Source organism: Cytobacillus firmus NBRC 15306 (assembly GCF_001591465.1).
GTDB lineage: Bacteria > Bacillota > Bacilli > Bacillales > Cytobacillaceae > Cytobacillus > Cytobacillus firmus.
The window spans coordinates 1-56,509 of the sequence record NZ_BCUY01000005.1; the positions used below are offsets into that span (position 1 = coordinate 1).

Genomic DNA, 56,509 nt, shown 5'->3' on the forward strand with positions numbered 1-56,509 from the left:
CTGATTAGTTGCCCTGACTATATTTTGGGAATTTATAGGTTTCACCGGATTTTATTTCTTCTGGCTGCATTCCATTGTTCAATTCTGCGAAGTCAGATACCAACTGGTCTATGCCAACCGGAATTGGCCCATCAAGGTTTAGTTCAATTATTGAAAGAACTGTCTCTCCCGGATTGACCTTTTTCTCAAAAAAGCCTGCGTCTGTTTCTGCAGATGGAATTGTGCCGGCCTCCATAGACGGGTTTTGCCCAGCTGGGAGTGTACCATGATTCAGGTCATAAAAAATTACGTAAATTACAAGGACTGAAAGCAATACTCCCGCAAGTTTTTTCATATTGGACAAACCTCCTGCAAATAGCATGTTTACCCAATATGTATGCTTGTCCTATCTTGCTTAGACCAACAAAAGATCTCTTTTTATTATTCTGCAGACACAAGAGAATTATTTTAATGCAAAATAAAAAACGCGCTGGGTGCACGTTTTATTTTGGGTTATGAGCAGGAACTTCCCTAATGGCAAGCAGAAGAATAATAAGGGAAACAAGCCAGTTAATAATTGCCCCGTTTTGCACGGTGGTTTGCAGGGCTGACATGATAGTAAAGAAAATGGCCGGCAAAGTAATGCTGTAGGCAGACATGCGCCATAACTGGCGGTATTCCAGTTTTTTGGCAAGAGTTTTTTTGATAAGAAGGCCTGCCAGTGCTAAAAAGGATATCTCAATAAATCGAATGCCCGCTGCAAAAATATAAATGACAATCCCTATTAAGGAAATAATAATCGGCATAAGGGATTCTGCAGAAGCAAGGAACTCGGAAAGATCACTTTTGGAAATTGTGCTGCCTGACAGCATCGAGTATGGATATGTCTGTTCCTGTCCTTCTGCACGTATGTAAACTTCATTTGTCAAAAAAGCAATCGTATTGCCGCTTTCGGTTAGAACTGAAGGATCAACTGCACCAGTCGAATCAACAATGATTGTAAAGTCATCCTTGCTGATGGTAACTGGTGCTTTTTCATCTGTGTAAAGCTGTCCATCTGTTATTTCAAAATTGGGTAATTGATTATCAATGGTTTCATCAATAGCATTGAAGCCATTCATGATTCCTGCCCCGGAATAAAATACGGTTGGTAATACTGACAGCAGGGTAAGGAAAAAAACATACAAAATAGTCTTGCCTATTCCCTGATGCCTGAATAAAGCAATATCTTTAGGAGAAAACAAACTTTTATAAAACTGAACAAAAATATTCATTTGCACACACCCTTTTTGAGATTCACATTCTTATTTTAGCCAAATTCCTAGGAGTTACAAGGGAAATACTCTTTTGGTATTAAAGCAATACTTCTTCTGTTTTTGTAATGAAACTGTAACATTAGGGGTCAATGTTAAGGTATTGTAAATTTGGCTCTGATTATATTTACTTTTATCTTGAATAACATTAATAATTGTATGGGGTTTGATGAATCATGTCGAATAAATTATAGGGGTTGAAAATTGTGGAACTAAATGTTCAGCAAATGCTTTTTGAATTTTTGGGGGGACTTGGTATTTTCCTTTACGGAATCAAGTTCATGGGTGACGGGCTCCAAAAATCAGCTGGTGACCGGCTGAGAGATTTATTAGATCGTTTTACGACAAATCCGCTAATGGGGGTATTGGCGGGTATACTTGTCACCATCCTTATACAAAGCAGCTCTGCAACTACTGTAATTACAGTTGGTTTAGTATCAGCCGGGTTCATGACTTTGCGCCAGGCGATAGGTGTAATTATGGGGGCTAATATAGGAACTACTGTTACTGCATTCATCATTGGGATTGATATCGGTGAGTATGCTCTGCCGATCATTGCTTTAGGCTCAATCCTATTGTTTTTCTTTAAAAATAAAAAAGTCAATAACTTTGGTCAAATCGTCTTTGGTTTTGGTGCGTTATTCTACGGTCTGGAATTAATGAGCGGAGGAATGAAGCCTCTTCGCACATTGGAATCTTTCCATGACTTGACCGTCAGCATGAGTTCAAATCCAATTCTGGGTGTGGTTGTCGGAACTGTGTTTACAGTTATTGTCCAGAGCTCTAGTGCCACAATTGGTATACTCCAAGGATTGTTTTCTGAAGAGCTGATTAATCTGGATGCGGCATTGCCAGTTCTGTTTGGAGATAATATAGGTACAACCATTACTGCTGTTTTAGCTGCTATTGGAGCCTCTGTTGCTGCAAGAAGAGCTGCAGCTGTACACGTACTGTTTAACTTAATTGGTACCACCATTTTCTTGATTTTATTAAAGCCTTTTACATTCTTAGTGGAAACACTGCAGGGTAAAATGGATCTAAATCCTGAAATGACAATTGCCTTTGCACATGGAATTTTTAATACGTCTAATACAATTATTCAGCTTCCATTTGTAGCTGTACTGGCGTGGATCGTGACCAAGCTCATTCCGGGTGAAGATGCGGTTGCTGATTATAAAGCAAAGCATTTGGATCCTATGTTTATTGAACAATCGCCATCGATTGCACTTGGACAAGCTAAGGAAGAAGTGCTCCGCATGGGTACATTTTCTGTACGCGGACTTGAAGAAACGGTTCAGTATTTAAAAACAGGCAATCAAAAACATTCCGATACTGCATACCAGTTAGAAGATGCAATCAATAACCTTGACCGTAAAATTACAGATTATTTGATTAAGCTCTCTACAAGCTCACTTTCAGCACATGAATCTGCTGAGCACACAATGCTGATGGATACGGTAAGAGATATTGAGCGTATCGGTGACCATTTCGAAAATGTAATAGAACTGATTGATTATAAACAGGCAAATAAAGTATCCATTACTGATTCAGCCATGGCAGATCTGGAGCAAATGTTCAAATTAACCATTTCCACCGTGAAAGAAGCTATGCAGGCACTGGATCATAATGACAAAATTGCTGCAGAGCATGTTGTAAAAAAAAGAAGAAGAGATTGACAAGATGGAAAGAAAGCTCCGCAAACAGCACATTCTTCGATTGAATGAAGGCCTCTGCACTGGACAGGCCGGCATTGTGTATGTCGACATTGTCAGCAACCTGGAGCGTATCGGTGATCACGCTGTGAATATTGCTGAAGCTGTTTTAGGGGAAGAATAAGTGGTAAAATAAGCAGGGGATGATCCCGTGCTTATTTTATTTTATTGAAGAGGTGCTGATAGTGGAGATAGTTTATTGGACACTGATTATTCTGTTGTTTATTGTCGCTTTTGCGGGGCTGGTTTTTCCAATTATACCAAGTGTGCTGTTTTTGCTGGGGGGTTTTATCCTTTATGGAGTCTTTTTTTCTTTTGAACCGTTTAACTGGCTATTTTGGACGATTCAGGGGCTGTTTGTTCTCCTGCTGTTTGGAGCTGATTACGTAGCCAATATGATTGGTGTGAAAAAATATGGCGGTTCAAAAGCTGGTATATGGGGAAGTACAATCGGCCTCTTGGCTGGCCCATTTGTCATTCCTGTACTGGGAATCCTGATTGGGCCATTTCTTGGAGCGGTTATTGCTGAACTCGCAGTTAACAGGACAAACTTTAATGATGCATTAAAGATTGGGTTCGGATCTGTAATCGGATTTGTCAGCAGCGCAGCAGCCAAAGCGGTGATCCAGGGAGTAATGATTATTTATTTTCTTTTTGTGGTTCTTTAAATAAGCAAACTCCTGCGGATAAAAAATACTAATTTGGATAATGTATATATGTAGCAAAGCATTTTGATTGAAACAAAAATCCATCTTTGGTAATCTTAATCTAAAGACCTTAGAAACATTATAAAATCTGAATTTTATAAATGATTGAATTGTTTCGGGGGCTGACCAAAACAGATACATAGGGAGGAATTTTATTATGGCATTCGAATTACCGCAATTACCTTACGCTTATGATGCATTGGAGCCAAACATCGACAAAGAAACGATGAATATTCATCATACAAAGCATCACAATACTTATGTAACAAACCTTAACAATGCTTTGGAAGGAAACGAAGAGCTTCTTTCTAAAACTGTTGAAGAAGTAGTATCCAACCTGGATGCTGTTCCTGAAGCTGCCCGTACTGCTGTACGAAACAACGGCGGCGGTCATGCAAACCATTCTCTTTTCTGGCAGATCATTTCTCCAAATGGCGGCGGAGAGCCAACAGGTGAATTAGCAGATGCCATCAGCAGCAAATTCGGAAGCTATGACAGCTTTAAAGAAGAGTTCGCAAAGGCCGCTACAACTCGCTTTGGTTCAGGCTGGGCATGGCTTGCAGTAAACAATGGTGAACTTGAAGTAACAAGCACACCTAATCAGGATTCACCATTAATGGAAGGCAAGACTCCAATCCTTGGCCTTGACGTTTGGGAGCATGCTTACTACTTAAAATACCAAAACCGTCGTCCTGAATACATCAATTCTTTCTGGAATGTTGTTAACTGGGATGAGGTTTCTAAGCGTTACAGCGCTGCAAAATAAGAAATCAGACAGCACGGCAGATTATATCTGCCGTGTTTTTAATTTGTCATATTGAATTTGCGCTGACTCTTGTGCAAATTTCTAAATCATTGCATAACCGCACTGGCTTTGTAAGAGACTACCCTTAGAACCAAAGGGGAGTTTTTTTATGAGCAGATTTAAAAAACTGATCGGTGATGTCGATTTAACAAAGGATTTAACATTGCTATTATTTATTGGCGGGCTGTATTCTTTAAGTGCTGCCCTTTCAAACACGTTTGTAAATATCTATCTCTGGAAGCAGTCTGGTGAGTTCAGTGATCTGGCTTTGTATAACCTGGCCATTGTTGTTCTGCAGCCTTTGACTTTTATTCTGGCGGGGAGATGGGCTAAGAAGATTGACCGTGTCATAGTACTGAGAATCGGGGTGATTTTTTTAGCCCTTTTTTATCTGACCGTACTGTTTATTGGAACAAACGCCTCGAACTTCTTATTGCTTCTTGGTGCTCTGCTGGGGGTAGGGTATGGGTTCTACTGGCTTGCTTTCAATGTACTCACTTTTGAAATAACTGAGCCGGAGAATCGGGATTTCTTTAATGGCTTCCTTGGAATACTAACATCCGTTGGGGGTATGATTGGCCCGATAGCAGCGGGTTTCATTATTTCAAGGATGGAAAAGTTCACCGGATATTCCGTTATCTTCGGAATTTCCCTGACCCTCTTTTCAATAGCTGTCTTTTTAAGCTTCTTTCTTAAAAGGCGGCCGGCAGATGGAAGGTATTTATTTAGAAGAATTCTTGCAGAACGAAAAAACAGCCTGAATTGGCGCATGATTACAAATGCCCACTTTTTTCAAGGGCTCAGAGAAGGAACCTTTATATTTGTCATATCAGTTTATGTCTTCATTTCAACTGGCAGTGAATTGGCTCTTGGCACATACGGTTTGGTCAACTCAAGTATATCTTTTTTAGGGTATTATCTTGTGTCAAGACTCTTGAAAAAAGAGTATCGGAAAAGAGCCATACTGATCGGCGGATTATTACTATATGCGGCCATATTCTTTATTGTATTTGATGTCACCTATCCAAAGCTGCTTATGTATGCAGCAGCCATTGCTGTAGCGTATCCTCTCCTGCTTGTGCCTTATATCTCATTAACCTATGATGTCATTGGCAGAGGGTGGAAGGCAGCGGAGATGAGGATTGAGTATATTGTCGTCAGGGAAATCTTTTTAAATGCAGGACGTATAGTATCGATTTTAAGTTTTTTAGCTGCGGTAACTTTTTTTCAGGAAGAAAAAAGCATCCCTATTCTTCTCCTGATAATAGGAGCCGGACATTCAGTCATTTATTTTTTCGTCAGAAAGGTTCAATTTCAGTCTGCATGAGAGAGGAAATCCTCTCTCTTTTTTTTGCCAATAAAATTATCTTTGTCGAAAAAGGGTTCTTTATAGAATTTATTGTTATTTTCTTTTAGAATGGGACTATGAGACTTTTTTAAAGGAAGTGTGCGTAATTTGAATAGGAAGAAAAAGAAGACCCATGTTCCTTTCCGTCTGAATATGCTCTTCTTTACTGTGTTTTTATTATTTTCTATGCTGATCCTCCGGCTTGGGATGGTTCAGATTGTTTATGGCGATGATTATAAGCGTGAGATTGAAAGAACGGAAGATGTTACAGTCAACAGTCCTGTGCCAAGAGGTAAGATGTTTGACAGAAATGGACAGGTGATTGTCGATAATACCCCGCAAAATGCCATCACTTTTACTAATAATGGCTATAAGCAGGATGAAATGCTTGAGGTGTCAGAAAAGCTGGCCAAGCTGATAGACAAAGATACCAAAAAGGTCCAGGAACGGGATAAGAAAGATTACTGGATCATGAAGAATCCTGAAAAGGCAGAAGAAAAGGTTACTAAAAAAGATAAAGAAGAACTTGAAAAGAAGTATGAGGGTAATGAAAAGGAGCTGGATAAGGCCATATATCAGCTCACTTTGGATCGGATTACAGAAGAGGAATTAAGTGAATTGACAAAAGACGATCTTGAAGTTCTTGCTATCTACAGAGAATTTACAAGCGGATATGCTTTAACACCCCAAATCGTTAAGAATAAAAAAGTAACACCTGAGGAATTTGCAGTGGTCAGTGAAAATCTGCAGGTTTTACCAGGTGTTGATACAACAACCGACTGGGAAAGATATTATGCCTTTGGAGATACTTTGAAATCAGTGCTAGGAAAAGTAACAAGCTCTGATGAAGGTCTTCCGGCTGAACAGATTGAATACTATATGGCCCGTGACTACAGCCGTAATGACCGTGTAGGAAAAAGTTATATTGAGATGCAATATGAAGAAGTACTCCACGGCCAAAAGGCAAAAGTGAAAAATATTACGGACAAAGCCGGGAATGTTCTTGAAACTATTCCCATCACAGACGGTCAAAGAGGCAAGGACCTTGTGCTGAGCATAGATATGGATCTTCAGAAGGAAGTTGAGAAAATCATTGAAGAGGAATTGCGTAAAGCCAAGGCATCATCCGGAACTGCATTACTGGACAGGGCTTATGTGGTACTGATGGACCCGCATACCGGAGAAGTTCTTTCAATGGCCGGCAAAAAGATTGTAAAGGATAAAGACACAGGCCAATCCCAAATGCAGGATGATGCATTAGGCAACATCACGACTACTTATAATGTCGGTTCAGCTGTGAAGGGTGCTACAATACTTACCGGTTATAAAACGGGGGCTATTAATCCCGGAACTGTTTTTTATGATCGTCCTTTAAAAATCAAAGTAACACCGGTAAAAAAATCCTGGAGAAACTTCGGCCCTTTAAATGATATTAATGCTCTTAAATTTTCCTCCAACGTTTATATGTTTGAAACTGTCATCAATATAGGCGGGGGGAAATATGAGTTCGAGAAGCCATTATGGATAGATAAAAAAGCGTTCAGTACTGTAAGGGAATCCTTTGCTCAATTCGGTCTTGGCGTTCGGACCGGGATTGATTTGCCTAATGAGCAAACAGGCTTTAAAGGAATGAGTGCATTGCCTGGTTTCATGCTTGACCTTTCGATTGGACAGTATGACACCTATTCCAACATGCAGCTTGCCCAATATGTTTCTGTGATTGCCAATGGCGGCAATAGGATGGAGCCTCATATTGTAAAGGAAATCCGTGAACCATTAATGGAAAATAATGAACTTGGCCCTATTGTTCAGGAGATGGAGCCAAAGGTTCTTAATAGGGTAGAACTGGAAGATGGCTGGATGGATCGTGTTCAGGAAGGCTTCCGCAGAGTCATGCAGGAAAAAGGCGGTACAGGTTATTCCTATTTTGCGGGCAAAGAGTATAAACCAGCGGGTAAAACAGGTACAGCAGAAGCCTTTTATGATGGACCTGAGCGCAGTAAATTTGGAAAAGAGCCTCCCGAGGTCATGAATCTCAGCCTTGTTGGCTATGCACCATCAGAGAACCCCGAAATTGCCATGGCTGTTTTAGTTCCATGGGCCTATCAGGGAAGCGTGGACCACGGAGCGAATAAAAAAATTGGCGAACGTGTTCTGGATGCTTACTTTGAGCTTAAAAAGGAGCGTCAAAAGAAAGGCAGCGACAGCAAAGAGTCTGTTCAAAAAGTGGAAAATATTGATGAAGTAATTGAAGGGCAGGAAGATGCCCGCAAAGAAAATGAAGAAAATGAATAAGCTTGTTGGGCTGTCTCCCTATTTAAACGGGAGACAGTTTTTTTGTCTTAGTATCTTTGATATCTAAATTTTACGTTATACCTCTAATTCGACATATTTACACAAGAATTGCTGACATTTACAAAAGCTTTACAATTAGTTAAAACCGGGTTAACAGTCAACCCTTATTCTAAATGCGTAGGACAAAACAACCAAATTTCTTAGGGGGAATTCAGGAATGAAACTTCTTAAAAAAATGAGCCTTTTACTAATGCTATCTGCCGTAATGGCATTCACTGCAGCATGCGGAGGCGAAGAAGGTACCAGCGCAAATGGAGATAACAGTGAAGCACTGGAAGGCAGTGTGGTCATAGACGGTTCTGGTACAGTTTATCCATTTATGGCACGCATGGCTGAAAATTATATGGGAGAACAGGAAAATGTCTCTGTAGAAGTCAGCCGTTCCGGAACTTCAGCAGGCTTTAAGAAATTCCTTGCCAAAGACGGAACAGATTTTAATGATGCTTCCCGCCAAATCAAAGATGAAGAGAAATCATCAGCTGAAGAGCTTGGCATTGATGTACAGGAAATGAAGGTTGCTTTAGACGGTATAACAATTGTAATTAATAAAGAAAATGACTGGGCTGCTGAACTTACACAGCAGGAAGTTGTTGATATCTTCCTTGCAAGTGCAGGAAAGAAAAAATGGTCAGATGTTCGCCCTGATTTCCCGGATGAAGAAATTCAGACATATGGTCCAAATGAAAACCATGGCACGTACGAATTTATGTTTGAGAATATTCTCGAAGAACAGGACCTTCCTGAAAATATCAACCTGCAGCAGGATTACTCAACTTTAGTGGATCTTGTATCTAAAGATAAAAATGCTATCGGATTCTTTGGCTATGGTTACTATGACAGCAACAAAGATAAATTGTCTGCAGTAAAAGTTGACTTTGGCAGCGGACCTGTTGAGCCATCATTAGATACAATCAAAGAAGACGGAGATTATGCTCCATTTACTCGCCCGGTATTCACATACCTGAATACAAATATGGCGAAAGAAAAGCCGCAAGTTCTTGATTATGCTATCTATACAATGGAAAATGCACAGGATGTTGCAGCAGAAACTGGATTTGCTCCATTATCTGATGAAGATATCCAAGCTTCTCTGGATGCTTTGAACGGATTGAAATAAAGAAGTTTTGTTATGAGAAGATGAGAGGTTTGCCTTCTCATCTTCTTGTGATGTTCATGTAAAGAGTTCTTCTTTGGATGAGAAGCCTGAAAGGGGTTTTACACTTGGCTAAAAGTACTGTTCAACACGGTAACAAAACGCTGAATGTACGAGAAATCATTCAGCAAAAGAAAAATTCTCGAAGTGTCAATAATTACACAGAAAAATTAATACCGAAAATATTATTCGGCATCGCAGCAATTTCAGTTTTCACTACTATTGGAATTGTACTTACTTTAATCACGGAAACAATCGCCTTTTTTAAAGACGTTCCTTTTATAGATTTCTTTACAGGCACTCAATTAAAGCCTTTAGGTGAAAATGCTGTCTTTGGTGTTCTGCCCTTGCTGACGGGAACAATCATTTCGACTTCAATAGCTATGCTAGTGGCTATTCCAGTGGGACTGATGACAGCCATATTTTTAAGTGAATACGCATCAGAAAGAACAAGAAAGGCATTAAAGCCTCTTCTTGAAATCCTGGCAGGTATTCCTACCATTGTTTATGGATTTTTTGCTTTTACGTTTGTAACACCTTTACTAAGATCTTTTATTCCTGGTCTTGAACCAACAAATATTTTAAGCCCCGGGATTGTAATGGGAATCATGATTATCCCAATGGTAGCTTCCCTTTCTGAAGATGCAATGAGTTCTGTGCCAAATGCGATGAGGGAAGGTGCTCTTGCACTGGGGGCAACAAAGCTTGAGGTAACCTGGAAAGTGGTTGTGCCAGCAGCCATTTCGGGTATCATTGCTTCGTTTGTGTTAGGAATTTCCAGAGCAATAGGGGAAACGATGATCGTAACCATTGCGAGCGGTAGTTCGAAAAATTTTACTTTTGACGTTACTCAATCCATGCAGACTATGACTGCTTATATTGTGGAAGTAACAGGCGGGGAAGCAGCCGCAGGAACAACCTTATATTACAGCCTTTACGCTGTTGCAATGACATTGTTTGTGTTTACGTTAATTATGAACCTTCTTGCTCAGTATATCTCTCGCAGGTTCAGGGAGGAATATTAATGAAATATGTAGATTCAGAACAAGTGCATAAAAAAATGGGCATTCGCCTGCTTGCCAATAACATGGCCAAAACCATTTTCTTCTTGGCAACCTTATTCGGTCTTGTTGTATTGATCGTTTTGATATATCGGGTCCTTGCAGATGGATTAGGATGGATAAACATAGATTTTCTAATGAATCGCTTATCGACCGATCCTGAAAGAGCCGGAATCTGGGGAGCTATAGTCGGAACCTTATGGCTGATGCTTGTTATTGCTCCTGTAACGATGATTCTTGGAGTAGGAACAGCCATTTATCTTGAAGAGTATGCAGCCAAGGGACGCATTTCTTCATTTATTAAAACGAATATCTCAAACTTGGCGGGAGTTCCGTCAGTTGTTTTTGGAATCCTTGGATTAACTGTTTTTGCAAGAGCATTAGATTTGGGTTCTGTAGTTCTCGCAGGAGGTCTCACGATGGCACTGCTGGTTCTTCCTGTTGTAGTAGTTGCCAGCCAGGAAGCAATTCGTGCTGTACCCCAATTTTTAAGAGAAGCCTCTTACGGAATGGGAGCTACAAAGTGGCAAACGATTAAAAATGTAGTACTTCCTGCTGCATTACCTGGAATCCTTACGGGGGTTATTCTTGCATTATCGCGGGCAATAGGCGAAACAGCGCCATTGGTTGTTATCGGAATACCGGCTTTGTTAATTCCTGTTCCTGATGGAATCTTTGATAAATTTACGATTTTGCCGGTACAGATTTATTATTGGACCATCGACTCTGCTCTAGTGGCAGAATATGCAAACCTGGCAGCTGCAACAATCGTTATATTATTAATTGTGTTATTCGCGATGAACTCAATAGCCATCTTAGTTCGGAACAAGTTCCAAAAAAGATATTAGCCTGGGAGGTTTTCTAAAATGCCTGTAGTGACAGAAAAAACAAATCCAAATGTAAAAAAAGGAAGCATAGCTCCAAATTCAGCAGAAAACAAAAAAGTTGTTTATAATACAAAAGATCTCAACCTTTGGTATGGTGAAGGCCATGCGTTAAAAAATATCAATTTAGCCATTAATGAAAATGAAGTAACAGCAATTATCGGACCATCAGGATGCGGTAAATCCACATATATTAAAACGCTGAACCGCATGGTTGAACTTGTGCCTTCAGTAAAAATTTCCGGCGAAATCTTATACCGGGAGCGTAATATTCTTGATAAATCATTTAAAGTGGAGGATTTAAGAACAAATGTGGGGATGGTTTTTCAAAAGCCAAATCCATTTCCAAAGTCCATTTATGAAAATGTAGCATATGGACCGAAAATTCATGGTATCCGCGATAAAAAAATCCTTGATGAGATTGTTGAGAAAAGTTTGAGGGGTGCCGCCATCTGGGACGAAGTTAAAGATCGTCTGAATCAGAATGCGTACGGCCTATCCGGCGGGCAGCAGCAGCGACTTTGCATTGCACGCTGTCTTGCAATTGAACCGGATGTCATCTTAATGGATGAGCCTACATCTGCACTTGACCCTATCTCTACATTAAAAGTAGAGGAGCTGGTACAGGAGCTTAAGGAAGAATTCAGCATTATTATCGTTACTCATAATATGCAGCAGGCAGCACGTATTTCTGATAAAACAGCTTTCTTCTTAAACGGTGAAGTAATCGAGTTTGCCGATACAGATAAGATATTCTCTACCCCATCAGATAAGCGGACTGAAGATTATATTACTGGACGATTCGGCTGATCTGTTATACTGGTTGTTTTAAAGAGTTAATCATTACTAATAGGATGAAGGGGGATTACAATGATGGCAGTACGTGAAAGGTTTGAATATGATCTGCAGGAGCTTCAAAAAATGCTTGTAGAAATTGGCAATTTTGCAATGGAGGCCCTGCATAGATCGGTTGAAGCGCTTGAAACCCAAAACATTGAATTGGCACTTGAAATCATTGATGACGACAATCAGGCTGATATTCTATATGAGGAAATAAATGATTTAGCCATTCTTTTAATTGCTAAACAGCAGCCAGTGGCTATTGACCTCCGCCGCATCATTGTAGCTATAAAGATCGCAACAGACATTGAAAGAATTGCAGACTTTGGTGTGAATATTGCGAAGTCCACCATACGGATTGGGTCAGAACCGCTAATTAAGCCGATTGAACATATAAAGAAAATGTATGAAATTTCAACTGAAATGCTGCGTCTATCACTGGAAGCCTTCACTGAAGAAGATACTTCAAAAGCCAAAAAAGTTGCCGATATGGATGATCAGGTCGATGACCTCTATGGTGAAACCATTAAAGAGCTGCTGCAAATCAATCTGCAGAAACCGGAATACCTGCCGCAGATCACCCAGCTTTCATTTATTTGCCGCTATTTAGAAAGAGCAGCTGACCATGTTACGAATATTTCTGAGCATATTTTTTATTTGGTTAAAGGACGCCAGTATGATTTAAATAATTAACAAGAAAAGCGGAAGCGCCTTGCCCACGAGGAGCGCAGACTAAGGTCGCCACGTCCTGTGGCAACGTCTGCATGACCCGCATCCTCTAAAAAAGCTGTCGCTTTTGGTCCTGCGATGATTATGCTGACGAAGCCTTCCTTGTCTGCGGGCCTCTATACAGTAAAAAAGCTAAAAGGAATCTTATCCTTTTAGCTTTTTGTTATGATTTTAGCAATTTCTTTATAGCTCATATTTTGGGTCAGTTCAAATGTGCCCAGCTGTATTTTTTTGCTGAACCCGTATTCCTCCAGGTAATTGCCGAAGTCTGCTGCCTGATCGATAACACTTGCTTTTTCAAGCAATGCTGCGATTTCCCCGGGTGTCATGCCTCTTTCAATGGTTAGCTTATAGACTTTCTGAGACTCTTCTTCTTGCTCCGTATTTTCCTCAGCAGGTTCTTCTTTTACTTCTTTTTTCTCATCTTGGTCTTTGGCTTCCGTCTGCTGCAAGAGGGCATATTCTTCGTCTGTTAATACTGTATAGCCATTTGCCTGCAGAAGTTTTTTTGCGCTGTTTTCATCCATTATTCTCTGTTCCGATTGCTCCGGTTTATTTAAAAAGTAGGCTGTGCCAAAAGCTATGACAGCAATAAGGATGCCAAATGCAAATGCCCGGGTATTTCTTTTATTCATAGGAATGGCCCCTAAATTTCATTTCTGTTTGAATGGTCCTTACTTCTTCAGGAGAGAGCGATGATTGTCTTGCAATTTGTTCTACTGACAGCCCTTGCCTGGTCAGCAGCATCACCTGATTTTTTATAATTTCATGAACTTCCCTTTTTTCAGCAGAATGAATAGAAGATTCTGCAGGAACGTGCTGAATAAAGGGTTCATCCGCCACCAGCAGTTCTTCTTCCAATACTTTTAATTTCTTTTTAATCTGATACATTTCCTGAATTTGCTGCATGGACATTTGGTCCATTTCATCGCGCAGCTCTTTATAAGGATCTCTCAAGAACACTGAAAGAATTAATAGTCCTATAGATATTATCAATAATGACAGCAAGATTGATTCCAATAAAAGTCACCTCTAATTCATTGCACAGAAGTATTTTACCATCAAAATTGACAAATTTCGATATATAATCCATAAACAGGTGAAATTTAAAGATTCTTGTTGACTAAGCTCTGTCGAATAAGAAGCTCAGCTAGCGATAAAAAAATTTTTTTCTATTTAAAATCGGGAAGGAATGTGCATTCGCAAGAAGCGACAATTTCCGTTCATTGTAGGTTATCCATATCAGTGATAACATTGAGTTATATAAATAGTCATAAAATTTTGCATTTTGTCATATAGTATCCTTTTTATGAAAATAATTGCAAGAGGTGCCGTCATGATAGATGAAATTATTAAGCTTCGCCGCAGGGGGCTTTCATTTCGTAAAATTGCCAGTGAGCTTGAGACAACAGTAGGAAAAGTACAGTACCAGTGGACCAAACTTATCCAAAATAAAGGGAAACGCGACAGCGGGGAGTCTTTAGGGAATTTAATTGCTGAAGAAAATCCCGTGCAAAATCAAACGAAAGATCATTTGATATTAACACGCTCAGCAGATGATAAGGTAAAAGTATCCTGGAGATTATCTATTCAGAAAGAGAAGCTGCTATCACTATACTTGGACGAGCCTGCCTCTTCCTTGAGAAAATCTTTAAGAATCTATAATGTTACCGGGGTTATTTTTGATGGAGCCAATGGAGTCTGTGATCATGAAGTTATCCTGTCCGATCAATCTGAATGGACCTTTAAAGGGCTCAAACCCGGAAAGGTGTATTGTGTAGAGCTGGGCATTAAAATAACAGATACTCATTTCTTCCCATTATTGCGCTCAGAAGCACTGCATACTTCTGAGGAATTACCCTGCCATTCACACGGAAAATATGAATCTGAGGTTCAGCCTGAATGGACTGTGAATGTGAGTACATACACCTATTATGAATCAGTGAGTGAAGGAGAAGGTAAAGAATGATGGACGCGGTAACTTCAGAACTAAATAATAATAGTTTCATTAACGATAAACCTAAAATCCTTCTTCTTACCTGGGAGTATCCTCCCCATGTGGTAGGCGGTTTATCAAGGCATGTGTACGGACTTGCCGGAGGATTAAAACAGGATTATGAGGTTCATATACTGACTGCTAATCCCGGCACTCTTTCAAGCTGCGAACGTATAAACGGTATCAATATACACCGGGTTAAGCCGCTAAATGAAAAAGATCCTAACTTTCTGCACTGGATTTTGGGATTGAATTTGGCAATGGAGCAAAAAGCTGCTGAACTGTCATCCTTTCACCACTTTGAAATCATTCATGCACATGACTGGCTTGTAGGTGCATGCGGCCTGTCCTTAAAGGAGAGCTTGCACTGCCCTTTAATTACGACTATACATGCAACAGAGTATGGAAGGAATAATGGGATATACACAGAATTGCAGAAATTTATCCATACAAAAGAAGAGCAGCTGATTCATGGATCAGATCAAGTTATTGTCTGCAGTGAATATATGAAGGAAGAAGTACTTCACCAATTTTCAATAGCCAGTGAAAAAATATCTGTTATCGCAAACGGAATCAGCAAAGAAACACTTCTTGACGATCCTGAAAGCTTATTAGAAGGACTTCCGATTAAAAAAGGCGGAAGGCTGATATTCTCCATTGGACGGATGGTGAGGGAGAAAGGATTTGATACCTTAATCGAGGCAGCGGCTATTGTAAAAGAAAAGTATCAGAATGCTTATTTAATCGTTGCCGGCAAAGGTCCTATGCTTGAAGCACACAGAAAACAAGCAAAAGAACTGAAAGTGGATGATGTCATACATTTTCCAGGATATATAAATGACATGCAAAGATTAGCTCTCTTTCAGAAGTGCGAAATCGCTGTTTTTCCAAGTTACTATGAGCCATTTGGCATTGTGGCCCTCGAAGCAATGATTACCGGAAAGCCGGCGATAGTATCCAATACAGGCGGGTTAAAGGGAATCGTTAAACATGAATATTCCGGGCTGTTCATGGCCCCTGGAGATCCTCACAGCTTTGCAGAACAGGCTTCCGCTCTCCTTGAGAACCCTAAAACCGCCGATACAATTGGCAAACAAGGTCAAAAGGTCGCAGAAAGCCTATTCAGCTGGAGACGCATTGCTGATGAAACAAAAAGAGTTTTTCAAGAAACCCGGATCAGCCAGAAGCTGGAAGACCTGGTATGATGTATTTTATTTTACCTGCCATTGAAATGCAGTTAAAAAAATTATAGAAAAAGGTGCATAAAGATGAATACATTAAATTGGATTCAATCTGATGTTTATGAAGAAATGGAGAAAGCGCCGATCGGGAAATTGAGAATGATTCCCGGATTATGGATAGACGGGAAAACTTACTGGTTGGAAAATGTCAGTAAAGAAATGTTTCCTGATGAACATATTTCTGTTCAAATTAAAACAGAAAATATCCACTCTAAAATTTCCTATTTTAGATGCTATATTACGAACCATGCGGACGAGCCCAGAACGATTAAGCTTCTATTGCAGCACAGACATGAGTTTTCTTCCCGTGAACACCTTTCATTTATTTCACCCGCAGAAAATGTCATCTTTCATATGGCTGATTCCAAGCTGTTTTTGGTTAACGGCCAGCTTAACGGCAAAAAAATGGAAGAGTGTACGATTCAGCCATACTGGAACATTTTCAGTGACCAGATATGGAACTGCAAAAAGAAAGGAACATTAAAATACCACCCTATGGCCCAGGGCAATGCAATAAGCATCTTCGCACTTAATGCAGTATTTAATGGCAGAGGAACAGCAGAAGGGGAGTCATGGATTATCAACGGAAACAGCAAATCAGAAACGCTTCAGTATAACAGCCTTTTGATAGACAGGTTTAAAGAGGATACTTTTAAAAAAACGTACTAGCATTTCGATTTAAAAAGTGATATTATAGAAAAGTCGTATGAACGAACTAGTTTGAACATAGTTTGGAGGGAAATTACATGCGTGTAAACATTACGTTAGCTTGCACAGAATGTGGAGATCGTAACTATATTTCTAAAAAAAATAAACGAAATAATCCAGATCGTCTTGAGCTTAAAAAATATTGCCCAAGAGACAAGCGTTCGACTGCACATCGCGAAACAAAATAAGCGGTAGGATCATTCCTACTGCTTTTTTTGTTGACTTTTTTTATGGGTATCCTTCCCTTTTCTGGATAAATTATAGTTAGCTTTGAAAACTGGAGGTTTTTATATGGAAATTGATAAGAAGGTCCTTAGGAAGCAAATGCAGGATCGGATGAAGGAATTGAGCAAGCCTGAGTATGAACAGCTATCCTATCAAATTGCCTGCAGCCTTTATAGCACCCCTTTATGGAGCCAGGCCAAAACGATAGGAATAACGGTTTCAAAGGCGCCTGAGGCTGATACATGGCAGATCATCAGAAAAGCTTGGGATGAAGGGAAGAGGGTTGTTGTCCCGAAGTGCATACCTCAATCAAAGCAAATGGAGTTCCGTGAATTGAATAGCTTCATGGATTTGGAGTCAGTATTTTATGGATTATGGGAGCCAAATCCGGAAAAAACGGATGAAATTCGCAGTGAAGAAATCGATACTTTAATCGTTCCCGGACTGGCATACATGAAAAACGGCTTCCGGCTTGGGTTTGGTGGAGGATATTATGATCGTTTTCTTGAGCATTATAAAGGAAGAACGGTTTCACTGGCTTTTGAAATGCAGGTTATAACCCGCTTGCCATTGGAAAACCATGACAAGCCGGTGGAAATGATTATTACTGATCAGCAGGTGTGGGCAACCGGTGATGCTTGAATCCATTGCTATTATAATTTTAATATTGATCACATCCCTGGCCGGATATTATTTCCGATTACTGACCTTTTCAGGCAGTATAGCGGCATTCATTGTGGGTGCGGCAGCAGCCTGGGGATTTGGTTTTTATGGCCTTCTTGTCCTGGGGTTCTTTTTTGCAAGTTCAAGCTTCTGGTCAAAATTTAAAAGCCATAAAAAAAGGGAATTCGAAAATAAGCATGCAAAAGGATCAAGAAGGGATTGGCAGCAGGTTGCTGCCAATGGAGGCATAGCAGCTATTGCCAGCATATTTTATCTGCTGAATCAATCACAGGCTTGGCTGATAATGTTTCTTATCGGACTTGCTGCAGCAAACTCGGATACATGGGCTTCAGAAATTGGCTCATTAAGTCAAAAACCCCCCATTTCTCTGAAGACCTGGAGGACAATAGAAACGGGTACTTCCGGTGCTGTCAGTATTTTGGGCACACTTGCAGCTTTGTCAGGTTCTTTTACAGTTGCCCTTCTATCAAATATGCTGTTTCACATTTCAATTTATGAGGTTTTGCTGATTGGAGTTTTTGGGTTTGCGGGGAATTTGATTGATTCTTTATTGGGTGCTTTTTTTCAAGCTGAATACAAGTGCCTGGTATGCAGTTCAAACGTGGAAACAGCCGAACATTGCGGGCAGCCGGCCTCGTTGGTAAAAGGGTGGCATTTTGCAGATAATGATTTTGTTAATTTTTTTTCAGGTTTAGCTTCTGCCTCGGTGGGAATGCTTCTATATATCTTATTGGCATAAAGGGACTTTGCTGTTCTCTACAATAAAGTAAAGGGGAGTTATTATGAAAAGTCGGGTAAATAGAGTGGTGCTGATCGGAACTGGCTTCGTTGGATCAAGCTATGCGTTTGCACTATTAAATCAAGGTGTTACAGAAGAACTGGTGCTGATTGATTTAAATAAAGATAAATCTGAAGGAGATGCCATGGACCTGAATCATGGTATGCCCTTTGCCCCTTCCCCAACATCGATCTGGTTCGGAGACTATTCCGACTGCAAAGAAGCTGATTTGGTTGTCATAACTGCCGGAGCGAATCAAAAACCCGGGGAGACTCGCCTGGACCTTATGGAAAAGAACTCCAAAATCTTCAAAGGAATAGTTGATCATGTCATGAACAGCGGTTTTGATGGCATTTTTCTGGTTGCGACAAATCCAGTGGATATTCTCACGTATGCTGTCTGGAAGTACTCCGGGCTTCCAAAAGAAAGAGTAATCGGATCCGGAACGATATTGGATACGGCCAGATTCAGGTTTCTGCTGGGAGAATACTTCAAAGTCGATACGAGAAATGTTCATGCTTATATTATAGGTGAACATGGAGATACTGAATTGCCTGTATGGAGCCATGCTGATATTGCAGGGAAAAGCATTGAAGACTGGATGAAGAAAGAAGAGAACTATAGGCAGGAAGATCTTAATGGGTTATTCCTTAATGTCAGAGATGCAGCTTATCATATAATCGAGCGAAAAGGCGCGACTTATTATGGAATTGCCATGGGTCTTGTCAGACTGACGAAAGCCATCCTCCAGAACGAGAATTCTGTCCTTACGGTGTCAGCTTATTTAGATGGGGAATATGGTCATGAGGATGTTTATATTGGGGTGCCTGCTATAGTCAATAGAAATGGTATTCGTGATATTGTTGAACTTCACTTAAGCACCGAAGAGAAGAACCAGTTTACCCATTCTGTTAATGTTCTGAAGAAAACGATGGGACCAGTATTGAAGGATGAGTGAGCATGTATCAATGGTGAAATTTATTTTGCTTTATAGAATGGATAAAAATTATTCCCTCTTCTCACAATAAAGAAGAGGAGGGAATTCAATGTCTCGATTACTATCTATTTTTATGATTGGGCTTGGAACTTATTATGCCTATCATAACCGTTATCGGTTGATTAATGTTATTTTCGGGAATGTTTTTCTGCGGAAACTGCTGGTTACTTCAGTCATGAGTTTTCCGCTTGTCCGCGACAGGATGATGAGCTCTGTTTTCTCTTCCGGGCCATCGGAAAGGCGGCAATCATGAAGTAAAAAGACCGTAATAGGTCTTTTTATTTTGCCGATATCTTTTGGTGCTTTTTCTTTTACAAAAGGATTCTTTATTGCCTATAGTTAAATAAAGTATAGTAATTACTGCAGCATATAGAGAGTGGGGGAAGAATTGGCCGTTCAAGAGGATTATGTATTTTGGAAACTTGCGGATTATTTCATATCTGACCAGGGGTACAGAATGATTCAGTTATCTGGTGATCAGGATGAATTATGGCTTGAAAGGATGGAGGATAAAACCATAAAGGCAATCAGGCTCTTAAAATATAATCTTGACTGGAGCAATTGGATGCAGCGGGATATTGAAATGACTGCTCAAAAAGCTGAATCGGTCAGGAAGCAGCTTGGAAAAAGGGAAATGCCGGTTTTAAATATCTATGTTTCTGCGTACCTCCCTGTTGATGACTATGAATTCCGCATCACAGACCCCTTCATGCCTGAAAATGGGAAAGCCTCTGTCCAAACCATTATCATTGAATCCGGCAAACCGGAAAGCCTGCATGCAGTTGAAGAAATTTTCGAAAAACCGTTAACCCTTCCTGCCGGAAATTATACGGAAATAGATGCCGATGCCCTGAAGCATGCTGCTCTTTCTAAAGCGGTAAAAACAGCAAAAAAAGAAAAGGAAATGTTCAATTTTGGAAAGCCTTTTTTCACGTATATATTTATGGTTATTCAAGTTGCTGTTTTTTTACTTTTGGAAGCAATGGGAGGCAGCACAGATACATCGACGTTAATTAAGTATGGGGCTAAATTTAATCCATTAATTCTTGATGGGGAATGGTGGAGGTTTTTAACCCCGATTGTCCTTCATATTGGGCTGCTTCATTTATTAATGAATACACTTGCCTTATTTTATCTTGGATCGGCAGTGGAACGGGTGTATGGAAATATTAGATTTCTATTTATCTATTTGGCTGCTGGATTTGGCGGAACATTAGCCAGTTTTGTTTTTAGTCCTGCACTTTCAGCCGGGGCCAGCGGAGCTATTTTTGGCTGCTTTGGGGCACTTTTATATTTTGGGCTCATTTATCCAAGCCTTTTCTTCCGGACCATGGGATTTAATATACTTGTTGTATTAGGAATCAACCTTGCATTTGGATTTACCATCCCGGGAATTGATAATGCTGGACATATAGGAGGGCTGATTGGCGGATTTCTTGCTACTGGAATCGTGCATTTTCCCAAGAAGAAAAAGCTTTTGCTTCAGCTGCTGTTTTTAGCTGGATCATTCTGTCTGGCTGCCGGCTTGCTGAAGTATGGGTTCAATGAACCGGGAAGACTATTAAATGAACAAACTGCTATGGTAATGGCCCAGGAACATATCAATGGTGAAGAGTTTGAAAAGGCTCGTTTAATGCTTGCTGATTTTATTGAAGAAGGGAATTCTTCACCGAAAGTCTATTTTCTATTATCATATACTGAAATAAAAGTGGGGAGGTTAAAAGAAGCAGAAGAGCACCTGCTTCATGTAATTAAGGAAGATGCTTCCTTTCATGAAGCACATTATAATCTTGCACTAATCTATTTAGAAGAAAAGCAGCCGGAAAAAGCAAGGAATCATGCACAAAAGGCCGCTGATCTTCAGCCGGATCAGGAGGAGTATCAAAAGCTGTTAAATCAAATAGAATGATGCTGCCGGAATTTTCAGCTTGCTACCTGGGAAATAACAGCTGCATTTCCCTGCGAATTTTCATGAATCATGCCATTCAGTGGTATGATTTTTTTTTTGCATGTCAATGATGTTGAATAGTATGCAAGGAAAAGAATGGAACAGAATGCTGAGGTGGGGATTTTGGAGAAAGCGAGAAGAGAGCCTGTAAAGGTTGCTCTAAAAGATAATGTTGAATATCTTAGAGATGCTCTGGGAGTTGACAAAAGCTTTGATGTGATTCAGCTTGATGTTGAATATGCAGAAAGGGAAATGGCTTTATATCTGGTAGATGGATTTGTAAAAGATGACATTTTGCACTATCTGATGAAGATGCTTGCCGGCCTGGATGCAGCCCAGCTGGAAGGAGATACACTTTCCAGACTGATAAAAACGTATATACCATACGTTGAGGTTGAAACAACTGATGATCTGGATAAAGTGGTGGATATGGTGCTCGCAGGGCCGACTGCTCTAGTCGTGGATGGTATCGATGAAGTAATTCTCATTGATGCCCGTACATATCCGGTAAGAGGCCCTCAGGAGCCCGATATTGAACGTGTTGTCCGCGGTTCAAGGGATGGGTTTGTAGAAACCCTCGTTTTTAACACAGCTTTAACGAGGAGAAGGATTAGGGACAGGACACTGCGCATGGAATATATGCAGGTGGGCAGGCGTTCCAAGACAGATGTTGTTGTCAGTTATATTGAAGACATTGCAGATCCGGATATGGTGAAGAAAATAAAGGAGTCTATCTCTAAAATTGATACTGATGGATTGCCGATGGCCGAAAAATCAATAGAGGAATTCATTTCAGGCCGGCATTGGAATCCGTATCCCATGGTAAGGTATACCGAAAGGCCTGATACGGCAGCAACCCATCTTTATGAAGGCCACGTCTGCATCATTGTCGATGGTTCACCAAGTGTTATCATAACACCGACAACCTTCTGGCATCACCTGCAGCATGCTGAGGAGTACAGGAATAAGCCGCTTGTAGGCGCTTATTTGCGATTTGTCCGATTTTTAGCTGTATGGGCATCCATTTTCCTTTTGCCATTATGGTATTTATTTGCGATAGAGCCGCAGCTTCTTCCTGATGCATTATCCTATGTCGGACCCAATGAAACGGGAGAGCTGCCATTAGTCGTTCAGTTCCTGATGATAGAGCTTGGTCTCGATATGCTGAGGATGGCTGCGATCCATACTCCTTCCGCCCTGGCCACTGCATTGGGACTGGTGGCGGCCCTGATGATTGGTCAGGTAGCAGTTGAAGTGGGATTGTTTATTAATGAAGTCATTCTTTATTTAGCAATAGCGGCAATTGGAACATTTTCAACCCCAAGCTATGAAATGAGCCTGGCAAACAGGCTAATAAGAATTGGTCTGCTGATATCAACCAGTATATTCCATACATACGGCTATGTAGTTGGCATCATGCTGATGATAATCATGCTTGCCAGAATGAAGTCTTTTGGAGTGCCTTATTTGTGGCCATTCATCCCTTTCAATCTGAGAGCATTCAGGGATGTATTGTTAAGATCGCCAATACCATTGAAAAACAGGCGGCCGCGTTTCCTGCATCCAAAGGATCCGGACCGCTGATCGAAATCCCTTCCTGCCTGGAAGGGATTTTTTATATATTCTAGGGGCTTCTCTATCTTGAGAAGGGGGGGATTTTAGATTATACTTTAATGTGGTATAAACTTATCAATAAGGCAGAGGTACAGAATGAAAACCATTTATGATATACAGCAGTTTCTAAAGAAATATGGGACTATCATCTACATAGGGGATCGGGAAGCCGATTTGGAGCTTATGGCTGCTGAATTAAAAGAGCTATATGATTCCCAGCTTATTGATGTAAAAGACTATCAGAGCAGCATCTTGATCCTGCGGACTGAAATTCAGAATCTTAAAGAGAATAAATAGAAAGAAAAGGTGATGGAGTTTGGCAGAAAAATGGCTGGTTGGGGTAGATTTAGGCGGAACAACAACAAAGCTTGCTTTTATCAACTACTATGGGGAAATAATTCATAAATGGGAAATTCCCACGGATAATAGTGAAGAAGGAAAAAATATTACAATAAATATAGCTAAAGCCATCGATCATAAATTGGAGGAATTGGATTTAAACAAGGATAAAATTATCGGCATTGGCATGGGGGCGCCAGGTCCTGTAAATCTGGCAACAGGTGTTGTATATAATACTGTTAATTTAGGCTGGAAAGATAATTATCCGCTGAAGGATCTGCTTGAAGTGGAAACGTCACTTCCAGTCATCATTGATAATGATGCTAATTGTGCTGCTCTCGGGGAAATGTGGAAGGGTGCCGGAAATGGCGCTAAAGATCTGGTATGTGTAACACTTGGAACAGGTGTCGGCGGAGGCGTAATTGCCAACGGAGATATTGTGCAGGGAGTCAGCGGGGCTGCAGGTGAAATAGGCCACATTACGTCCATTCCTGTTGGCGGGGCTCAGTGCAATTGCGGCAAAACGGGCTGCCTTGAAACAATTGCATCTGCTACAGGGATTGTCCGGCAGGCTCTTGAAAACCTGGAATCTGGCGGAGAAGGGGCTCTATCTCAATTGTACAAGGAGCATGGGTTTATTACTGCAAAAGATGTTTTCGATTCGGCAAGGAATGGGGATGAAACATCGCTTTTAGTAGTCAATAATACAGCTATGCACCTAGGATTGGCATTGGCAAATATTGCGAATATGTTAAATCCGGAGAAAATAGTATTGGGCGGTGGAGTTTCCAGAGCAGGAGATATACTGCTTAAGCCGGTTATTTCAAATTTTATTAAATTTGCGTTTCCAAGAGTGAAGGAGTCAACAGTCATTGATATTGCGACATTGGGCAATGATGCCGGAGTAATTGGTGCAGCCTGGCTGGCGAAAAATAAGTAAATTGAGAGAAAAGTGCCTGATGTGCAGGTGCTTTTTCTTTTTCTCCAAAAGTGAGAGTTTAGGCAAGAATCCCTGGTTAGATTACAGCTGCTCATTTTTACAAAGTTGTACAGTCATCTTTTTTTCTTTTTCTCATAAAATTGAAATGATGGAAAGGGGGAGAAAAGATGAAAGTCAAAGTCCGCTCAGGAGATTCCTTATGGTATTACAGTCAGCTCTTTATGATGCCAGTCAATCTCATTGCTGATGCTAATCCCGGGATTAATCCTGCATCACTAACGATAGGCCGGGAAATTAATATTCCCGGCTTTACATTACTAAATTATACGGTTAAGTCAGGTGACACCTTTTGGAAGCTGAGTTCTTCACGCAACCTCTCTGTGGATGCTCTTCTCCTGGTTAATCAATCCCTTAATCCGAACAGCCTGATCCCTGGTACAGCTATAAAACTGCCGAGGCGGGTCATTTCCCCAATTGTATCAGGCAGGAGGAATTATGATTATAAAGCATTAACAGCTGATATCTCCATGCTGGCAGATATTTATCCGTTTATAAAAGTAAATACAATTGGCCAGAGTGTTCTTGGAAAGCCGATTCAGGAAATACGGTTGGGAAAAGGGAATAAGAAAGTGCAAATCAATGCATCCTTTCATGCGAATGAATGGATTACGACCCCTATATTAATGGCTTTGCTGAACAGCTATCTTTTATCCATTACAAATGTCCGGCCGATAAGAGGAGTTTCAACAAAGCCTTTGTATAATTCGGTTGACCTTTCAATAGTGCCAATGGTGAACCCTGATGGGGTTGACCTGGTTTTGAATGGGCCTCCAGCGGGAGTCAGGGAGGAAGTTATTTCAATAAATAGGGGCAGCACTGATTTCACAGGCTGGAAGGCTAATATTAGAGGGGTTGATCTAAATAATCAGTTTCCTGCCAAATGGGACTTTGAGAAACAGAGAAGTGAACAAAGTGGCCCGGCACCAAGAGATTATCTTGGAGAAGCCCCATTAACGGAACCGGAAGCCATAGCTATGGCGGAACTGGCAAGAGATAATCAATTCGATCGGATGCTGGCCTTCCATACACAAGGTGCAGAGTTTTATTGGGGATATGAGGGAATGGAGCCGCCGGAATCGGAGGTAATTGCGCAAGAGTTCGAGCGTGTCAGCGGTTATAGGGCAGTCCAGTACATTGATAGCTTTGCGGGTTATAAGGATTGGTTTATACAGGATTTCCGGATGCCGGGATTTACCATTGAATTGGGAAGAGGGATTAATCCGCTGCCCCTGTCACAGTATGATGATATTTATGAAGAGGTGCTCGGCATTTTCCTTGCATCGCTTTATATGTGAAAAAATCAACTTTCTGTATTGTATTTTAATCAAGCAGACATTAAAATTACTATCATACTAACATCACTATGCCAATAGTTCTATGGAAACCAGCCGCTTTTCCAAAATGAAGACGGAAAAACGGCTTTTTCCTATTAAGCTTATTAATTCTATTTTTATTGAAACATTTTCATGCAATTTACGTACTTATATTTAGGGAGAAAAGGAGGTGCGGATTTGGTAAACATTGCAGATCAAAGGAAGTTTCTTTTATTATCTTTTATTCTGCTGGTTTTCTTATTTTTAATAACCGGCTGCGTACAGCCTGAAAAAACTGAGATAGAGCAGAATAAGGATCAGGAAAAAGAAGCTTCTGAACCTTCCGCACCACCTGATGAAGCCGGAAACAAGAGCATTAAGACTATTCGGATAAAAGAAGGGGAATTTCAGGGAGCAAATGGCTGGCTCAGTAATGAGCAAATTGTTTACACTGTAAATGATGGCGCAGCTTACAGGATTTATGCTTATAGCCTGTTTTCAGGTGAACAAGAGCTTCTCTATGAAAGTTCACACCCGATTGCGTCTGTAACGGTAAGCCCAGCCGGCAAATACATACTGATTCGGTCATCACCTGGAACTTATGAAGCAGCCTTAACGGTTATAAAATCAAATGGAAAAGTTGTCTGGGAGGAAAATATTACTGGCTTTGATTTTGCTGTTGAGTGGAACCCTTATCATGAAGAGTCTATATTAATTGCTTCATTTACTGAAGACTGGGATTTCACACCTTACCATATAGATATCTCAAAAGGGACATTAGCAGAATTAAACTTAAGGGAGCCTTTTGCTAAATGGGGGGATTCAAATTATCTTATTTTCCTTGATTGGGACAGTGAAAACCCGTCACTTTTCGCACCCCTAGTTAAGCAATCAATTGATGGAAATAATGAAACCCTCGTTGAGGAAGACATTTTTCAATTCGATGCTGCCAGGGACAGGCTAATGACCATTACTGTGCCGGCAAATCAATCAGACCAGGCGCTGTATACTTTTATGGATAATCATTTCAAAAAGCTATCTTCATTTTCGGTACCTCATTTGACAAGGTTTTCGGATTGGCTGGTGCCGTATTATGACTGGACTCCCAGAGGAATCATTACTTTTCAGCCATTGTATAGCGCTGAGAGTGATTTGTATGCAGGCGGATTTCAGCTTATATCCGTTGACAGTGAAACCGGCGATAAGGAAGTGCTTTTCGAAGATATGGAAAATGCGCCGCTCAACTGTTCACCCGACGGGAAAGCCTGTTTAACAGGTTTCTATCTTGAGGAACTGATCATGACCGGCAGTAAAGAGGTCATTCGGTTAGTTGAACATAACGAGTAATCAAGAAGGTAAAGGAGCAGAGATATGGCAATTGCAGATGTTACAGTCATTCCAATTGGAACAGGAACACCAAGTGTCAGCAGCTATGTGGCAGACATTCAGCGTGTATTAAAAAAATACGAGGAAAGCGGCAGAATCCGATTTCAGCTGACACCCATGAATACCATTATTGAAGGGGAGCTTCCTGATTTGTTTGAGGTCGTCCAGGCAATGCATGAAGTCCCTTTTGAAAAAGGCTTAATGAGAGTGGCGACAAATATCCGCATTGATGACAGAAGAGATGTTAAGAGGAAAATGGAAGAAAAGGTCCAAAGAGTTGAAAGCAAGCTAAATGGCTAAAAATAAAAGGGCTCCCACTGAGGGAAGCCCTTTTATTTACTAAAATAAAGCCCAATGCGCCGCGAGTTGGCGGTCACGCTGTGTTTTTCTTAGTGAACAGCAGGATATCCACTGTTAATTAAGGTCATTACAGAGAACCATCCGAAAACGGCAAGTGTTCCTACAGCAAAAACCAAGCCAAGGAAGTTCTTGTTCTTCAGTGCACTAAATGCACCAAAAGCTGCAAGAACTGCGACTAATGCAAAAATGATTGGTAGTCCCATTAAAACAGCCCCCTTTATTTCGTGATCAGCAGGCAAAAGCCATATCAAAATCATTCTTCAGGTTATATACCCATTATGTAAAACCCAAGTATATACATTCGTCCTTTATTTTATATTTTTTTCTTCTATTTGTCGAGGTCTAAAAATGACACTTGTATGTCATATGCTTCAGCAATGCCAATTATTAAAGCCTTTAGATGAAGTTCTGTAAAATAAACTGCCGGCATTTTATCTTCTTTCGCCGTAAAGACTAGATGCTCCTGAAATTGATAAACAGCCATTCGGATATCTTCTTTTTTGCCCCCGGTTATTGTGAAGGCGCTAAGGAGCTCAGTGAACAAGCAAACTCCGCTTTCTGTTTCAATCGCAAAGTCTTCAAAAGTTTCTCCCTTTACACCCGATTTTATGTAATAAAGCTTAAAAAATTCTTCAAAAAGTCCGGTATCGGCCAAAACGCTTTTAGTAAACTCTGCATGAGTCCTCTCTTCAAACAAGAAGATGCTCTGCTGAAAATCGAACAGTTCAGTGTTATTTTTTATCAAGTTCATAAATTCGGGCACATCTTGAATAATATAGCCGGCTTCAACGCCATATAGGATTTTCATCTTATACTCCTTTTGCAGAAATAAGGCATTCCATTCTGATATAGTGTAAAATAATAGACAAATAAATCAACAATGGAGGTGTAGGCAATGGAATGGAATCAGATCCCTCTTGGCCCATTGCAAACAAACTGTTATATCCTTTCGAATGAAAACAAAGATTGTTTAATCTTTGACCCGGGTGAAGAGAGCGGAAAACTGAGCGGTATTATCGAACAAAAAGGACTGAAACCTCTGGCTGTCATTCTTACTCATGCCCATTTTGATCATATTGGCGCTGTAGACGGAATAAGAGATGCATTTTCAATCCCTGTATACATACATGAAAAAGAAGCAGCATGGCTTCCGGATCCAGCCTTAAATGGCTCTCACCTATTTAAAATAGGAAAGCTGATAAAAGCAAGGCCTGCCGACCATATTATAACAGCTGAACAAGAGTTGAGCATAGGTGAATTTACCTTTAAAATTCTAGAGACGCCAGGCCATTCTCCAGGGAGCGTTTCTCTGTATTTTAGAGATGCCGGTCTTGTGGTGGCCGGTGACGCGCTGTTCAGCGGAAGCATCGGACGCACAGACCTTCCGGGCGGCAATCATCAGCAGCTCCTTGAAAGTATACATAATAAGCTTTTGTCATTGCCTGAAGAAACAGAAGTGCTTCCTGGACACGGACCGGTTACGACAATTGGCCGGGAAATGGATTCAAATCCATTCCTGAATGGATTCTGATTGGAAAATAGAAAAGCCCTTCTCCAATGAGAAGGGCTTTTCTGGGGGATGTTTTATTCATATAAAAATGGGAGGGGATATAGTTAAGCTACTACATTAACAATATAACAGGGAAAACACTATGTCAATAGTGAAAACAGTGTCCAAAACAATAAAAATGGCTGTTTCCAAAAATCCAGATTTTTCATTCGAAAAGGGAGTTTATATGCTGAATTTACTAATAAATTATATAGAAAATACTCCTCAAAAAATGATCAGCTATGCTGACTATATCCAGCAGGCCCTTTATCATTCCGAATATGGATACTATATGAAAGATGCGGAAAAAATTGGGCCAGGGGGGGATTTTATTACAACCAGCAATGTTTCTGATATATATGGAAGGACCATATCAAAGTGGTTTCATCAAATGGCAGGGAAATATAAGCTGCCTTTTCACGTCTGTGAAATAGGGGGCGGAAATGGACGCTTTGCGAAAGCTTTCCTTGATGAGTGGAATCTTAATGCTGATGAAAGGATTCATTACTATATTTTTGAAACAAGCCCCTATCACAGGAAGCTGCAGAAGGAGCAGATTGTATTTTCCGAACATATCAGACAAATAGATAGCTGGAATGAGATCGCCCCATTTTGCGGCCTGATTTTTTCAAATGAGCTGTTTGATGCCTTGCCTGTACATGTGGTTGAAAAAGTAAATGATCAATTGCATGAAATTATGGTAACCATAAAAGACGGAAAGCTTGCAGAAACAGCTGTGCCATTAACAAATAGAGATATTTCTTTATTCCTTGAAGAAAGCGGTTTGTCACTTAGCAATGGCCAAAGAATTGAAATCCCTTTGCAAATGGAGCAGATGATCAAGAGTATCTCTGCTGTTCTGGATAAAGGATTTGTGCTGACTGCCGATTATGGCTATACAGATGAGGAATGGCAGGAACCAATGAGAAGGGATGGAAGTCTCAGAGGTTATTACAGGCATTCTTTAATTAATAATGTGCTCGTGCATCCTGGCGAGATGGATATAACCAGCCATATTCATTTTGATTCCCTGATCCGATTGGGAGAGAAAGAAGGGCTGAATTTTCATTTTATGATGAGACAGGATGAATTCCTGCTTTCTGCAGGCATTTTACAGGAGCTTGAAAATCATTATGATCCTAATCCGTTTTCTCCTGTCAGCAAAAGAAACAGGGCAATAAGAAGTCTGATAACGCCTTCAGGCATGAGTGCAGCATTTCACCTGATCCTGCAGGGGAAGAAAATAGGGGGAAAATAAAAAAGCGATGATTTCATCGCTTTTTTATCGGCTATTAGTGGCCGCCCGCACCAGGTGTCATCATAAATGTTGACCAGTAAGTGAAGCCTACGAAGAAAACAGTTAAGTATGCTCCAAAAACATAAATATACATACGTTCGGAAAGCTTTAAGTAGCTTAAAAGCAGGAAAAATCCTGTTTGGCCGAAGAAAATCAAGGACGTTGTATACATATCGCCAAGGTAAAACATAACAGCGAAAATTCCCGTCCAGAATCCTAATACTCTGTACATACGATCCATATGTATCCCTCCTTTTACCCTTACAAGTCCATCACTACAATATTATAAAGTAAATGCTTAATAAAAGTAAATAATGGTTTCTAAATAGTCCAGAAAAGGGCGGGAAAAAAGCTTAGCAAGGTCTTTTTTTCGCCATATTTCTGCGGATTCCTTTAATTTCCAACAATTGCTTTGTATGAGCACGAATCACAGCCAGTGAGCATATTCTGCTTTTCCACCAGTTGAATGGAATCAAACAGACTTTCAAACATCCCCTTTAAAAATTCATAATGCATATTGCAGACTGGCTCAGCGTGCCGGGCTGCAATCTCTTTAAATGGGCAATTATAAATTTGGAAATAGACGATCGTCTTTTCCTCGTTTGCATCAAATTCAGGGTGAAACCCTGACAAATCGGCAGCATGCTTTAAGATGTTTATTTTCTGTTCAAAAGTAAGCTGATCTGTGTTTCCATACCGTTGAAGCTCTTGCCCGATCAGTTCACTGCCAAACTTCTTCCCTGTTGCATACAGTGCTTTTCGTCCTTCTTCACCTAAGTCAAGCATTGTTTCCATGGCTATTTTGGCCAGCAGCTGATAATCCCTGTAAGGGAAATGCAGCTGAACAACATCATCAGACAACCGATATAACCGGCTGGGCCTTCCGCCTTTTCCCGTTTTTTTGGTTTCAGAAACAAGCATATTTACATCTTCAAGCTTGGATAAATGCAGCCTTGCAACATTGGGATGGATGCTGAAATTATCTGCAATCTCCTGCACAGTAACATCTTTATGCCGTTCAGTAATGTATTGATAAATATAATAGCGGGTTGGATCGGATAACACATTGGCTATTTTTAATGTTTGCTCCATTTATTGTCACCTCAAAAGGATTATTTATTCCCGAGGTCATCAGCTGTCACTTATAGCATTTAGCTGGCGCCTTCCTGGCCTGCTTCCATTATAATACAGCAGATTAAGGTTAACACTGTAATCACTATAAGTTTAGAAAATGTTCACAAATGAAGGTTAATTACTTATGCAAAAGTGTATGCATATATTGTACAATTAATATACAATGTGTATAGGCAAAATAATATATTTTTGAGGTGAAGAGGTATGAGCCAATTGACATTTTTCACATATCCAAGCTGTACTTCCTGCGGAAAGACGAAAAAATGGCTGACAGCCCATTCAATTGATTTTGAAGAAAGGCATCTCTTTAGGGAGACTCCATCACCAAGAGAATTATAAAAAATCCTTTCTTTAACCACAAGCGGCCTTGATGAGCTTCTCGCGATCCGCAGCCAGACCTATAAAGAACTGGGACAGAACCTTGAGGAATTATCATTATCAGAAGCAAATGGTCATTAAGGAGCCTAAACTGCTGCGGAGGCCGATTCTGACAAACGGAGATAAGATTGTCATAGGCTATAATCCGGATGCATTTAAGAATATGGCTAAATAGATTTTTCTGAAATGAAAAAGGAAGGACATCCGGTGTCCTTCCACAACTACTGGGCTAGCAGGATTCGAACCTGCGCATGACGGAGTCAAAGTCCGGTGCCTTACCGCTTGGCTATAGCCCATCAATTCGCTTTATACCCTTTTATTATGGAAAGAAAAAATTAATTTATTCACAAATTCGTCAAAAAGTTTTGCCGAAAAATGAAGGAAATGCCCTGGATAAGTCGAATTATAATCCAGAACAATAAAAAAAGGTGGTGCATAATTAGTTGAGTATAATTGAAAGAATGGCAGAACGAATTATTAAAGACGCAGTCAGAAGCCATGCTTCCGACATCCACATCATTCCCCGCAGAAAAGACACACTCATTCAGCTGAGGTTCGGCAGCCAATTGACCCCAAGGCTTTATCTTCCCAAAGAAGAATGCGACAGATTAATTTCTCATTTTAAATTTACAGCTTCAATGGACATTGGTGAAAAGAGGAGGCCGCAGAGCGGTGCATATTCACTGGAAGTAGACGGACAAATGATTGGGCTGCGCTTTTCAACCCTCCCATCAAGCCACAGCGAAAGCCTCGTTATCAGAATTCTTCCCCAGCAGGAACAAATTCCTTTTTACCAGATCAGCCTTTTTCCAGACATGACAAGAAAAATGCTTGCACTGCTGAAGCATGCTCATGGTTTAATTATTTTCACTGGCCCGACCGGCAGCGGTAAAACCACAACTTTGTATTCCCTTCTGAATGAAACCTCCCATATGTTCCATCGCAATGTCATCACCCTGGAAGATCCCATTGAAAAAGAGAATGACTTAGTTCTTCAAGTCCAAGTGAATGAGAAAGCTGGTGTGTCTTATTCTGCAGGCTTAAAAGCAATCCTTCGCCATGACCCCGATATCATTATGGTGGGTGAAATCCGGGATGCGGAAACGGCTAAGATTGCAGTTAGAGCAGCACTTACGGGTCACCTTGTTTTAAGCACCATGCACACCCGGGATGCCAAGGGGGCTGTATATCGTTTAGCTGAGTTTGGAGTGAACATGCTGGAAATTGAGCAGACTTTAGTGGCGGTCACTGCACAGCGCCTTGTCGAATTGAATTGTCCATATTGCGAAGAGGACTGCTCTCCATTCTGCTATGGATATGGCAGGTGGAAAAGGGCGAGTGTGTTTGAGCTGCTTGCAGGAAGGGCGCTCAATGCTTCCATAAAGAAGGCAAGAGGCGAAAGCTGCCTTGTTAAGTATCGAACACTGAAAGAAGTCATAACTAAAGGGATTGCTCTGGGCTATATAAAGGAAACTGAGTACAGCAGGTGGGTGCATGGCGATGGAGAAACATAAATGGACCATTCAAGAACAGGGTTTGTTTCTTAAGAACACAGGGGAACTGTTGTCCAGAGGTTACCCTTTATCTGAAGCGCTTGAGTCACTGGTGCATCAGCTGCCGCTAAAAAGAAAACATGAAATCAGGCAGTGTCTCTCTCAATTGAGAGAAGGGTTTCCATTTTATCAAATACTTGCAAACATGAACTTTAATAAAAATCTGATTGGCTATGTTTTTTTTGCTGAACAGCACGGAGGCCTTGCTTCTGCATTTCTTGAAGGAAGCGAAATGGTGCTCCGAAAAGGCAAGGACATTGAAAAGTTGAAAAAACTGATGGCCTATCCGATTTTCCTGATGCTCATTACCGCATTCTTATTTATTTTCGTTGATAAAGTCTTGTTGCCCCGTTTCTCTTCCTTATTCGTTTCAATGCAGCTTCAGCCTAATTTCTTTACGAAAGCCGTTTATTTGTTTGGTGATTTTCTCCCATTATTCTTTCTGATCCTGTTTTTCGGCCTGGTCGCTTTGCTTATATACTATTTTGTCAGATTCAGAAATCTTTCCCCATTCCAGCAAAAAAAGATCATAGTAAGAGTACCTGCAGCAGGCCAATTTCTTCGCCTTTACTATACTCATTTCTTTGCAGTACAGCTCAGTTATCTTTTAAATGGCGGCTTATCCATACATGAGGCGCTGAGTCTTTTTGAGAAAAATGATAAGCAGCCTTTTTACAGCGCTCTCGGTAAAGAAGTGAAGATCAAGCTCCGTGAAGGGAATAAGCTGGAAGACATTCTAATGAGTTTTCCATTTTTTGAAAGGGAATTGTCTAATATTATCAGACATGGTCAAAAAAATGGCAGGCTGGACCAGGAATTAACTTTTTTCAGCAGGCATTGTCTGCACAAAATGGAGGAAAACACAGAAAAACTTCTTAAGATCATTCAGCCCATTTTATATATGTTTATCGGTTTTTTAATAGTTTCGATGTATTTGGCAGTTCTGCTGCCTATGTTTCATCTACTGGAGGGATTTTAATGAAATGGCGCATGTTAAACAATAACAGAGGATTCACGCTGATCGAAATGATGATTGTTTTATTGGTGATTTCAGTGCTCTTAATCATCACCATTCCCAATGTAACAAAACACAACTCAAAAATAAACAGCAAGGGATGCGATGCATTTGTTAAAATGGTGCAGGCGCAGGTTCAGGCATACGAAATCGATAAAAAAGCACTTCCTTCGAATATACAGGATTTAGTGGATGACGATTATCTAAATGAAAATAACACGACTTGCCCAAATGGAAATGCCATTACAATTTCTGCAGATGGGAAGGTTGAATCCGAAGAGTCATGATAAAAAACAAAGCAGGCTTTACATTGATAGAGTCGCTATTCGTTCTCAGTATTTTCCTTATTATTGCCTCGGTTACAGCCCTGTTTCTTAAACCGCATTTTTTCTATCTTGAAAAGATAATGTTCTTTTCCCAATTAAAATCTGACCTCCTTTATGCCCAAAACTATGCCATAACCCACCAGACAGATGTAGCTATTCAGATTATTCCAGAGGAGAGTAGGTATTTCGCTAAGGAAAAGCTTGTGGATGATCCTATCATTAGCAGAGAATATCCCGGAATCATTGAGATTAAGCCGGGAACAATGCCATTGTATTTTCAATATGGACCCGGCGGTATTACAAATAAATTTGGAAGCTTCTATATTAAAGCAGACAAGGAGCAATACAAAATAACATTTTTTATCGGAAGAGGACGATTTAATGTGGAGAAGGAATGAAGGCTTTTTTCTGGCTGAGCTCCTGTTGTCTTTATCAGGGATGCTGCTTGCAGCGGGAATAATATTTCCCCTTGTCATAAAGGCACTTGTGCATTCTGAAGAGGTTAAACAGGATTATGAAAGCACCCAGCTGCTTTATGAAAGCCTTATGGAGGCTGCATCGGAGGGGAGTTTTCCTGAGGGGGAGACCATAAAAAAAAATCAGACAGTCTATCAAATATTCCTTAAGGAAAACCAAGGATTTATGGAGGTTTGCATAAGGTATGAAAATGTACGGAATAACACAAAGGAAAAGTGTGAGGTATTTCAGTGATAAGGGGTTTACCATGCTTGAAATGCTGTTTTCATTTTCAATATTTTTATTGATTGTTTCCTTTTTGACGGTGGGCTTAAATTTCCTTTTTCAGGACTGGAAAATGGAAGCTAGGACACAAAGGCTTGAATGGCATGTATTTATCAATCAGCTGAAAAAAGAAATCAGACTTGCTGATGCTGTAAATATTACACCTGGTTCAATTGTATTAACTATAGACGGGAAAAGTGTGCTTTATGAAAAATATGGATTTAACTTGCGGAGGAGAGTGGATATGAAGGGCCATGAGATTGTCCTTCAAAAACTAAATGCCATTACCTTTACGTCAGTCAATGGCGGGGTTGAAATAAATGTCTCGGATCATTTTGATCAGAAGCATTCCGCGTTTCTTTATTACTTAAGGGATATGGAGGATATTGATGTACCGTAATCAGGATGGATTTGCTTATCCTCTTACTTTAACAATCATTCTGGCTGCACTCTTTCTTCTTACCATTCAATTAGACCAGTTTATTTCTGAGAAAAGGATAGTGAATCAGGCGGAAACCGTCATGATGCAGGAATACTACCTGCTGAGTTCCTTTAAAAAAACTGAAAAAATGCTGAGTGAAAATGCAGACCCGGAAGAGTCAGGAGTTTATTCGTTTAAAAAAGGATCGGTTTCATATGAGATTTCTTCAGTAGCAACAAGCTTAATTCAGATCACCTTCAAAACAAAAATTGGCTCTGATAAGGAAATTTCAGGTTATGCTTACTATGACACAGACCTGCAAAAAATGATAAAATGGATTGAAAAAAACTGAGTGGGGATAAAGATGAAGCCAATTTACTTAATCGGATTCATGGGTTCCGGCAAAACAACGATAGGAAAAGAGCTGGCAGCCTGCTTAAATAAGGAAGTAATTGATACTGATGAAGAAATAGTGAAGCGCGAGAATAAAAATATTAATGATATTTTCGCGCAGCATGGAGAGGGATACTTCAGAAACCTTGAATCACTTATATTAAAAGAAATGGATGATAGAGCGGGAGTTATAACCACTGGCGGCGGCATTGTGATAAAGCCTGAAAACAGAAAAAGGCTTAGCGAAACAGGATTTGTTTTCTTCCTTTATGCGTCTCCTGAAGAAATCTTTAAACGGATTGAGAAGGATCATTCAAGACCGCTGCTGAAAGGCGATAAAAAAAGGCTGATCCACGAACTTTATGAAAAAAGGATGCCGCTCTATGAAGAAACCGCCCATGTGATCATTGATACAACTAATAAAGATAAAGCAGAAATTATACAAGAAATAATCGATTGTTTAGAGTGAAAACCCGTTGGACATACTTGTAAATGATAAATATCAGGCAGCACTTGTAATTCTGTATGGAAAAAGGCAGGTATGAACATGAAATCCAACGATTATGTAAAGTATCTTACACAGACAGTAGTAAAATATATTGATCAGCCAAAAGATGAGCGAAAACGGCATCGTATTGAAAAAAAGGATATGAAAGAGCCGTTTTTATTCAGATGGTTTGGAATGTTTTCTTATCTGTTTTACTTGGGCATGAGAAAAAAGAAACATAAATAGCCTTTATGCAAAAAACCGGCTAAATTGCCGGTTTTTTGCATTTTTAGACTGCGCTGTCTGTCAGATAAAAGAGACCGCCGTTTATGATGGAGATATTAACCTTTGGTTCATATTGCTCCTGAAGAGCTGTTTTTTCGTTTTCATAACTTTCGCCCTTTTCTTCTGCCTCTTCATAAAAATGTTCAAGAAGGCTGAGATCTTTTTGCCAGCGCTTACGGGCCTCATCAGCCCATATATGATCTTCTTGTTCAATTTCGGCTTTAATAAAATTTGCTACCCTGTATACTCCGCTTCCCGGCATAATAAGCGGAGACAGTGTGAACGAGTAGTCGGGGATTTTGGGCGTAAGGCTCATGCCAAGCAATCTGTCATGAAAACTTTCGACCATCTGGCCATTTATCAATTGGAGGCCGATGGATTTGAAAACATCCCGTTTTCGGTCGCATTGATAGGATACGCGAATGTTCATTCCCAGCCATGGTCTTAGCGGCACCTGCTTTCCAGGTGCCTGCCGGTGATTTTCATATAATCGGATATAGCCGGCCAGGTTCCTGGCCGAATCAAAAATCTGGTGAAGCCTCGGGGAGCCAAAATGAATGACTTCCCCCTTAATATGCGGAGGGGACAGCTGCTGGTTTGTAATAAGCGTCATCTGCATCGGGTTTGGAATTCCGCCTGTTTTTTCGAGATAGTGCCAGTAAAAGGGACGATTCATTAACTCCTTATCCAAATCAATCGTCAGCTGTACGGTCATATACCCCGGACCTCTATCAATTATTTCACACCCATTTGCGTGAAAATACCTTTCAAGGAATTTATGAATTTCCTGTTGCTGCATTCAGTTCACCTTCTTTCAGATCCTCTGCGAATTGAATCATGCTCGTCAAGTTCTCCATTTTAATTCTCATTTCACCTTCTGAAGCCGATTTTCCGAAAATATCAACAAGATGATCGTCAATACTGCCGAATTCAAGCCTTGTTAAAATGTCGTCTAAATCACCGATGACTTTTTCAAAGAGATGTATTTTCTCATATAGAAGCTTCATTATGTGTTCTTCGACTGTTTTTTTCGTGGCGAAATTATAAATCATGACATCCTTTTCCTGTCCGAGACGATGGATGCGCCCAATCCTTTGTTCGAGCCGCATCGGGTTCCAGGGGAGATCAAAATTAATGATATGATTGCAGAACTGAAGGTTTATTCCTTCTCCTCCCGCTTCTGTTGCAATCAGGACTTGAGCATTCTTTTGGAAAAGCTCCCTCATCCAGTCCTTTTTGCCTCTTTTAAAACCACCCCTGAACGGAACCGATGTGATCCCATATTGCTTTAAAAACCACTGCAGGTACATTTGCGTTGCCCTGTATTCAGTAAAGATTATGACCTTGTCATTTATTTTCTGTATTAATTCCAGTGCTTTTTGAGCTTTTGAGTTTTGCTGAACCGCTTCAACCTTTTTAATAAGGTATTGTATTTGATCCTGGAAAGCTATTGGAGGCTGCTCCTGTCTTTTCAGCATATTCTGAAGCGTAAAATAGACAGCTTCTCTGCTTGAGCATGCTTCTCTTTGCAGGGTCATTACTGAAAACTGGCTGGAACCCATCCAATTTTCTTCACTCCGCAGCTCTGTTACAGCTTCATAGAGCTCACGCTCGGCCTGGGAAAATTCAATCGGTATGGTTTCCACATGCCGTTTGGTCCATTCAATCCCGGTATCTGCCCTGCGGTTGCGAATCATGACTTTGTTTACCAGTTCCTTTAGATGTGCATCATCGTTTAAAGATCGTGAGTCTTTTTTATAATTCTCATAAAAAGCTGATTCATTGCCAAGATGTCCGGGTTTAAGCAGGGACACAAGATTGAAAATCTCACTGATTCGATTTTGAATGGGTGTTGCTGTTAATAGGAGGCAAAACTTCTTTTTAAGGTTTTGTACAAATTCATAGTTTCTCGTTTTATTATTTTTTAGCTTGTGAGCTTCGTCTATAATGATCAGGTCATAATCAAGGCTGTAAATAATGTCCCGATGAGGATTGCGTTTGGCTGTATCGATGGATGATACCACAACGTCGCATTGTTCCCATACATAGCTTTTCCGCTGCGCCACAGCCGGAATAAAAAATTTGCTGTTCAGCTCCATGGCCCACTGGGAAACGAGGGAAGCTGGAACGAGTATTAGGACTTTTTTTACGAGTCCCCTGATCATATATTCCTTTAATATCAGCCCAGCTTCAATCGTTTTTCCAAGACCGACCTCATCAGCCAGGATCGCCTTGCCGTTCATGCTTTCGACTACCTGCTTGGCCACTTCCAGCTGATGGGGAAGAGGAGTAAGGTTAGGCAGATGCTTCGGAGCCTGCAAGCCTTCAAATTCAGGAATAGTTGTATGGTTCTCAACCTCAACAGCCAGTTTATAAAGCTCCCAGTTTCCCCATGGGCCGTCGTCATCAATCCTTTTTAGGAATTCATCCTGCCAGGCAGAATCAAAGCCAATTTGCACTGTCATAAAAACAGCTCCTTTTATCTATATAAAGATATTGCCCAAACCTTGTTTAGGTGGTACGATGTTAATAGCTTTGAAAGTTTTGAAAGTTAACACATTACATTTAGTTAACCGAAGTAATGGATGCTTAATTTTTTCTGTTTGGTATAAGTATGACCATCTTGGAAAATTTTATAAATGCGAATGACAACAAGGGGAGAGACTACATTAGTAGCGCCGAAGGAGCAAGCATAATCTGTGAATCTCTCAGGCAAAAGAACTCTTGTTTGACGCAGCTCTGGAGAGTGCTTTTTAATAAGCCACCCAAGGGGACAGCCGGTTTCGGTAAACTTTCAGGTGCAAGGACAGAGATCTTCTCATAATTGAGGGGATACTCTGTCCTTTTTTATGTTCCTAAAACAAATTTCAAGAGATTTAAGGGGGACGAGTAAATGTCACAGTTAAAACGCACGCCTTTATTTGAGGTGTACAAGGATTACGGAGCAAAAACCATCGACTTCGGCGGCTGGGACCTTCCTGTACAATTTTCAAGCATTAAAGAAGAACATGAAGCAGTCCGTACAAAAGCCGGCCTTTTTGATGTATCCCATATGGGTGAAATCGAAGTGAAGGGGACAGACAGTCTTAAATACCTTCAAAAAATGATGACGAACGATATTTCCAAATTAAAGAACTCAGGTGCTCAATATACAGCCATGTGCTATGAAAATGGCGGAACTGTTGATGATTTACTTGTCTATAAAATAGAGGATGACCACTATTTGCTGGTTGTAAATGCTTCCAATATCGAAAAGGATTTTAACTGGCTGCAGGACCATGCTGAAGGCAATGTGGAATTGAAAAATCTTTCAGAAGATATGGCACAGCTGGCGATTCAGGGGCCGCTTGCAGAAAAAGTGCTCCAAAAGCTGGCTGGCACGAATCTGTCGGATATCGGATTTTTTAAATTCCAGCAGGATGTTGATTTGAATGGCAGGAAAGCCCTTGTCTCCAGAACTGGATATACAGGAGAAGACGGATTTGAAGTTTACTGTGATGCCAAGGATGCAGCCGCATTATGGAATGAAATTCTTGAAGCAGGCAAAGAAGAAGGCGTTCTCCCATGCGGACTTGGTGCAAGGGATACCCTTCGCTTCGAAGCCAACCTGGCACTATATGGACAGGAGCTCTCACCTGATATCACACCGCTTGAAGCAGGAATCGGCTTTGCTGTCAAGGTGAATAAAGAAGCGGATTTTATCGGAAAAGAAGTGCTTAAGAACCAAATAGAAAACGGGGTGCCGCGCAAGCTGGCCGGAATTGAAATGATAGACCGCGGTATTCCGCGCCATGGATATCCTGTATACAAGGGTGAAGAACTGATCGGGGAAGTGACAACAGGCACTCAATCTCCGACATTGAAAAAGAACATCGGCCTTGTTCTTATCAAGAAAGAGCATGCGGAGCTTGGAACTGAATTGGAAGTGGAGATTCGCGGCAAACGGCTGAAGGCCAAGATTGAAGCAACACCTTTTTACAAAAGAGAAAAGAACTAACCGGGGGGAGAAAATGATGAAACATCGCTATTTACCGATGACAGAGTCTGACCAGAAAGCAATGCTTGAGAAAATCGGCGTCAGTTCTGTGGAAGAATTATTCAGTGATATTCCCGAGAGTGTAAGATTTAAGGGCGAATATAAAATCAAGCCGGCGAAATCAGAGACAGCCTTACTGAAAGAGCTTACTAAAATGGCTCATAAAAATGCTGATCTTCGCACAAATACATCTTTCCTTGGTGCGGGAGTTTATGATCATTACATGCCGGTCATTGTCGATCATGTTTTATCCCGTTCAGAGTTTTATACTGCCTATACTCCTTACCAGCCGGAAATTTCCCAGGGAGAGCTGCAGGCAATTTTCGAATTTCAGACCATGATCTGTGAATTAACAGGAATGGATGTTGCCAACTCATCCATGTATGATGGCGGAACTGCTCTTGCTGAAGCAGCCATGCTAAGCGCAGGCAGCACGCGCCGGAAGAAAATACTAATCTCAAGCGCAGTTCACCCTGAATCGAAGGAAGTAGTCAAAACATACGCAAAGGGCCAGTATATTGAAGTGATTGAGATTCCTCATAAAGATGGAACTACGGACCTTGAAGCCCTAAATGAAATGATTGGCGATGACATCGCAGCTGTGATTGTACAGTACCCTAACTTTTTTGGGAGAGTCGAGCCTTTAAAAGAGCTTGAGGAAATTATTCATGCCCACAAGGCCATGTTTGTTGTTTCAAGCAACCCGCTTGCTCTTGGCGCGCTTACTCCTCCAGGGAAATTCGGTGCAGACATCGTAGCAGGAGATGCTCAGGTTTTCGGTATTCCTACTGCCTTTGGAGGCCCTCATTGCGGATATTTTGCCGTAACATCCAAGCTGATGAGAAAAGTGCCGGGACGTCTTGTCGGACAAACAGTAGATGATCAGGGACGCCGCGGTTTCGTGCTTACCCTTCAGGCGCGTGAACAGCATATACGCCGTGATAAGGCAACATCCAATATCTGTTCCAATCAGGCACTCAACGCACTGGCGGCATCTGTAGCGATGACTGCTCTCGGCAAGAAGGGCGTAAAGGAAATGGCTGCTGCCAATATGCAAAAAGCCCATTATGCAAAACAGCAATTCAAGGCCGCCGGCTTTGAAGTCCCATTCGAAGGCCCTTCATTTAATGAATTCGTCATCAAACTGAATAAGCCTGTTAAGGAAGTTAATCAAAAGCTCCTTGAAAAGGACATTATTGGCGGTTACGATTTGGGCAGAGATTATGCTGACCTGAAAAATCATATGCTTGTTGCTGTAACGGAATTGAGAACGAAGGAAGAAATCGATGCATTCGTTAAAGAAATGGGGGATTACCATGCATAAGGAAGATCAGCCACTCATCTTTGAATTAAGCACAGAAGGCCGTATCGGCTACAGCCTGCCGGAGATGGATATTCCGGAAATTGACCTGGGCGAGCTTCTTCCTGAGGGTTATCTGCGAGAAGAAGAGCCTGAGCTGCCGGAAGTGTCAGAACTTGATATCATGCGCCACTATACTGCACTTTCCAAACGAAATCATGGTGTTGATTCGGGATTTTATCCACTTGGATCCTGCACAATGAAATATAATCCTAAAATCAATGAGAATGTAGCGCGCTTCAACGGTTTTGCCCACTTACACCCGCTGCAGGATGAAAGCTCTGTTCAGGGTGCGCTGGAATTAATGTATGATCTGCAGGAGCACCTGATTGAAATTACAGGAATGGATGAAGTGACACTTCAGCCGGCTGCAGGAGCGCACGGGGAATGGACTGGATTAATGATGATCCGTTCTTATCATGAAGCGAATGGCGATACCAAACGCACTAAAGTTGTCGTTCCTGACTCTGCCCACGGAACAAATCCGGCATCCGCAACTGTTGCAGGCTTTGAAACAGTAACGGTTAAATCGGATGAAAATGGGTTGGTGGATTTGGAGGACCTGAGAAGAGTGGTTGGTGAGGATACTGCTGCTCTTATGCTGACTAACCCGAACACATTAGGGTTGTTTGAAGAAAACATTCTTGAAATGGCAGAGATTGTTCACAGTGCCGGCGGAAAGCTTTACTATGATGGAGCTAACCTGAATGCTGTACTTTCAAAGGCACGCCCTGGAGACATGGGATTTGATGTTGTTCACCTTAATCTTCATAAAACATTTACAGGACCGCATGGGGGCGGCGGACCGGGATCTGGCCCTGTAGGCGTAAAAGCGGATCTGATCCCATACCTTCCGAAGCCTGTTTTAGTTAAGAATGGTGACCAGTATGAATTTGATTATGACCGCCCGCAATCAATCGGCCGCGTGAAACCGTATTATGGAAACTTCGGCATCAATGTCCGGGCTTATACTTATATCCGTACTATGGGGCCGGATGGCCTGAAGGCAGTTACGGAAAATGCGGTACTAAACGCAAACTATATGATGAGAAGGCTTGAGCCATTCTTTGACCTGCCATTTGACAGACATTGCAAGCATGAATTCGTTTTAAGCGGCAAGCGTCAGAAGAAGCTTGGCGTGCGTACTTTGGATATTGCCAAGCGCCTTCTTGACTTTGGCTATCATCCGCCAACCATCTACTTCCCTCTTAACGTGGAAGAGTGCATCATGATAGAGCCGACAGAAACAGAATCTAAAGAAACCCTGGACGCTTTTGTTGACGCTATGATTCAAATTGCAAAAGAAGCTGAGGAAAACCCTGAGATTGTTCAGGAAGCACCTCATACAACAGTGATTGGCCGTCTGGATGAAACCATGGCTGCAAGAAAGCCGGTTCTCCGTTACCAACAAAAACAATAATAAACAGAGGCCCCGTCAAACTGACGGGGCCTTTTCAAATAACACTATTATTTTTTCGCCTTCACTTTTCCGGACCATTTTTTAAACCCGCCCTGCAGGTGTGAAAGGTCTTTATAGCCTTTACGGTGCAAAAACTGGGCAGCTCTCGCACTTCTCATGCCGCTCTGGCAATATAAGTAGACTGGCTTGTCCGGACGCAATTCTTTCATGCGCATTTTCATTTGTGAAAGCGGTATATTGCGTGCACCTAAAATATGGCCGTTTTCAAATTCATTTGGTTCGCGAACATCGATTAACTGGGCTTTTCTATAGCCTTCTCTAAACTGGTCTTCAGTAAGCGTTTTAACAATTCGGCGCTGATAAAACCATGTTATGACAGAATAGGTAATGATTGCACCCAAAATGATAAGAATGAAATAAAGTGTTTCCAATATGTCTTTCTCCTTTCACGCATAGGTAAGCCAACTAATATTATATAAGTCTTTCCTGATTGGAGTAAAGGAAATCAGGTAAATTTGTTCTGGAAATTCAACTTGCTTTATATTTCATTGGAATTTTGTTAGACTAATAACCGCAAATGACCAGTTAAAGAAATTGAAAATGAGGGTTACATATGACTAAAGAAGTGTGGCGGTTTATCGATTCAGGAGAAGGTTCGCCTTCTTTTAATATGGCTTTGGATGAAGCCTTGCTTGATTGGAACAGTGAGGGGAAGATGCCACCTGTAATCCGGTTTTACGGCTGGAATCCCGCAACTCTTTCAATTGGATACTTCCAAAAGGTTGAAAAAGAAATAGATGTGGAAGCAGTGAAGCAGCATGGCCTGGGATTTGTCCGCAGACCAACAGGCGGAAGAGGGGTGCTGCACGAACATGAACTCACCTACAGTGTCATCGTTCCTGAAGCCCATCCCGAAATGCCAAGTACAGTAACTGAAGCATACAGAGTCATTTCTGAAGGAATTCTAAAAGGTTTTCACGCTCTGGGGATGGAAGCTTATTTTGCTGTACCAAAGACGGCTGAAGAAAGGGACTCTCTAAAAAATCCAAGATCTGCTGTTTGTTTTGATGCCCCAAGCTGGTATGAACTTGTTGTAGAAGGCCGTAAAGTAGCAGGGAGTGCACAAACAAGACAAAAAGGTGTAATCCTTCAGCATGGCTCTATTTTGCTTGATTTGGATGAAGACAAGCTGTTCAGCTTATTCAAATATCCTAATGACCGGGTAAAAGAGAGAATGCAAAAGGCTTTTAAAAATAAAGCAGTTGCCATAAATGAGCTGACAGCAGAAAATATTACTCTTAAACAGGCTAAGGCAGCTTTCAGGAAGGGGTTTGAGGAAGGCCTGGACATTGTACTGGAACCTTACGAGCTCTCAGAAGAAGAGATGGCATATGTACAAAAAATCGCAAAAGAACGATATGAAAGCGATGACTGGAACTATAAGAGATAAAAGCGTCTAAGTCGCTTTTTCTCTTTTTTAATGAATAATTTTCCAATTGCTGCTCTGAAAAAGTGCAAGCTTCAAAATATGTTAAAATTTATCGTTAATTGTCGGAAATCGGCTGTTAACTCTGTTTTTCTTTAAATTTTAGTATATTTTAAGTTTGACAAAATCAGATTCAGTTGAATCAGACACAATATGTAGTGGTGTCGAAAATATTTAGGACACTATATATTGATTTTGAGGTTTGAGTTATGGTAACTTTAGGGTACTCTTTTAAAACAGATAGATTTACCCTATCTGACAGAATACTTACACACATTAATTAGATAATTGAATTTAGAAGGAGTTGTAACAATGTCTGTTGCTCTAGGACAAAAAATGAAATTGAACATTGAACGTTTAAACAAGGACATCCGTCTCTTTCCTCAGGTTCACCCAGTAACCTCAGATATGAAAATGACCCACAAAGGTGTTTCCCGCTTGGTTATGCTAGATCGCTATACCTTCAAAGACACCGAGAAAGTGACGCTCACAAACGGTGACTTTGTTGTCCTCACCATTAAGGAAGATCCGAAATTTCCTGCACGCGGCTTAGGCTACATCCTCGATATTGACTGGGAAAACAAGACTGCCAAGGTTTTAGTAGAGGAAGATTACAGAGGGGTGCTGGATGATCCGGAAGAATCGAGAACAGGCATTATTACAAAGCCTCTTGATGTAATCGAGAAGCCTTTGGAAATCTACTATGAGCAAATCGCCAAGCGTAACGCAACAGGCCTGGCATCTGTTGAGAAAACCGAAGAAAAGAAAAAAGAATGGTTTGAAAAATTCTATCAGGAATTGAAAAACTTGAATTTCATTCCGGCTGGCCGCGTATTGTATGGAGCGGGTGCCGACACAGATGTTACGTATTTCAACTGCTACGTAATGCCATTCGTACAGGACTCCCGTGAAGGAATTTCCGAACACCGCAAGCAGGTAATGGAAATCATGAGCCGAGGCGGAGGAGTTGGGACAAATGGTTCAACCCTAAGACCGCGCAACACACTGGCTAAAGGAGTAAACGGCAAGTCATCGGGTTCCGTATCCTGGCTTGATGATATTGCGAAGCTTACACACCTTGTGGAGCAGGGAGGTTCCCGCAGAGGTGCTCAGATGATTATGCTGGCAGACTGGCATCCGGACATTATCGAATTCATCATCTCGAAAATGCAAAACCCAAGAATACTGCGATTCCTTCTTGAAAATACAAATGATGAAACAATAAAAAAATATGCTAAAGAAAAATTAAAATTCACTCCATTTACTGAACAGGAAATTGCCATGTACCAGGGTATTATTAATTACAAGAGCATTCCTGGCTATGGCGGGTTCAGTGATAAAATCATAAAGGATGCTGAAGAAAAACTGGAGACTGGCGGTACTTACAGTGTTCATAATTCTGAATTCCTTACTGGGGCAAACATTTCAGTCTGCCTGACAAAAGAATTTATGGATGCAGTTGAAAATGATGCAGAATACGAGCTTCGCTTCCCAGATGTTGAATCATATGATGCTGATACCATGAAAACCTACAACGAAGAGTGGCATAAAGTCGGTGACGTCAGAGAATGGGGAAAACTTGGCTATAAAGTCCGTGTTCACCGCAAAATCAAAGCGAAAGAACTTTGGAACCTGATTAATATCTGTGCAACATACTCAGCAGAGCCAGGTATTTTCTTTATTGATAATGCCAACGACATGACCAATGCACAGGCTTATGGACAAAGGGTTGTAGCAACAAATCCATGTGGTGAACAGCCACTCGCACCATATTCTGTCTGCAACCTTGCAGCTGTGAACCTTGCAGAAATGGCAGATAAGGAGAATAAGACCGTTAACTTTGAAAAGCTGAAGCGTACTGTTGAAGTAGGAGTACGTATGCAGGACAACGTAATAGATGCTACACCATACTTCCTCGAAGAAAACAAAAAGCAGGCATTAGGCGAGCGCCGTGTTGGTCTTGGCGTTATGGGGCTTCATGATCTGCTGATCTATTGTGAAACAGAATATGGTTCTGAAGAAGGCAATGTGCTGATTGACAAAGTCTTCGAAACCATTGCAACAACAGCTTACAAAGCTTCTGTAGAGCTTGCGAAGGAAAAAGGGAGCTTCCCATTCTTAACAGGTGACAATCCTGAAGAAACAAATCGCCTGCGCAAAGCTTTTACAGAAACAGGTTTCATGCAGAAAATGCCAGAAGATATCCGTGAATCCATTTTAGATAGCGGAATCCGTAATTCACATCTGCTGACTGTTGCTCCTACTGGATCCACAGGTACCATGGTTGGAGTATCTACAGGTCTTGAACCATATTTCTCCTTCTCATACTTCAGAAGCGGCCGCTTAGGCAAGTTCATTGAAGTGAAGGCAGATATTGTTCAGGAATATTTAGACCGCAATCCGGATGCAGATCCTAATAATCTGCCTGAATGGTTTGTGGCAGCGATGGATCTTGCTCCAGAAGCGCACGCAGATGTTCAATGTGTGATTCAGCGCTGGATTGACAGCTCCATCAGTAAAACTGTCAACGCACCGAAAGGCTACAGTGTTGAACAGGTTGAGCAGGTTTATGAACGTTTATACCGCGGCGGAGCAAAGGGCGGAACAGTATATGTCGACGGATCACGCGATTCTCAAGTATTGACGCTGAAAGCAGAAGAGAACAGCTTTGATGGTACTGATACAGTCAAAAAAGAAAAATCAAAGCAGCATGTTGTGCTGGTTGATACAATCAGTGACCTGCGTTCCACCGATGTAACAATCGGTTCAGAAGTAGGCAATACATGCCCGGTATGCCGCAAAGGAAAAGTCAAAGAAATCGGCGGCTGCAATACTTGCACAAACTGTAATGCACAGCTGAAATGCGGTTTATAAAAATAAATGAAACGAATGAGAGAAGATGGAAATAATTGTTCCATCTTCTTTTTTTGCTGCTCGTTTATTTGGCTCATACTACAGTCATAGGATCCAGCCAGGATTATCTGCTGGCAGACAAATTGACAAAGAGAGGTTAACCAATGAAGCCATTTATTCCTCAGCTAGTTTATATAGAGCCTCAAGCTCTTGAATACCCCTTAGGAAGAGAACTAAATGAAAAATTTGAGAAAATGAATATTGAAATCAGGGAAACAACTTCACATAATCAGGTGAGGAATATACCTGGCGATAATGAATTGCAGAAATACCGCAATGCTAAATCCACTTTAGTGGTAGGAATCAGACGAACTCTGAAATTTGATACATCCAAGCCTTCGGCAGAATATGCCATTCCCCTTGCTACTGGCTGCATGGGTCACTGTCATTATTGCTATCTGCAAACCACACTTGGCAGCAAGCCGTATATTCGGACGTATGTAAACCTCGAAGAAATCTTTGATCAGGCCTCCAAATATATGGAAGAGCGCAAGCCTGAGTTAACACGCTTTGAGGCTGCTTGTACTTCCGATATCGTCGGGATTGATCATCTGACCCATTCACTGAAAAAAACGATTGAATTTATCGGTCAGACTGAATACGGCCAGCTTCGGTTTGTCACAAAGTATCATCATGTCGGTCATTTGCTGGATGCGAAACATAATGGGAAAACACGTTTCCGATTTAGTGTTAATTCCCGCTATGTAATAAAAAACTTTGAGTCGGGTACTTCCTCTTTTGATGAACGGCTTGAAGCTGCCCGTAAAGTAGCCAATGCCGGCTATCCGCTTGGATTTATCGTGGCGCCTATTTACATGCACGATGATTGGCGGGAAGGCTATCATGAACTTTTTCAAAGGTTAAGCAAAGCACTTGATGGCATCAATCTGGAAGGCTTAACTTTCGAATTGATCCAGCACAGATTTACGAAACCGGCCAAAAAGGTAATTGAAAAGCGCTATCCGAAAACAAAGCTGGAAATGGATGAAGAAAAGCGAAAATATAAGTGGGGAAGATACGGTATAGGCAAGTATGTTTATCCGACAGATGAAGCAAAGGATCTGGAACATACAATCAGGGAGTATATACACTCATATTTTCCAGAAGCAGAAGTGCAATATTTTACGTAATTATGAAATTTTGCTTGTCAGCCGTACTATTTTAAAAAGCTCCTGATTAAAGATGTATAAGTAAAGGTTCCTCTATGAGCAAGTACATCGACAGGAGTGGCTTACATGTATATAGATGGTGTTTTTTCAGGAGGAGGCATCAAAGGATTTGCCTTAATCGGCGCATATGAAGCAGTTCATAGAAGGGGATTTCGCTTCAAGCGGGTTGCTGGTACCAGTGCAGGATCCATTGTGGCTGCGTTAATAGCTGCTAATTATACAAGTGAGGAAATATATCAGCTCGTCGATGAATTTGAAGTCAAAAAGCTTCTTGATGAAAGAAAAACATTCATCCCCTTTGCAGTTGGAAAATGGATTAATCTCTATTGGCGTTTGGGATTATATAAAGGATCTGAGCTGGAAAGCTGGATGGCTCAGAAACTTGGCGATAGGGGAATTAGGACATTTTCAGATCTGCCGCCTCAATCGCTGAGAGTCATTGCGTCAGACCTGACAAATGGAAGATTGATGGTACTTCCGGATGATCTTGTGCATTATGGCATTGATCCAGCTTCATTTCCGGTGGCAAAAGCTATCAGGATGAGCTGCAGCCTCCCGTATTTTTTTGAGCCGGTCAAGCTAAATGCCTTCAGCAGCACAAGTGTGATTGTGGATGGAGGGGTTTTAAGCAATTTTCCGATGTGGCTTTTTGATAAGGAAAATGTGAAAAAAACCAGGCCTGTGCTCGGGATAAAGTTATGTCATAACTTAAGCGAACGGCCCCCGAATAAAATCGATAACGCCATACAAATGTATGCGGCGCTTTTTGAGACGATGAAGGACGCTCATGATGCAAGATACATCTCGAGAAAGCATGCACAAAATATTATTTTCATTCCAACCGATGGTGTATTGACTGCGGAATTCAATATAACCGAACAGAAGAAAAAAGACCTTCTGGAGCACGGCAGGCAATGTGCGGAGCAGTTTTTTACCTCATGGAGCTACTAATTAGAAAGCTCAGAAGCTTTCAAGTCAAACAAAATATAAACATAAAAAAATCGAGCCCTGATTAAAGGGAGGCTCGATTTTTCTTTTTGCCTTTTTTGCCTTCTATGACTGTCAAATGTGGAGAAGACTTTTTCTTGGACTTTTTTATAGAAGTTATGGAACCGACAGATCCTTTTCTTCCATTAACAGAGCCAGATTCTTTATTATTAAAGCGTCTTTTTGATTTTTTTGCTGCCTTTATAAAAGCTCGCTGCTCTCGCTTTGAGGGATTAGATCTGTTAAAGCGCTGAAAAAGAAAGTATACAACAGCTCCAATGATGACAATGACAGCTATTCTCTGCAAAAAACCGGCAGGATTTGAGATCAAGCTGACGGCAACTCCGATAACAGCTAGAATAATAAGACCGGAGACAATATAAAATGTAAATGGTTTTTTCAAGAAAGCCACCTCCCTAAAAGCATGATGAGCAATTTTATAAGCTTTTAAACTCTATAAGCTAAAGTTTATCGAAATAATTATGAAAGCTGTCTTCATTTTTTAATTTTCCTATTTCTTTACAATTTAAACAGAAGAACATTAACTTTTAATAAGTCTTAGTAAGGTTTTCCAAAGACAAACAAAAATGCTTATACTTAAATTTATGCTGTGCACCCCAGTCCCGGAACTCGAATAGCCGGAAAAGGACAAATTAAAGAGCTTCATCCTTATTTATTTTATTCGACTTAAAATCTCATAAAACCTCTATATGACAGGAAAATATATAAAAAATATGAACGGTTTATGCAGCAGAAATTATTCCGGCCGCTTTTATTTAAAAATGGATGCAATGGAATAATTGTGTGTGGACATAATAGGAAAAGGAGGTGGCGCAAAGTGGCAGAAGAAAAAGAGCGCTTGGAACAGGATCAAAGGGAAAAACCGATGTCTTTTAAGACAATGGTGGTCATTACCGGACTGGTTGGAGGCATTCTTTGGAGCGGTCTGGCCTATCTTGCTTATGTGTTTAATTTCACGGAAATTCGCCCTAATGTCATTCTCGAGCCCTGGACGATTGGAGCCTGGAAAGAGGGATGGCTTGGAACACTGATCTCAATTTTCCTAATAGGGGGAGTATCTATTATAGCTGCCCTGATCTATTATGCAGCGCTGCGGAAATTTCAAAGTATTTTCGTGGGGGCAGGCTATGGAGTTGCCCTTTTTTTACTGGTGTTTTTTGTCCTCAATCCAATCTTCCCTGGAATCAGCCCGTTTTGGGATCTTGAGCGAAATACAATTATTACATCACTTTGTTTCTATATTTTATTTGGCGTATTTGTAGGGTATTCCATTTCATATGAAGCTCAAGAACTCAGAGGCAAAACCGAAGATGAAAAAAAGGCACGCACAGATCCGGATTTAATTTAATGGATTAGAGTCTGACTTCCTATATGCAGATTAAAACAGAATGACGAATGGCAAATATTTTTGCGCGTGAATAATGAAAAATAATGCGCTATACATCACTGTATGAAATTTTGCTTTATGATAGAATGTTCTTAAGTGGGCATTCTTTTTCAGTGCTTTCATCAGGATGTTAAATAGAAGGAGGAGCCTGTAAGCAATGTTAAAAAAGGGGTTGAATATGGGGAAAATACTCCTGTTAAATGGGCCGAATTTAAACCTGCTCGGCAAAAGGGAACCAGGTGTTTATGGAAATGAAACACTGGGTCAGCTGGAGCAAAATATGAAAGCATTGGGTGCTTCATATGAGGCAGAAGTAATCTGTTTTCAGTCAAATCACGAAGGTGAACTCATTGACAGGCTGCACCTTGCCAATGAAGATGGCACACAGGGTATAATTTTCAATCCCGGGGCATTTACTCATTATAGTTACGCAATAAGGGATGCTGTTGCAGGAATACAGGTTCCTGTGATCGAAGTACATATTTCAAATGTTCATGCCAGGGAAGAATTCAGGCATATTTCTGTCATTGCACCCGCTGCAATGGGCCAGATAGTCGGCCTTGGGTTTAAAGGGTATGAACTGGCATTTTATGCATTAATGGATTTTGTCAAGGGGAGAGGATAATATGGAGAAAATACAAAAATTACGTGCACGCTTTACAGAGTCAGGGATTGATGGGATGCTGATTACCAGCAATTACAATCGCCGTTATATGACTGGTTTTACCGGTTCATCGGGCGTGGTTCTAATCAGTGCGGATAAAGCGCTCTTTATAACCGATTTCCGCTACACGGAACAGGCTGCCAAACAATGTGAAGGGTATGAAATTGTAAAGCATACTGGTGCAATTCCGGAAGATGTCGCCAAACAGGCAGAACAGCTTGGGATTAAAAAGCTTGGTTTTGAAGAGAATCATGTAACCTTTTCATCCTATAAAGCCTATGAAAAGGCTGTTAACGCCGAGCTTGTCCCTGTTTCTGACACTATTGAAAAGTTACGCTTGATAAAGACCGATTCAGAGATTAAGATAATTAAGGTGGCGGCAGACATTGCAGATGCTGCGTTTAAACATATTCTTGATGTCATTCGGCCAGGTATTACGGAACTGGAAGTTTCGAATGAATTAGAGTTCTTTATGAGAAAAGCGGGTGCAGATTCATCTTCGTTTGACATTATCGTAGCATCCGGGTACCGTTCTGCTCTTCCGCATGGAGTTGCCAGTGATAAGGTTATTGAAAAAGGCGATTTTGTCACTCTGGACTTCGGTGCTTATTATAAGGGGTATGTTTCAGATATTACCCGCACAGTTGCTGTTGGGGAACCTGAAGATAAGCTGAAAGAAATCTATTCAATTGTGCAGGAAGCCCAGGAGCGGGGAATGGAAGGCATCAAACCTGGAATGAGCGGCAAAGAAGCAGATGCCTTAACTCGTGATTATATTTCAGGTAAAGGCTATGGCGAATATTTTGGCCATTCTACAGGACACGGGATCGGCCTTGAAGTGCATGAAGGTCCTGCATTATCATTTAAGTCTGATGTTATCCTTGAACCCGGAATGATTGTGACGGTGGAGCCTGGCATTTACATGCCGGGACTTGGCGGTGTCCGCATTGAGGATGATACAGTCATAACAAATGATCATAATGAAACGCTTACTCATTCTACTAAAGAATTGATTATTCTTTAATTGTACACATTAGGAGGACAAACTTATGATTTCAGTAAACGATTTTCGTACGGGATTGACGATTGAAGTTGATAACGGAATTTGGCGCGTAATGGATTTCCAGCACGTTAAACCAGGAAAAGGAGCGGCTTTTGTACGTTCCAAATTACGCAACCTTCGCACGGGCGCGATTCAGGAAAAAACCTTCCGTGCAGGTGAAAAAGTAGGGAAAGCTCAGATCGATAACCGTAAAATGCAGTACCTTTATGCAAATGGAGATCAGCATGTTTTCATGGACAATGAGTCTTATGAGCAAATCGAGCTGCCTGCTTCAGCAATTGAGTATGAATTAAAGTTTTTAAAAGAAAACATGGAAGTTGCTATTATGCTTTATCAGGGAGAGTCTCTTGGAATCGAGCTTCCTAACTCTGTTGAGCTTACAGTAACGGAAACAGAACCAGGCATTAAAGGGGATACTGCATCCGGCGGAACAAAGCCTGCAACAGTTGAAACCGGCCTGATTGTGCAAGTTCCTTTCTTTGTTAACGAAGGGGACAAACTGATCATCAATACAACTGATGGTTCATACGTATCGCGTGCATAGTTAAAAAAAATCCCGAGAAATCGGGATTTTTTTATCCTTTATATTTCCTGCCTTCTGCGCCGGGGGATATGTCAGTGTCATTGCGATTATTATAATCAGGATCGGATGTGGGAGCAGTTCTGTTATCGCGGGTTCCGCCCAGATAAGCCCTGTCGCCTTTTTTCTGGTTTTTTAAAAATTCATCTAAATTTTCATTCATCCAATAACCTCTTTTCTATAAAATTGCTCAGTGCCGCCTTATTAGTATTTGCTTCTTCACTGCGATTATTAGCCGAAGATTTCCTAGCTGTAAAATATGAAATCTGCCGTGATGCGGCTTTCGATTTCTATTGTTCCCGGCTGGATAGGTGTGCTGACGGCACTTTTAACTAAAACGGAGGATTGAAAAGAGACAGGCTGCACCATGCCTGAATTACCTTCTGAAACGGATACTGGAGTACTGATTAATTGGACTCTTAGTGAAGCAGCGATTGTTTCTGCCTTTCTATAAGCATCCATTACAGCCATGCTTAATGCCTGCTGATACCATTCCTGCTGGTTTTCTATCTCAAACGTAATTCCTCTTACCGTATTTGCGCCGCTTTCTACTGCTGTGTCCACTGCAAGTCCTGTATTTTCAATCTCATCGGCCGTAATGTTCAGTATATGCTCAACCTTGTATCCGCGGAAAATTTGCTTGCCATCCACAAAATCATACTGCGGAAAAATGGAGAAATCTGAAGTTTGAATTTGTTTATCTGTTATTCCAATGGCGTTAAGAGCCTTTTTGACATTTGAAATGGCTGCAGCATTCTGCTCCTGTGCCTTCTGAAGCTCCTGGTCTTCTGTTAAAACTCCCAGCTTTATACTAGCCTGATCTGGCTGTACAGCTATCTTTCCTTCACCTGAAACCCTTATTGTATTTGGCTTGGATCTGGAATGCCTTCCAGTCTGCACAGTATTGCGGACGAATGGCTGATAATAATACATAACTTTCTCACCCCGCTTTCATGAATGTATCTTTCTAGAATTACGCGGGAGAAAGAGAGAAAATGCGCATAATATTAATGCCAGCTATAATTCATCAGTCCGGCAATTTTTTTCGGTATATCTGTATTCTCCAGTACTCCTGTAAAAGTTTCACTGCCAATGCCATAAGCAAATAAAGGGATCATATTGCCTGTATGACCGCCGGTAGAGCTGAGAGATCTTACTGTATCCGTTAAAATTCCCCCATGATATTTCTCGGCAATCAGGCTTCCTATTTCCCATGCTGCTAAATATTGAGGATAAACCTTGCTGTCTGTGTTCATTACCTTTCCATTAAACGCTTCAATCTCCTGCTGGGTTAAATCAATATTCGCATACTTTTTTAGAACACCCTTCACACTTTCCGATCGATAAATGCCCCTATCTTCATCTCTTGCCAATTGGCTGACCATATACTGCGGTGTCGCCTTGATTTCCTTTAATTGCTGTATCTCCAGCGGCTCTGATGCTGATATTCCCATAGTCTCATGATCTGCGACAACCAAAACCAGTGTTTCTTTGTCCTTTTTTGCCCATTCAACAGCATATTTGACAGCTTCATCAAATTCAATGGTTTCTTTCCAGATGCTTGTAATATCACCTGCGTGCGAAGCATGATCAATTCTTGCTCCTTCCGCCATGAGGAAAAATCCCTGTTCTCCTTTTGCGAGTACATCGATCGCTTTTTCAGTCATTTCTTTTAAGCTGGGTTCTTTGCTGTTCAGTAAAGGCCGGTCCAGTTTAAAGCTCATATATCCGTCATGGAACAAGCCAAGCAGCTTTGAGCCTTTGGCTTTCAGTAATTCTTCCCGATTCCCGGCATAGGCATATCCTTTTTGCATTGCTTCTTTTATTAAATCCCTTCCGCTTTGCTTTTCCGGTGTGAAGTATGCTCTGCCGCCTCCCATCAGCACATCCACCCCGGATTTCAGCTGCTGGCGTGCAATTTCATCCTGTCCGGACCATCTGTTGGCAACACTTGCTGTAAAGGCTGCGGGTGTTGCATCTGTAACTGTATTGGTGGATATCACCCCTGCTTTTTTACCGTTTTTCTTGAATAAATCAAGGATACTATCTGTTTCCTTCCCATCCGGCGTAACTCCGATCATTTCATTATTTGTTTTTTTTCCAATTGCAAGAGCCGTACCGCCGGCAGCTGAATCTGTCACAAAATTATTGGCAGATTCGGTATGAACCAAGGCGGTGTGAGGCAGAGATTCCAGGAACAGCCGCCCGTCCTTCCCATATTCCAGTTTTCTTGCAATCTCAATCTGGCCAATTCCCATTCCATCGCCAATCATCAGAATGACATTTTGCGGTCCGTTTGTATTTCTCTGATGAGCTATTCCTTCCACAGGTAAGAAACCAAGAACAATCAGGTGAAAAATAACCATGAA

General features: G+C 41.0%; 61 protein-coding genes, 1 tRNA gene, 2 pseudogenes and 1 riboswitch (1 of these 65 cut by a window edge). Of the genes and pseudogenes, 48 read left to right on the top strand and 16 right to left on the bottom strand.

Annotated features, from left to right (window positions below; all coding sequences use genetic code 11):
- Window positions 1-4: 4 nt before the first annotated feature.
- Together yqfZ and BFI01S_RS02355 are read right to left on the bottom strand one after the other, a co-directional pair.
- A complete protein-coding gene (gene yqfZ / locus BFI01S_RS02350) occupies window positions 5-334 on the bottom strand; it encodes a protein YqfZ (protein WP_035332699.1) in 330 nt (109 codons plus the stop codon).
- 148 nt (window positions 335-482) lie between these two features.
- On the bottom strand, window positions 483-1,253 hold the full coding sequence (locus tag BFI01S_RS02355) for a DUF1189 domain-containing protein (protein WP_035332701.1): 771 nt from the start codon (window positions 1,251-1,253) through the stop codon (window positions 483-485).
- A gap of 266 nt (window positions 1,254-1,519) precedes the next feature.
- Here BFI01S_RS02355 and BFI01S_RS02360 point away from each other — a divergent pair.
- The 10 genes and pseudogenes from BFI01S_RS02360 to phoU all read left to right on the top strand — a co-directional run bounded on the left by BFI01S_RS02360 (window position 1,520) and on the right by phoU (window position 12,850).
- Window positions 1,520-3,128: pseudogene (locus tag BFI01S_RS02360) on the top strand (Na/Pi cotransporter family protein).
- A gap of 61 nt (window positions 3,129-3,189) precedes the next feature.
- Window positions 3,190-3,672, top strand: a complete 483-nt coding sequence (locus BFI01S_RS02365; RefSeq protein ID WP_061791246.1) for a DUF456 domain-containing protein — start codon at window positions 3,190-3,192, stop codon at window positions 3,670-3,672.
- Between the two features lie 196 nt (window positions 3,673-3,868).
- Window positions 3,869-4,477 (top strand): superoxide dismutase, encoded by a 609-nt coding sequence (locus BFI01S_RS02370; protein WP_035332705.1) that lies wholly within the window; start codon window positions 3,869-3,871, stop codon window positions 4,475-4,477.
- A gap of 148 nt (window positions 4,478-4,625) precedes the next feature.
- The gene (locus tag BFI01S_RS02375) at window positions 4,626-5,843 is read left to right on the top strand and encodes an MFS transporter (protein WP_061791174.1); all 1,218 of its coding nucleotides are present in this window, start codon (window positions 4,626-4,628) and stop codon (window positions 5,841-5,843) included.
- Between the two features lie 129 nt (window positions 5,844-5,972).
- Window positions 5,973-8,159, top strand: a complete 2,187-nt coding sequence (locus tag BFI01S_RS02380) for a peptidoglycan D,D-transpeptidase FtsI family protein (RefSeq protein WP_061791175.1) — start codon at window positions 5,973-5,975, stop codon at window positions 8,157-8,159.
- A 217-nt stretch (window positions 8,160-8,376) separates the two neighbouring features.
- Window positions 8,377-9,336, top strand: coding sequence for a PstS family phosphate ABC transporter substrate-binding protein (locus BFI01S_RS02385; protein ID WP_061791176.1), 960 nt, complete (start codon window positions 8,377-8,379; stop codon window positions 9,334-9,336).
- 104 nt (window positions 9,337-9,440) lie between these two features.
- A complete protein-coding gene (gene pstC, locus BFI01S_RS02390; protein ID WP_061791177.1) occupies window positions 9,441-10,397 on the top strand; it encodes a phosphate ABC transporter permease subunit PstC in 957 nt (318 codons plus the stop codon).
- A complete protein-coding gene (gene pstA / locus BFI01S_RS02395) occupies window positions 10,397-11,281 on the top strand; it encodes a phosphate ABC transporter permease PstA (RefSeq protein WP_061791178.1) in 885 nt (294 codons plus the stop codon). Before pstC ends, pstA begins: the two co-directional genes overlap by 1 nt.
- A gap of 18 nt (window positions 11,282-11,299) precedes the next feature.
- A complete protein-coding gene (pstB, locus tag BFI01S_RS02400) occupies window positions 11,300-12,127 on the top strand; it encodes a phosphate ABC transporter ATP-binding protein PstB (RefSeq protein WP_061791179.1) in 828 nt (275 codons plus the stop codon).
- Window positions 12,128-12,190: 63 nt separating this feature from the next.
- Window positions 12,191-12,850, top strand: a complete 660-nt coding sequence (gene phoU, locus BFI01S_RS02405; protein ID WP_172581969.1) for a phosphate signaling complex protein PhoU — start codon at window positions 12,191-12,193, stop codon at window positions 12,848-12,850.
- 188 nt (window positions 12,851-13,038) lie between these two features.
- Here the strand turns inward: phoU and BFI01S_RS02410 are convergent, their stop codons facing one another.
- Window positions 13,039-13,521: an endolytic transglycosylase MltG gene (locus tag BFI01S_RS02410; protein ID WP_035332713.1), complete on the bottom strand. Its 483-nt coding sequence runs from the start codon at window positions 13,519-13,521 to the stop codon at window positions 13,039-13,041.
- The gene (locus tag BFI01S_RS02415) at window positions 13,514-13,906 is read right to left on the bottom strand and encodes a hypothetical protein (protein WP_035332714.1); all 393 of its coding nucleotides are present in this window, start codon (window positions 13,904-13,906) and stop codon (window positions 13,514-13,516) included. The genes BFI01S_RS02410 and BFI01S_RS02415 overlap by 8 nt, the downstream gene beginning before the upstream one ends.
- Window positions 13,907-14,222: 316 nt before the next feature.
- Here BFI01S_RS02415 and BFI01S_RS02420 point away from each other — a divergent pair, with 316 nt between their 5' ends.
- The 15 genes from BFI01S_RS02420 (at window position 14,223) to BFI01S_RS02485 (ending at window position 27,415) form a co-directional block, all read left to right on the top strand.
- Complete coding sequence (locus tag BFI01S_RS02420) at window positions 14,223-14,855, top strand: DUF4912 domain-containing protein (protein WP_235831076.1); 633 nt, start codon at window positions 14,223-14,225, stop codon at window positions 14,853-14,855.
- Complete coding sequence (locus BFI01S_RS02425) at window positions 14,852-16,087, top strand: glycosyltransferase family 4 protein (RefSeq protein WP_061791181.1); 1,236 nt, start codon at window positions 14,852-14,854, stop codon at window positions 16,085-16,087. The genes BFI01S_RS02420 and BFI01S_RS02425 overlap by 4 nt, the downstream gene beginning before the upstream one ends.
- 63 nt (window positions 16,088-16,150) lie before the next feature.
- A complete protein-coding gene (locus tag BFI01S_RS02430; protein WP_061791182.1) occupies window positions 16,151-16,792 on the top strand; it encodes a hypothetical protein in 642 nt (213 codons plus the stop codon).
- Window positions 16,793-16,869: 77 nt separating this feature from the next.
- The gene (gene rpmG, locus BFI01S_RS22190) at window positions 16,870-17,019 is read left to right on the top strand and encodes a 50S ribosomal protein L33 (protein ID WP_053434400.1); all 150 of its coding nucleotides are present in this window, start codon (window positions 16,870-16,872) and stop codon (window positions 17,017-17,019) included.
- A 103-nt stretch (window positions 17,020-17,122) separates the two neighbouring features.
- Entirely contained in the window at window positions 17,123-17,698 is a 576-nt protein-coding gene (locus BFI01S_RS02435; RefSeq protein WP_061791183.1) for a 5-formyltetrahydrofolate cyclo-ligase, read from the top strand.
- The gene (locus tag BFI01S_RS02440) at window positions 17,691-18,479 is read left to right on the top strand and encodes a DUF92 domain-containing protein (RefSeq protein WP_061791247.1); all 789 of its coding nucleotides are present in this window, start codon (window positions 17,691-17,693) and stop codon (window positions 18,477-18,479) included. Before BFI01S_RS02435 ends, BFI01S_RS02440 begins: the two co-directional genes overlap by 8 nt.
- 43 nt (window positions 18,480-18,522) lie before the next feature.
- Entirely contained in the window at window positions 18,523-19,476 is a 954-nt protein-coding gene (locus tag BFI01S_RS02445) for an L-lactate dehydrogenase (RefSeq protein ID WP_061791184.1), read from the top strand.
- An 88-nt stretch (window positions 19,477-19,564) separates the two neighbouring features.
- Entirely contained in the window at window positions 19,565-19,768 is a 204-nt protein-coding gene (gene yqgO / locus BFI01S_RS02450; RefSeq protein ID WP_061791185.1) for a protein YqgO, read from the top strand.
- 135 nt (window positions 19,769-19,903) lie between these two features.
- Complete coding sequence (locus BFI01S_RS02455) at window positions 19,904-21,424, top strand: rhomboid family intramembrane serine protease (RefSeq protein WP_061791186.1); 1,521 nt, start codon at window positions 19,904-19,906, stop codon at window positions 21,422-21,424.
- Between the two features lie 162 nt (window positions 21,425-21,586).
- Complete coding sequence (locus tag BFI01S_RS02460; protein WP_061791248.1) at window positions 21,587-23,047, top strand: spore germination protein; 1,461 nt, start codon at window positions 21,587-21,589, stop codon at window positions 23,045-23,047.
- Between the two features lie 126 nt (window positions 23,048-23,173).
- Entirely contained in the window at window positions 23,174-23,374 is a 201-nt protein-coding gene (locus BFI01S_RS02465; protein ID WP_061791187.1) for a YqgQ family protein, read from the top strand.
- A gap of 19 nt (window positions 23,375-23,393) precedes the next feature.
- Window positions 23,394-24,356: an ROK family glucokinase gene (locus BFI01S_RS02470; RefSeq protein ID WP_061791188.1), complete on the top strand. Its 963-nt coding sequence runs from the start codon at window positions 23,394-23,396 to the stop codon at window positions 24,354-24,356.
- A gap of 167 nt (window positions 24,357-24,523) precedes the next feature.
- Complete coding sequence (locus BFI01S_RS02475; protein WP_061791189.1) at window positions 24,524-25,711, top strand: M14 family metallopeptidase; 1,188 nt, start codon at window positions 24,524-24,526, stop codon at window positions 25,709-25,711.
- A gap of 216 nt (window positions 25,712-25,927) precedes the next feature.
- Window positions 25,928-27,076 (top strand): YqgU-like beta propeller domain-containing protein, encoded by a 1,149-nt coding sequence (locus BFI01S_RS02480; RefSeq protein WP_235831077.1) that lies wholly within the window; start codon window positions 25,928-25,930, stop codon window positions 27,074-27,076.
- A gap of 24 nt (window positions 27,077-27,100) precedes the next feature.
- Entirely contained in the window at window positions 27,101-27,415 is a 315-nt protein-coding gene (locus BFI01S_RS02485) for an MTH1187 family thiamine-binding protein (protein WP_061791190.1), read from the top strand.
- Between the two features lie 89 nt (window positions 27,416-27,504).
- Here BFI01S_RS02485 and BFI01S_RS22195 read toward each other — a convergent pair whose 3' ends face one another.
- The gene (locus tag BFI01S_RS22195) at window positions 27,505-27,678 is read right to left on the bottom strand and encodes a DUF2759 domain-containing protein (protein ID WP_048008269.1); all 174 of its coding nucleotides are present in this window, start codon (window positions 27,676-27,678) and stop codon (window positions 27,505-27,507) included.
- Between the two features lie 125 nt (window positions 27,679-27,803).
- Entirely contained in the window at window positions 27,804-28,283 is a 480-nt protein-coding gene (locus tag BFI01S_RS02490; RefSeq protein WP_061791191.1) for a hypothetical protein, read from the bottom strand.
- Window positions 28,284-28,370: 87 nt separating this feature from the next.
- Here BFI01S_RS02490 and BFI01S_RS02495 point away from each other — a divergent pair, with 87 nt between their 5' ends.
- Window positions 28,371-29,006, top strand: coding sequence for an MBL fold metallo-hydrolase (locus BFI01S_RS02495; RefSeq protein ID WP_061791192.1), 636 nt, complete (start codon window positions 28,371-28,373; stop codon window positions 29,004-29,006).
- A 205-nt stretch (window positions 29,007-29,211) separates the two neighbouring features.
- Window positions 29,212-30,282 carry a class I SAM-dependent methyltransferase gene (locus BFI01S_RS02500; protein WP_061791250.1) on the top strand — a complete coding sequence of 357 codons (1,071 nt, stop codon included), beginning with the start codon at window positions 29,212-29,214 and terminating at the stop codon, window positions 30,280-30,282.
- Between the two features lie 34 nt (window positions 30,283-30,316).
- Here BFI01S_RS02500 and BFI01S_RS02505 read toward each other — a convergent pair whose 3' ends face one another.
- Together BFI01S_RS02505 and BFI01S_RS02510 are read right to left on the bottom strand one after the other, a co-directional pair.
- The gene (locus BFI01S_RS02505) at window positions 30,317-30,562 is read right to left on the bottom strand and encodes a DUF2626 domain-containing protein (RefSeq protein WP_009332938.1); all 246 of its coding nucleotides are present in this window, start codon (window positions 30,560-30,562) and stop codon (window positions 30,317-30,319) included.
- A gap of 152 nt (window positions 30,563-30,714) precedes the next feature.
- On the bottom strand, window positions 30,715-31,413 hold the full coding sequence (locus tag BFI01S_RS02510) for a helix-turn-helix transcriptional regulator (RefSeq protein WP_061791193.1): 699 nt from the start codon (window positions 31,411-31,413) through the stop codon (window positions 30,715-30,717).
- Between the two features lie 246 nt (window positions 31,414-31,659).
- Between BFI01S_RS02510 and BFI01S_RS02515 the strand changes: the two are divergent.
- Window positions 31,660-32,008 (top strand): annotated as a pseudogene (locus tag BFI01S_RS02515) (Spx/MgsR family RNA polymerase-binding regulatory protein).
- Between the two features lie 49 nt (window positions 32,009-32,057).
- Here BFI01S_RS02515 and BFI01S_RS02520 read toward each other — a convergent pair.
- Window positions 32,058-32,129 (bottom strand) — tRNA-Gln (locus BFI01S_RS02520).
- 147 nt (window positions 32,130-32,276) lie between these two features.
- Here BFI01S_RS02520 and comGA point away from each other — a divergent pair.
- From comGA to BFI01S_RS02565, 9 genes are all read left to right on the top strand, one after another.
- Window positions 32,277-33,347, top strand: coding sequence for a competence type IV pilus ATPase ComGA (gene comGA / locus BFI01S_RS02525; RefSeq protein ID WP_061791194.1), 1,071 nt, complete (start codon window positions 32,277-32,279; stop codon window positions 33,345-33,347).
- Window positions 33,334-34,365 carry a competence type IV pilus assembly protein ComGB gene (gene comGB, locus BFI01S_RS02530; RefSeq protein ID WP_061791195.1) on the top strand — a complete coding sequence of 344 codons (1,032 nt, stop codon included), beginning with the start codon at window positions 33,334-33,336 and terminating at the stop codon, window positions 34,363-34,365. The genes comGA and comGB overlap by 14 nt, the downstream gene beginning before the upstream one ends.
- On the top strand, window positions 34,365-34,688 hold the full coding sequence (gene comGC, locus BFI01S_RS02535) for a competence type IV pilus major pilin ComGC (protein WP_061791196.1): 324 nt from the start codon (window positions 34,365-34,367) through the stop codon (window positions 34,686-34,688). Before comGB ends, comGC begins: the two co-directional genes overlap by 1 nt.
- Window positions 34,685-35,125 (top strand): competence type IV pilus minor pilin ComGD, encoded by a 441-nt coding sequence (gene comGD / locus BFI01S_RS02540; protein WP_061791197.1) that lies wholly within the window; start codon window positions 34,685-34,687, stop codon window positions 35,123-35,125. Before comGC ends, comGD begins: the two co-directional genes overlap by 4 nt.
- Window positions 35,109-35,438, top strand: coding sequence for a hypothetical protein (locus BFI01S_RS02545; protein WP_061791198.1), 330 nt, complete (start codon window positions 35,109-35,111; stop codon window positions 35,436-35,438). The genes comGD and BFI01S_RS02545 overlap by 17 nt, the downstream gene beginning before the upstream one ends.
- Complete coding sequence (comGF, locus tag BFI01S_RS02550; protein ID WP_478219380.1) at window positions 35,395-35,868, top strand: competence type IV pilus minor pilin ComGF; 474 nt, start codon at window positions 35,395-35,397, stop codon at window positions 35,866-35,868. The genes BFI01S_RS02545 and comGF overlap by 44 nt, the downstream gene beginning before the upstream one ends.
- Window positions 35,858-36,241, top strand: coding sequence for a competence type IV pilus minor pilin ComGG (comGG, locus tag BFI01S_RS02555; protein ID WP_061791200.1), 384 nt, complete (start codon window positions 35,858-35,860; stop codon window positions 36,239-36,241). The genes comGF and comGG overlap by 11 nt, the downstream gene beginning before the upstream one ends.
- Before the next feature lie 12 nt (window positions 36,242-36,253).
- Complete coding sequence (locus BFI01S_RS02560; protein ID WP_061791201.1) at window positions 36,254-36,751, top strand: shikimate kinase; 498 nt, start codon at window positions 36,254-36,256, stop codon at window positions 36,749-36,751.
- Window positions 36,752-36,829: 78 nt separating this feature from the next.
- Entirely contained in the window at window positions 36,830-37,015 is a 186-nt protein-coding gene (locus tag BFI01S_RS02565) for a YqzE family protein (protein ID WP_035329975.1), read from the top strand.
- Window positions 37,016-37,058: 43 nt separating this feature from the next.
- Here BFI01S_RS02565 and BFI01S_RS02570 read toward each other — a convergent pair whose 3' ends face one another.
- Window positions 37,059-37,853, bottom strand: a complete 795-nt coding sequence (locus tag BFI01S_RS02570) for a YqhG family protein (protein ID WP_061791202.1) — start codon at window positions 37,851-37,853, stop codon at window positions 37,059-37,061.
- Window positions 37,831-39,519: a DEAD/DEAH box helicase gene (locus BFI01S_RS02575; protein WP_061791203.1), complete on the bottom strand. Its 1,689-nt coding sequence runs from the start codon at window positions 39,517-39,519 to the stop codon at window positions 37,831-37,833. Before BFI01S_RS02575 ends, BFI01S_RS02570 begins: the two co-directional genes overlap by 23 nt.
- Before the next feature lie 180 nt (window positions 39,520-39,699).
- Window positions 39,700-39,788, top strand: a riboswitch (glycine riboswitch).
- A 159-nt stretch (window positions 39,789-39,947) separates the two neighbouring features.
- Between BFI01S_RS02575 and gcvT the strand changes: the two genes are divergently transcribed.
- From gcvT to gcvPB, 3 genes are read left to right on the top strand one after another with little or no spacing between them, the layout of a single operon-like run.
- A complete protein-coding gene (gcvT, locus tag BFI01S_RS02580) occupies window positions 39,948-41,051 on the top strand; it encodes a glycine cleavage system aminomethyltransferase GcvT (RefSeq protein ID WP_061791204.1) in 1,104 nt (367 codons plus the stop codon).
- Between the two features lie 16 nt (window positions 41,052-41,067).
- Window positions 41,068-42,414: an aminomethyl-transferring glycine dehydrogenase subunit GcvPA gene (gcvPA, locus tag BFI01S_RS02585; protein WP_061791205.1), complete on the top strand. Its 1,347-nt coding sequence runs from the start codon at window positions 41,068-41,070 to the stop codon at window positions 42,412-42,414.
- On the top strand, window positions 42,407-43,870 hold the full coding sequence (gene gcvPB, locus BFI01S_RS02590; RefSeq protein ID WP_061791206.1) for an aminomethyl-transferring glycine dehydrogenase subunit GcvPB: 1,464 nt from the start codon (window positions 42,407-42,409) through the stop codon (window positions 43,868-43,870). Before gcvPA ends, gcvPB begins: the two co-directional genes overlap by 8 nt.
- A 47-nt stretch (window positions 43,871-43,917) precedes the next feature.
- On the opposite strand, the gene BFI01S_RS02595 is transcribed toward gcvPB, so the two are convergent.
- On the bottom strand, window positions 43,918-44,301 hold the full coding sequence (locus BFI01S_RS02595; protein ID WP_035329981.1) for a rhodanese-like domain-containing protein: 384 nt from the start codon (window positions 44,299-44,301) through the stop codon (window positions 43,918-43,920).
- 182 nt (window positions 44,302-44,483) lie between these two features.
- Between BFI01S_RS02595 and lipM the strand changes: the two genes are divergently transcribed.
- From lipM to BFI01S_RS02615, 4 genes are all read left to right on the top strand, one after another.
- A complete protein-coding gene (lipM, locus tag BFI01S_RS24675) occupies window positions 44,484-45,320 on the top strand; it encodes a lipoate--protein ligase family protein (RefSeq protein WP_061791207.1) in 837 nt (278 codons plus the stop codon).
- Between the two features lie 348 nt (window positions 45,321-45,668).
- Window positions 45,669-48,230 carry a vitamin B12-dependent ribonucleotide reductase gene (locus BFI01S_RS02605; RefSeq protein WP_061791208.1) on the top strand — a complete coding sequence of 854 codons (2,562 nt, stop codon included), beginning with the start codon at window positions 45,669-45,671 and terminating at the stop codon, window positions 48,228-48,230.
- A 143-nt stretch (window positions 48,231-48,373) separates the two neighbouring features.
- Entirely contained in the window at window positions 48,374-49,399 is a 1,026-nt protein-coding gene (splB, locus tag BFI01S_RS02610) for a spore photoproduct lyase (protein ID WP_061791209.1), read from the top strand.
- 105 nt (window positions 49,400-49,504) lie between these two features.
- Window positions 49,505-50,389, top strand: coding sequence for a patatin-like phospholipase family protein (locus BFI01S_RS02615; protein ID WP_061791210.1), 885 nt, complete (start codon window positions 49,505-49,507; stop codon window positions 50,387-50,389).
- A gap of 61 nt (window positions 50,390-50,450) precedes the next feature.
- On the opposite strand, the gene BFI01S_RS02620 is transcribed toward BFI01S_RS02615, so the two are convergent.
- Window positions 50,451-50,837 carry an SA1362 family protein gene (locus tag BFI01S_RS02620; protein WP_280525178.1) on the bottom strand — a complete coding sequence of 129 codons (387 nt, stop codon included), beginning with the start codon at window positions 50,835-50,837 and terminating at the stop codon, window positions 50,451-50,453.
- Between the two features lie 426 nt (window positions 50,838-51,263).
- On the opposite strand from BFI01S_RS02620, the gene BFI01S_RS02625 reads away from it, so the two are divergent.
- The 4 genes from BFI01S_RS02625 to efp all read left to right on the top strand — a co-directional run bounded on the left by BFI01S_RS02625 (window position 51,264) and on the right by efp (window position 54,104).
- Window positions 51,264-51,794 carry a YqhR family membrane protein gene (locus tag BFI01S_RS02625; RefSeq protein WP_061791212.1) on the top strand — a complete coding sequence of 177 codons (531 nt, stop codon included), beginning with the start codon at window positions 51,264-51,266 and terminating at the stop codon, window positions 51,792-51,794.
- 217 nt (window positions 51,795-52,011) lie between these two features.
- Window positions 52,012-52,458: a type II 3-dehydroquinate dehydratase gene (aroQ, locus tag BFI01S_RS02630; protein ID WP_061791251.1), complete on the top strand. Its 447-nt coding sequence runs from the start codon at window positions 52,012-52,014 to the stop codon at window positions 52,456-52,458.
- A gap of 1 nt (window position 52,459) precedes the next feature.
- Window positions 52,460-53,521, top strand: coding sequence for a M24 family metallopeptidase (locus tag BFI01S_RS02635; RefSeq protein WP_061791213.1), 1,062 nt, complete (start codon window positions 52,460-52,462; stop codon window positions 53,519-53,521).
- A 25-nt stretch (window positions 53,522-53,546) separates the two neighbouring features.
- A complete protein-coding gene (gene efp / locus BFI01S_RS02640; protein ID WP_035329990.1) occupies window positions 53,547-54,104 on the top strand; it encodes an elongation factor P in 558 nt (185 codons plus the stop codon).
- A 31-nt stretch (window positions 54,105-54,135) separates the two neighbouring features.
- Here efp and BFI01S_RS23245 read toward each other — a convergent pair whose 3' ends face one another.
- The 3 genes from BFI01S_RS23245 to BFI01S_RS02650 form a co-directional block, all read right to left on the bottom strand.
- Window positions 54,136-54,303 (bottom strand): hypothetical protein, encoded by a 168-nt coding sequence (locus tag BFI01S_RS23245; protein ID WP_035329991.1) that lies wholly within the window; start codon window positions 54,301-54,303, stop codon window positions 54,136-54,138.
- Between the two features lie 83 nt (window positions 54,304-54,386).
- Window positions 54,387-55,073, bottom strand: a complete 687-nt coding sequence (locus tag BFI01S_RS02645; RefSeq protein ID WP_061791214.1) for an SIMPL domain-containing protein — start codon at window positions 55,071-55,073, stop codon at window positions 54,387-54,389.
- Between the two features lie 74 nt (window positions 55,074-55,147).
- Window positions 55,148-56,509, bottom strand: partial view of an alkaline phosphatase gene (locus BFI01S_RS02650; protein ID WP_061791215.1) — the 3' portion only. It continues 21 nt past the right edge of the window; only the last 1,362 of its 1,383 coding nucleotides appear in the window; the start codon falls outside the window, past its right edge; its stop codon occupies window positions 55,148-55,150.

What these genes read in the sequence shown, in the direction of transcription:
- BFI01S_RS02615 (WP_061791210.1), top strand. Translation starts at nt 49,505, where the DNA reads ATGTATATAGATGGTGTTTTTTCAGGAGGAGGCATCAAAGGATTTGCC.
- gcvPA (WP_061791205.1), top strand. Translation starts at nt 41,068, where the DNA reads ATGAAACATCGCTATTTACCGATGACAGAGTCTGACCAGAAAGCAATG.
- yqfZ (WP_035332699.1), bottom strand. Translation starts at nt 334, where the DNA reads ATGAAAAAACTTGCGGGAGTATTGCTTTCAGTCCTTGTAATTTACGTA.
- BFI01S_RS02375 (WP_061791174.1), top strand. Translation starts at nt 4,626, where the DNA reads ATGAGCAGATTTAAAAAACTGATCGGTGATGTCGATTTAACAAAGGAT.
- BFI01S_RS02435 (WP_061791183.1), top strand. Translation starts at nt 17,123, where the DNA reads ATGGAAATTGATAAGAAGGTCCTTAGGAAGCAAATGCAGGATCGGATG.
- BFI01S_RS02385 (WP_061791176.1), top strand. Translation starts at nt 8,377, where the DNA reads ATGAAACTTCTTAAAAAAATGAGCCTTTTACTAATGCTATCTGCCGTA.
- BFI01S_RS02505 (WP_009332938.1), bottom strand. Translation starts at nt 30,562, where the DNA reads ATGGATCGTATGTACAGAGTATTAGGATTCTGGACGGGAATTTTCGCT.
- BFI01S_RS02410 (WP_035332713.1), bottom strand. Translation starts at nt 13,521, where the DNA reads ATGAATAAAAGAAATACCCGGGCATTTGCATTTGGCATCCTTATTGCT.
- lipM (WP_061791207.1), top strand. Translation starts at nt 44,484, where the DNA reads ATGACTAAAGAAGTGTGGCGGTTTATCGATTCAGGAGAAGGTTCGCCT.
- BFI01S_RS02605 (WP_061791208.1), top strand. Translation starts at nt 45,669, where the DNA reads ATGTCTGTTGCTCTAGGACAAAAAATGAAATTGAACATTGAACGTTTA.
- BFI01S_RS02440 (WP_061791247.1), top strand. Translation starts at nt 17,691, where the DNA reads ATGCTTGAATCCATTGCTATTATAATTTTAATATTGATCACATCCCTG.
- BFI01S_RS02370 (WP_035332705.1), top strand. Translation starts at nt 3,869, where the DNA reads ATGGCATTCGAATTACCGCAATTACCTTACGCTTATGATGCATTGGAG.
- BFI01S_RS02355 (WP_035332701.1), bottom strand. Translation starts at nt 1,253, where the DNA reads ATGAATATTTTTGTTCAGTTTTATAAAAGTTTGTTTTCTCCTAAAGAT.
- comGG (WP_061791200.1), top strand. Translation starts at nt 35,858, where the DNA reads ATGTACCGTAATCAGGATGGATTTGCTTATCCTCTTACTTTAACAATC.
- comGC (WP_061791196.1), top strand. Translation starts at nt 34,365, where the DNA reads ATGAAATGGCGCATGTTAAACAATAACAGAGGATTCACGCTGATCGAA.
- rpmG (WP_053434400.1), top strand. Translation starts at nt 16,870, where the DNA reads ATGCGTGTAAACATTACGTTAGCTTGCACAGAATGTGGAGATCGTAAC.
- BFI01S_RS02560 (WP_061791201.1), top strand. Translation starts at nt 36,254, where the DNA reads ATGAAGCCAATTTACTTAATCGGATTCATGGGTTCCGGCAAAACAACG.
- BFI01S_RS02500 (WP_061791250.1), top strand. Translation starts at nt 29,212, where the DNA reads ATGCTGAATTTACTAATAAATTATATAGAAAATACTCCTCAAAAAATG.
- aroQ (WP_061791251.1), top strand. Translation starts at nt 52,012, where the DNA reads ATGGGGAAAATACTCCTGTTAAATGGGCCGAATTTAAACCTGCTCGGC.
- BFI01S_RS02485 (WP_061791190.1), top strand. Translation starts at nt 27,101, where the DNA reads ATGGCAATTGCAGATGTTACAGTCATTCCAATTGGAACAGGAACACCA.
- BFI01S_RS02495 (WP_061791192.1), top strand. Translation starts at nt 28,371, where the DNA reads ATGGAATGGAATCAGATCCCTCTTGGCCCATTGCAAACAAACTGTTAT.
- comGF (WP_478219380.1), top strand. Translation starts at nt 35,395, where the DNA reads ATGTACGGAATAACACAAAGGAAAAGTGTGAGGTATTTCAGTGATAAG.
- BFI01S_RS02575 (WP_061791203.1), bottom strand. Translation starts at nt 39,519, where the DNA reads ATGACAGTGCAAATTGGCTTTGATTCTGCCTGGCAGGATGAATTCCTA.
- comGD (WP_061791197.1), top strand. Translation starts at nt 34,685, where the DNA reads ATGATAAAAAACAAAGCAGGCTTTACATTGATAGAGTCGCTATTCGTT.
- BFI01S_RS23245 (WP_035329991.1), bottom strand. Translation starts at nt 54,303, where the DNA reads ATGAATGAAAATTTAGATGAATTTTTAAAAAACCAGAAAAAAGGCGAC.
- pstA (WP_061791178.1), top strand. Translation starts at nt 10,397, where the DNA reads ATGAAATATGTAGATTCAGAACAAGTGCATAAAAAAATGGGCATTCGC.
- gcvT (WP_061791204.1), top strand. Translation starts at nt 39,948, where the DNA reads ATGTCACAGTTAAAACGCACGCCTTTATTTGAGGTGTACAAGGATTAC.
- yqgO (WP_061791185.1), top strand. Translation starts at nt 19,565, where the DNA reads ATGTCTCGATTACTATCTATTTTTATGATTGGGCTTGGAACTTATTAT.
- BFI01S_RS02570 (WP_061791202.1), bottom strand. Translation starts at nt 37,853, where the DNA reads ATGCAGCAACAGGAAATTCATAAATTCCTTGAAAGGTATTTTCACGCA.
- comGB (WP_061791195.1), top strand. Translation starts at nt 33,334, where the DNA reads ATGGAGAAACATAAATGGACCATTCAAGAACAGGGTTTGTTTCTTAAG.
- BFI01S_RS02430 (WP_061791182.1), top strand. Translation starts at nt 16,151, where the DNA reads ATGAATACATTAAATTGGATTCAATCTGATGTTTATGAAGAAATGGAG.
- phoU (WP_172581969.1), top strand. Translation starts at nt 12,191, where the DNA reads ATGGCAGTACGTGAAAGGTTTGAATATGATCTGCAGGAGCTTCAAAAA.
- BFI01S_RS02420 (WP_235831076.1), top strand. Translation starts at nt 14,223, where the DNA reads ATGATAGATGAAATTATTAAGCTTCGCCGCAGGGGGCTTTCATTTCGT.
- splB (WP_061791209.1), top strand. Translation starts at nt 48,374, where the DNA reads ATGAAGCCATTTATTCCTCAGCTAGTTTATATAGAGCCTCAAGCTCTT.
- BFI01S_RS02565 (WP_035329975.1), top strand. Translation starts at nt 36,830, where the DNA reads ATGAAATCCAACGATTATGTAAAGTATCTTACACAGACAGTAGTAAAA.
- gcvPB (WP_061791206.1), top strand. Translation starts at nt 42,407, where the DNA reads ATGCATAAGGAAGATCAGCCACTCATCTTTGAATTAAGCACAGAAGGC.
- BFI01S_RS02475 (WP_061791189.1), top strand. Translation starts at nt 24,524, where the DNA reads ATGAAAGTCAAAGTCCGCTCAGGAGATTCCTTATGGTATTACAGTCAG.
- BFI01S_RS02445 (WP_061791184.1), top strand. Translation starts at nt 18,523, where the DNA reads ATGAAAAGTCGGGTAAATAGAGTGGTGCTGATCGGAACTGGCTTCGTT.
- BFI01S_RS02510 (WP_061791193.1), bottom strand. Translation starts at nt 31,413, where the DNA reads ATGGAGCAAACATTAAAAATAGCCAATGTGTTATCCGATCCAACCCGC.
- efp (WP_035329990.1), top strand. Translation starts at nt 53,547, where the DNA reads ATGATTTCAGTAAACGATTTTCGTACGGGATTGACGATTGAAGTTGAT.
- BFI01S_RS22195 (WP_048008269.1), bottom strand. Translation starts at nt 27,678, where the DNA reads ATGGGACTACCAATCATTTTTGCATTAGTCGCAGTTCTTGCAGCTTTT.
- BFI01S_RS02465 (WP_061791187.1), top strand. Translation starts at nt 23,174, where the DNA reads ATGAAAACCATTTATGATATACAGCAGTTTCTAAAGAAATATGGGACT.
- pstB (WP_061791179.1), top strand. Translation starts at nt 11,300, where the DNA reads ATGCCTGTAGTGACAGAAAAAACAAATCCAAATGTAAAAAAAGGAAGC.
- BFI01S_RS02645 (WP_061791214.1), bottom strand. Translation starts at nt 55,073, where the DNA reads ATGTATTATTATCAGCCATTCGTCCGCAATACTGTGCAGACTGGAAGG.
- BFI01S_RS02635 (WP_061791213.1), top strand. Translation starts at nt 52,460, where the DNA reads ATGGAGAAAATACAAAAATTACGTGCACGCTTTACAGAGTCAGGGATT.
- BFI01S_RS02425 (WP_061791181.1), top strand. Translation starts at nt 14,852, where the DNA reads ATGATGGACGCGGTAACTTCAGAACTAAATAATAATAGTTTCATTAAC.
- BFI01S_RS02545 (WP_061791198.1), top strand. Translation starts at nt 35,109, where the DNA reads ATGTGGAGAAGGAATGAAGGCTTTTTTCTGGCTGAGCTCCTGTTGTCT.
- BFI01S_RS02490 (WP_061791191.1), bottom strand. Translation starts at nt 28,283, where the DNA reads ATGAAAATCCTATATGGCGTTGAAGCCGGCTATATTATTCAAGATGTG.